This window comes from Kluyvera intermedia (assembly GCF_021440345.1).
In the GTDB taxonomy this organism is placed as follows: domain Bacteria; phylum Pseudomonadota; class Gammaproteobacteria; order Enterobacterales; family Enterobacteriaceae; genus Kluyvera; species Kluyvera intermedia_A.
Genome location: NZ_JAKCNS010000042.1, coordinates 57,672 through 114,189 on the forward strand (window position 1 = coordinate 57,672; position 56,518 = coordinate 114,189).

Genomic DNA, 56,518 nt, shown 5'->3' on the forward strand with positions numbered 1-56,518 from the left:
GCGCAGCTGACCTTGACGCAGTGCTTCGCGGGCAATGATATACATAATCTGATCGCCATCGACTTTGTTGCCTTCGTGGTCGACCATAATCACGCGGTCGCCGTCGCCGTCCAGCGCGATGCCCAGATCCGCTTTCTCAGCCAGCACGCGGGCCTGCAGCGCACGCACATCGGTCGCCCCGACTTCTTCGTTGATATTTACGCCATTCGGCTCGCAGCCAATGGCGATAACGTTAGCGCCCAGCTCACGCAGCACGTTCGGCGCGATGTGGTAGGTGGCACCGTTCGCACAGTCGACCACAATTTTCAGCTCGTTCAGGCTCAGTTCGTTCGGGAACGTGCCTTTGCAGAATTCGATATAGCGACCGGCGGCGTCAACGATGCGGCTGGCTTTCCCCAGCTCGGCGGAATCAACGCAGGTAATCTCTTTTTCCATCTCGGCTTCGATGGCTTCTTCCACTTCATCCGGCAGCTTGGTGCCGTCGATGGAGAAGAATTTAATACCGTTATCATAGAACGGGTTATGCGATGCGGAGATGACGATACCCGCTTCAGCACGGAAGGTACGCGTCAGGTAGGCCACTGCAGGCGTTGGCATCGGGCCGGTAAATGAAGCGGATAAACCCGCCGCCGCCAGACCGGCTTCCAGAGCAGATTCCAGCATATAACCAGAGATGCGGGTGTCCTTACCGATGATGATCTTACGTGAGCCGTGGCTCGCCAGTACTTTACCTGCCGCCCAGCCCAGCTTTAAGACGAAATCAGGGGTAATAGGTGCATCACCAACGCGACCACGGATCCCATCGGTACCAAAATATTTGCGATTACTCATAACGTTTATTTCCCTTCGCTGACAGGGTGGCCTCAACCACACGCATCGCTTCTACAGTTTCTTTTACATCGTGGACGCGAACAATATGCGCGCCCTGCATGGCTGCAATCACCGCACACGCCAGGCTGCCACTCAGGCGTTCCGACGGCCCCACGTTCAACAGTTGGCCAATCATCGACTTGCGTGACATACCGACAAACAGCGGTAGCCCAAAATGATGGAATTCTGATAGACGTGCCAGTAATGCATAGTTATGAGACAGATTTTTACCGAAACCGAACCCGGGGTCGAGCAACAATTTGTCTTTTGAGATTCCCGCCCGTTCGCAGCGGGCGATTTGGTCAACAAAATATTGGTTCACTTCGGCAAAGACATCCTGATATTTCGGAGCGTCCTGCATCGTTTTCGGGTCGCCTTGCATGTGCATCAAAGAGACCGGCAGGCCAGTTTCTGCAGCGGCTTCCAGCGCACCGGGTTCGCTCAGAGAACGGATGTCATTGATGATATGCGCCCCAACGCGCGCGGATTCGCGGATCACCTCAGGTTTTGAGGTATCAACAGAAATCCACACCTCAAAGCGCTGAGCAATCGCTTCAACCACCGGAATGACGCGTTCCAGCTCTTCGTCAACGCTCACATCCAGCGCACCAGGACGGGTGGACTCACCGCCGACATCAATGATTGTCGCTCCGGCATTAATCATCAGATTGGCATGCTTCACCGCCTCAACCAGCGTGTTATGCGTTCCGCCATCGGAGAAAGAGTCCGGCGTGACGTTGAGGATCCCCATAACGTGTGGATGGGAGAGATCCAGGATAGAGCCCTGGGCGGTGAGTTTCATAGCAAGTCCTTTGGGTTATTGATTTCAGGATAAATACGCGAAGTCATGTAAGTTGCAGTATGACGCGTATAAAAAACCCCGGGGCAAGCCCCAGGGTTTTAGGTTAAGCACAGTCATCCACGAAGGAAAACTTATTTGTCGCCCAGCTGTTCTGACATCGTGCCAGAGTCTGGCGCACGTGGTTCATCAACCGGACGTGGCGCACTCGGTGTACCGTTGCTGCCGGAATTGTTGGATGAAGAACCTTGTTCTTCCCAACCGGCTGGCGGACGCACATCGCGGCGAGCCATCAGATCATCAATCTGCGGCGCATCGATGGTCTCATATTTCATGAGCGCATCTTTCATCGAATGCAGGATGTCCATATTTTCGTTCAGAAGCTGACGCGCGCGATTGTAGTTACGTTCAACGAGCGATTTCACTTCCTGGTCGATAATACGTGCCGTTTCATCAGACATGTGTTTGGCTTTAGCAACAGAACGGCCCAGGAATACTTCGCCCTCTTCTTCCGCGTACAGCAGCGGACCGAGTTTGTCGGAGAAGCCCCATTGAGTCACCATGTTACGTGCCAGGTTAGTCGCGACTTTAATATCGTTCGACGCACCGGTAGACACATGTTCTACGCCGTAAATAATTTCTTCCGCCAGACGACCGCCGTACAGGGTAGAGATCTGGCTTTCCAGTTTCTGACGGCTGGCGCTGATCGCGTCGCCTTCAGGCAGGAAGAAGGTCACACCCAGCGCACGACCGCGCGGAATGATGGTCACTTTATGCACCGGATCGTGTTCCGGAACCAGGCGACCGATAATTGCGTGACCCGCTTCGTGGTAGGCGGTAGATTCTTTCTGCGCTTCCGTCATCACCATGGAGCGACGTTCCGCACCCATCATGATTTTGTCTTTCGCTTTCTCGAACTCAACCATCGATACCACGCGCTTGTTGCCACGTGCTGCAAACAGAGCCGCTTCGTTCACCAGGTTCGCGAGGTCTGCACCGGAGAAGCCTGGAGTACCGCGAGCAATAATTGCCGCATCAATGTCCGGAGACAGCGGTACGCGACGCATATGCACTTTCAGAATCTGTTCACGACCACGGACGTCTGGCAGACCGACCACAACCTGGCGGTCAAAACGGCCTGGACGCAGCAGCGCTGGGTCAAGTACGTCCGGACGGTTAGTTGCCGCGATAACGATGATACCTTCGTTACCTTCGAAGCCGTCCATCTCAACCAGCATCTGGTTCAGCGTCTGCTCACGTTCATCGTGACCGCCGCCCAGGCCCGCGCCACGTTGGCGGCCTACGGCGTCGATTTCATCGATGAAGATGATACACGGTGCCGCTTTCTTAGCTTGTTCGAACATGTCACGCACACGAGATGCACCGACACCGACGAACATTTCCACGAAATCAGAACCGGAAATGGTAAAGAACGGAACCTTCGCTTCACCCGCAATGGCTTTCGCCAGCAGGGTTTTACCGGTACCCGGAGGACCGACCATCAGGACGCCTTTCGGAATTTTACCGCCCAGCTTCTGGAAGCGGCTCGGTTCGCGCAGGTATTCAACCAGTTCAGCCACCTCTTCTTTCGCTTCGTCACAGCCCGCGACGTCGGCAAAGGTGGTTTTAATCTGGTCTTCCGTCAGCATGCGCGCCTTGCTTTTACCGAACGACATAGCACCTTTGCCACCGCCGCCCTGCATCTGACGCATGAAGAAGATCCAGACACCGATCAGCAGCAGCATTGGGAACCAGGAGATGAAGATAGAAGCCAGCAGGCTTGGCTCTTCAGGCGGTTCGCCAACCACTTTGACGTTTTTCGTCAGCAGGTTATCAAGCAGCTTAGGATCGTTAACCGGAATATAGGTCGTGTAACGGTTACTATCTTTCTTGGTAACGTTGATCTCACGTCCGTTGATACGCGCTTCGCGAACCTGGTCGTTATTGACCTCTTGCAGGAAGGTAGAATAATCCACCTTGTGGCTGTTCGATTCGCTGGGCCCAAAGCTCTGGAATACTGACATCAGCACAACGGCAATGACCAGCCAGAGTATTAGGTTTTTCGCCATGTCACTCAAGGGATTAACCTCTTATTACAACTGTGTTAAAAACAGCGTCAGGATACGCTATATCCGGTGTCTTTCAAACTTTCATCTGAAATTGCCGGTTATGGTTTTCGCCCGGTCGCTACAATGTACACTTCACGTGAACGTGCACGAGAAGAGTCCGGCTTACGAACTTTGACCTTCGTAAACAGGGAGCGAATTTCCCTTAGATACTCATCGAAACCTTCGCCCTGGAACACTTTCACTACAAAATTTCCGCCCGGCGCCAACACATCACGAGCCATTTCAAGCGCCAGTTCCACCAGATACATGGCCCGAGGGATGTCAACCGCCGGCGTTCCGCTCATGTTTGGTGCCATATCTGACATGACAACTTGTACTTTACTGTCACCGACACGTTCCAGTAATGCCTTCATCACGAGTTCATCACGAAAATCGCCCTGAAGGAAGTCCACACCAACGATTGGATCCATAGGTAAAAGATCGCAAGCAATGATGCGGCCTTTGCCACCAATCTGCGTGACCACATACTGTGACCAGCCTCCTGGGGCGGCACCGAGGTCGACTACCGTCATCCCCGGTTTAAAAAGTTTGTCACTTTGCTGTATTTCATCAAGTTTAAACCAGGCACGGGAACGTAACCCCTTTTTCTGTGCCTCTTGAACATATTTATCGCTAAAGTGTTCCTGTAGCCAGCGGCTTGAACTGGCAGAACGCTTTTTACCTGTCATTTAACATTCCCATCGGGGCAGTTCATCGTAGCCTATGGCGTAAATTTCTACGCATCATTTGGCGATATAAGGGAGATGGCGGTAGAATGACCCGTTTTCAATCCCAACCTAAGCAAAAATATACGATGAATCTGAGTACTAAACAAAAACAGCACCTGAAAGGTCTTGCACATCCGCTCAAGCCAGTAGTTATGCTTGGCAATAATGGTTTGACCGAAGGGGTACTGGCCGAGATTGAACAAGCGTTAGAGCACCATGAACTTATCAAGGTGAAAGTCGCCTCGGAAGATCGCGAAACCAAAACCTTGATCGTGGACGCTATCGTGCGCGAAACCGGCGCCTGTAACGTACAGGTCATCGGTAAAATGCTGGTGCTTTATCGCCCTGGTAAAGAACGCAAAATCTCGTTGCCACGTTAAGAATATCCTAATTTCTGACACAACATTGTGTTAAATGAGGGATTTTCTTCACGAGGGCTAGCAACATGCCACGCTCTCAAGCTTGATAAAAGGCCGCTATGCGGCCTTTTTCTTATCTTTACACTCAATCAACATTTTGAGTGTCGAACAAAACTTACAGATAATCCACTTTGATGATTTCAAACTCAACTTCACCACCCGGTGTGCGGATAACGACCACGTCATCCTGCTCTTTGCCGATAAGGCCACGAGCAATCGGTGAGTTCACAGAAATCAGGTTCTGTTTGAAGTCAGCTTCATCATCACCCACGATACGGTAGGTTTGTTCTTCATCGTTGTCCAGGTTCAACACCTTCACGGTAGCACCAAAGATCACGCGGCCATTGTTTGGTATCCGGGTGATATCGATAACCTGCGCATTAGACAGCTTCGCTTCGATATCCTTGATACGACCCTCGCAGAAGCCCTGCTGCTCACGCGCAGCATGGTACTCGGCGTTTTCTTTCAGGTCACCGTGCTCGCGCGCTTCAGCGATGGACGCGATGATTTCCGGGCGACGTACGGACTTGAGAAAATCCAGTTCTTCACGCAGTTTTTCTGCACCACGAAGGGTCATCGGAATAGCTTGCATCGTTATACCTCTTAAACATTCCTGTAGGGAGCGACTCACACCGCTCCGGCTGTTAAGCCCGCCTGTGTCGCTATCAACACCAGGCCAGAAGCAAAAGAAAACCGACCCGGGTACAAAGCCCCAGGTCAGCAGTAATTTTTAATTTGATACGTATTTTACCCTGAAGTTCACTACGGGTCATCGTTTACTTTACAGGGCTTTGCGCCGTAGTATGACGGCTTGTTTCCAGGTTGTTAGCGCGAGATTATGCGATTTTCCAGATTTATCATCGGATTGACTACCACTATAGCGTTTAGCGTTCAGGCCGCGAATGTTGATGAATACATCAATCAGCTTCCTGCCGGGGCCAACCTCGCGCTTTTGGTACAGAAAGTGGGCGCTCCCGCGCCGCTCATTGATTATCACGGGCAACAGATGGCACTGCCAGCCAGTACGCAGAAGGTACTGACCGCGCTGGCGGCGCTGTTACAGCTCGGCCCGGACTTCCGTTTTACCACCACGCTTGAGACCAAAGGCAGTGTTGATAACGGTACGCTGAAAGGTGACCTTATTGCACGATTTGGCGGCGATCCGACGCTAAAACGTCAGGATATTCGCAATATGGTGGCGACGCTAAAAAAATCTGGCGTGCAAAATATCGAGGGAAACATACTCATCGATACCTCCATTTTTGCCAGTCACGATAAAGCCCCAGGCTGGCCGTGGAACGATATGACGCAGTGTTTTAGCGCCCCTCCGGCGGCGGCAATTATTGACCGCAACTGCTTCTCGATTTCGTTATACAGCGCCCAAAAAGCCAATGATATGGCGTTTATTCGTATCGCTTCTTACTACCCAGTCACCATGTTTAGCCAGGTCCGCACGCTGGCAAAAGGTTCACCGGACGCGCAGTACTGTGAACTGGATGTCGTGCCAGGCGATCTGAATCGCTTTACCTTGACTGGCTGCCTGCCACAGCGTTCCGAGCCGCTGCCGCTGGCATTCGCGATTCAGGATGGCGCCAGCTACGCCGGGGCGATTATCAAAGACGAGCTGAAGCAGGCCGGGATCACCTATTCCGGCACCCTGCTACGCCAAACGCTGGTGAACGAACCGGGCACGGTGATTGCCAGCAAACAGTCGGCACAGCTTCACGATTTACTGAAGATCATGCTGAAAAAATCAGACAACATGATTGCCGATACCGTATTCCGCATGATTGGTCACGCGCGCTTCGGCGTACCGGGTACCTGGCGTGCGGGTTCTGATGCGGTCCGCCAGATCCTGCGTCAGCAAGCCGGTGTTGATTTAGGTAACACGATCATTGCCGATGGCTCAGGTCTGTCGCGACATAACCTGATTGCGCCGGCCACCATGATGCAGGCACTGCAATACATCGCTCAGCATGACAACGAACTGGATTTCATCTCGATGCTGCCGCTTGCCGGGCACGATGGTTCGCTCCAGTATCGCGCGGGTCTTCATCAGGCCGGTGTCGATGGCAAAGTGTCGGCAAAAACGGGATCCCTACAGGGCGTCTACAACCTCGCAGGCTTTATCACTACCGCCAGCGGACAAAAAATGGCGTTTGTACAGTATCTGTCGGGCTACGCGGTTTCGCCTGCCGATCAGCGCAACCGACGTATTCCGTTAGTCCGCTTTGAGAGCCGCTTGTATAAAGATATTTATCAGAACAACTGATCCCGTTCTTGCCGGATGGCAACGAACATAAAAAAAACGGGCCGCATTTGCGGCCCGTTGAATTTTGTAGGCCGGATTAGCGTAAGCACTCTCCGGCCACGAGATTAACGTTTGTAGATGAACTCAACGCCTTCTTCGTCGTCTTCGTCCCAATCGTCATCCCAATCTTCGTCGTCTTCTTCAGCTTCGGCTGCCACTTCGTCAAGCTGCTGACGGTGGTAGTCATCCCACATGAATTCAACTTTCTCTGGCTGTTTCGCATCTTCAGCCTGCACGATTGGGTTCTCAATGATGAAGTTCATCACGTCCCAGCACAGGTCTTTAACGCCAATCTGGCTCGCCGCAGAGATCAGGTAGTGCTTACCTTCCCAACCCATTGCGTCTGCAATCGCCTGTGCCTTAGCTTCCGCTTCAGCTTTATCCATCAGGTCGATTTTGTTGAACACCAGCCAACGTGGTTTACCGGCCAGCTTCTCGCTGTATTTCTCCAGCTCACCAACGATGATACGGGCATTTTCAGCCGGATCGGAACCGTCAATCGGCTCAATGTCGATGATGTGCAGCAGGACGCGACAGCGCTCAAGGTGCTTGAGGAAGCGAATACCAAGGCCCGCGCCTTCAGATGCGCCTTCAATCAGGCCAGGGATATCGGCAACCACGAAGCTCTTCTCGTTATCGACACGCACCACGCCAAGGCTTGGAACCAGCGTCGTAAACGGATAGTCCGCCACTTTCGGTTTCGCTGCAGAAACAGAACGGATGAAGGTGGATTTACCGGCATTCGGCATCCCCAGCATCCCAACGTCCGCCAGCAGCATCAGTTCGAGCTGCAGATCACGCTTATCGCCCGGCGTACCCATTGTCTTCTGACGCGGAGTACGGTTAACGGAAGATTTAAAACGGGTGTTACCCAGACCGTGCCAGCCGCCTTTCGCAACCATCAGGCGCTGACCATGTTTGGTCATATCACCCATCGTTTCGCCGGTGCCCTGGTCGATCACGCGCGTACCGACCGGCACCTTGATGGTGACGTCTTTACCACGTTTACCGGTACAGTCGCGGCTCGCACCGTTCTGACCACGCTCTGCGCGGAAAGATTTTTCGAAACGGTAGTCGATCAGCGTGTTCAGGTTTTCGTCGGCTTCCATCCATACGTCACCGCCATCACCACCATCGCCGCCGTCTGGGCCACCGCGTGGAATATATTTTTCACGGCGGAAGCTAACGCAACCATTACCGCCATCACCTGCTACGACCAGGATCGTTGCTTCATCAACAAACTTCATTTTACTCTCCGTAAATCATTCGCCTGCGCGGGGTAACGGAACAACCGCTTCACGCTTACGCCACCGCCCCCAAAGGCGATGACCAATGGCGGAATACATCGCGCCCGCAACCACGATAAACGCACCGAGGTAACCTAAAAGGTTCAACATCGGTCGGGCGAAGAAATCGGGCCAGGCCATTGATAAAAGATCTGAAAATAACAGTGTAAACAAGGGAGTAAGCGTCACTAATGCGCTTACCTGTGCCGCCTGCCAGCGTGCCATGGCTTCCGCCAACGCCCCGTAACCAACCAATGTGTTCAGACCACAAAAGATCAGGCAGGCTAGCTGCCAGTCGCTCAGTTGCCCGATAACCTCGGGCTTTGCTAACGGCAACAGTGCTATCGTACATAAAGTGTACAATAAAAAAAGAATCTGCTGTGAGGCCATCCGCCGCAATAACACCTTTTGCGCGACGCCGTAACTCACCCAGACCATCGCCGCCCCGACCCCGAAGATAACACCCCAGGTATAGTCAGTCAGACGAGTAAAAATTTCGACAAGGCTGGTGTTGAAAAACATCAGCAGGCCGCAGATCAGCATGATAGCGCCAATTATCTGCGTACCACGCATCTTCTCTTTGAGGATAAAGACGCTAGCAACCATCATGCCGACGGGTGAGAGCTGACCAATCACCTGTGACGCCGTTGGGCTGACATACTGTAGCGATGAGCTAAACAGGATGAAGTTACCGAACAGCCCCCCGGTGGCAATCAGCAACAACACCAGCCAGCGTGGATCGCGGAAAACCCGTAGGGGAGGAAGTCTGCGCTTCCAGAACAAGATGAGGCCCAGACCGCAGCTCGCCATCAAGAAGCGGTAGAACACAATGGTAGGCGGTTCCATCACTTCCAGAACCTGTTTCATGGCGATCGGTAAGGCTCCCCAACAGATTGCTGTCGTGAGCGCCAAAAGAATGCCAATACCCGCCTGTTGCTTCATACCGGATTCCCTGTCCCGAGTTTTCCTGGCGTCGAATGTAAAAAGCCCCGCAACACGTTGCGGGGCTTTCATCCGTTACCGGGACGCGAAAAACTTATTCAGCAACAATGCTGATAAAACGACGGTTTTTCGGGCCTTTCACTTCGAATTTCACTTTACCGTCTGCTTTAGCAAACAGAGTGTGGTCTTTGCCGCAGCCTACGTTAGAACCAGCGTGGAACTGAGTACCACGTTGACGAACGATGATGCTACCAGCCAGAACGGATTCGCCGCCGAAGCGTTTTACGCCCAGACGTTTAGCTTCTGAGTCGCGACCGTTACGAGTCGAGCCACCAGCCTTTTTATGTGCCATTTAATCTGCTCCCCTTAACTTAAGCGCTGATGCCAGTGATTTTCACATCAGTGAACCACTGACGATGGCCTTGCTGCTTACGATAGTGTTTACGACGACGAAACTTAACGATTTTAACTTTCTCGCCACGACCGTGAGCAACAACTTCAGCTTTGATTACGCCGCCATCAACGAAAGGAACGCCGATTTTGACTTCTTCACCGTTTGCGATCATCAGAACTTCAGCGAATTCAACAGATTCGCCAGTTGCGATGTCCAGCTTTTCCAGGCGAACGGTCTGACCTTCGCTAACTCGGTGTTGTTTACCACCACTTTGGAAAACCGCGTACATATAAACTCCGCTTCCGCGCACAACTTTTTGTGATTCAGAGTGCGCTATAAATATTCACAATAGGGCGCGAATATTACGCAAAACGTGAGGCTTTGACAAGTGCTAGCATCAATAGATGCAGAAAAAAAAGACAACAGGCACGACAACGTTTATCTGGGGCGTTTTTTCAGTACAATCGTAGGTACAACGCTAACGTAAAACCTTCGTTATCCCGTATGGATAAGTGGTAAACAGGACATTAAGCCCGGCTTTTGCGATGAATTTACAACAAATCAATGAGTTAACCGCGCAGGATATGGCGGGTGTTAATGCGACGATTCTTGAGCAGCTCAACTCGGACGTCCAGTTAATCAATCAGCTAGGTTATTATATCGTCAGCGGCGGCGGAAAACGAATTCGTCCGATGATTGCCGTACTGGCCGCTCGTGCCGTTGGCTATCAGGGAAATGCCCACGTCAATATCGCCGCGCTGATCGAATTTATTCACACGGCAACGCTGCTGCACGATGACGTCGTCGACGAGTCCGACATGCGTCGCGGCAAAGCAACGGCAAATGCGGCCTTTGGTAACGCAGCCAGCGTGCTGGTTGGCGACTTTATCTATACGCGTGCCTTCCAGATGATGACCAGCCTCGGCTCGCTGAAAGTGCTGGAAGTCATGTCTGAAGCGGTCAACGTGATTGCCGAAGGCGAAGTGCTGCAGTTGATGAACGTCAATGACCCGGACATCACCGAAGAAAACTACATGCGCGTGATTTACAGCAAAACCGCGCGCCTGTTTGAAGCGGCGGCCCAATGTTCAGGTTTGCTTGCCGACTGTACGCCAGAGCAGGAGAAAGGGTTGCAGGATTATGGCCGCTACCTGGGTACCGCTTTCCAGCTGATTGACGATTTGCTCGACTACAGCGCCGATGGTGAGACGCTGGGTAAAAATGTTGGCGACGATCTCAACGAAGGCAAACCAACGCTGCCACTGTTACACGCCATGCGTAACGGTACGCCTGAACAAACGCTGCTGATTCGTGGCGCAATTGAACAGGGCAATGGCCGGCATCTGCTTGAGCCTGTGCTTGAGGCGATGGCTGCCTGTGGCTCTTTGGAATGGACGCGCCAGCGTGCTGAAGAAGAAGCCGACAAAGCGATTGCCGCCCTGGCACCGCTGCCTGATACCCAATGGCGTGATGCGCTCATTGCACTTGCCCACATCGCCGTTCAGCGCGATCGTTAATCCTTTCCCGCGCCTTGCGCGGGAAAATTCCTAAAAAATCTCAAACATGCCTATGTTGCTGCAAAAAATTATCTTTTTCTGAATTTAATCACACTTACAAGAACTTTTTAGAATCCAATCGAAAAGCGCGATACAGTACAGACTTCACTCAATGTGGTGATTTAAACACCGCTCTCAAGGAGGAAGTATGGATACGTTTACCGACTGGCATCCGGCAGATATTATCGCGGGGTTACGCAAGAAAGGTACATCAATGGCCGCAGAATCGCGTAAGAACGGTCTCAGTTCTTCGACGTTAGCGAATGTGCTGTCACGTCCGTGGCCGAAAGGTGAAGTGATTATTGCGAAAGCGCTGGAGACCGATCCGTGGACGATCTGGCCATCGCGCTATCACGATCCCATCACTCACGAATTTATCGACAGAACGCAGATGATGCGCCAGCCTAAGAAGAGTAAATAACGCCCTCAAGACAAGCCTGAGGGCGTTTGTAAGCGGCAGCGATTACTCGCCTTTAATACGCTCGATATTCGCGCCTAATGCGCTCAGCTTGTCTTCAATACGCTCGTAGCCACGGTCGATATGGTAGATACGATCCACGATCGTGGTGCCCTGAGCAATACAGCCAGCCAGAACGAGACTTGCAGAAGCGCGCAGGTCAGTTGCCATCACCTGAGCCCCGGAGAGCTGCTCAACGCCGTGACAAATCGCGGTGTTGCTTTCGATTTCCGCGCGAGCACCCATACGAATGAGTTCAGGAATGTGCATGAAGCGGTTTTCGAATACCGTTTCGGTGATGACGCCAGTCCCTTCTGCCACCATATTCAGCAGAGTGAACTGTGCCTGCATATCCGTCGGGAACGCCGGGTGTGGCGCAGTACGCACGTTCACCGCTTTTGGACGTTTGCCGTGCATATCAAGGCTAATCCAGTCTTCGCCGACTTCAACGTCAGCGCCAGCTTCACGCAGCTTCGCCAGCACAGCGTCCAGCGTATCAGGCTTAGCGTTACGGCAGACAATTTTACCACCGGAAATCGCCGCTGCGACCAGGAAGGTGCCGGTTTCAATACGGTCTGGCAGAACGCGATACACGCCGCCGCCCAGGCGTTTGACGCCTTCAATGGTAATGCGATCGGTACCCTGCCCCGTCACTTTAGCGCCCATCGCGTTGAGGAAGTTCGCCGTATCGACGATTTCCGGCTCACGCGCGGCGTTTTCAATGATGGTAGTGCCTTCCGCAAGCGTTGCGGCAGTCATGATTGTGACGGTCGCGCCAACGCTGACCATGTCCATCACGATATGTGCACCTTTCAGGCGACCATTGACGGATGCTTTAACGTAGCCTTCTTCCAGCTTGATTTCTGCGCCTAACTGCTCAAGGCCAGAGATGTGCAGGTCAACCGGACGCGCACCGATGGTACAACCGCCAGGCAGAGAAACCTGACCCTGACCAAAACGCGCCACTAGCGGACCCAGCGCCCAGATAGAGGCACGCATGGTTTTCACCAGGTCGTATGGCGCACAGAATACATCTACCGGGCCTGCGTCGATCCATACCGAACCATTACGCTCTACCTTCGCACCCAGCTGAGTCAGCAGCTTCATGGAGGTATCGACGTCTTTCAGTTTTGGTACGTTCTGAATCTCAACCGGGTCTTCTGCCAGCAAAGCGGCAAAAAGAATCGGCAGGGCAGCATTTTTAGCACCGCTAATGGTGACCTCGCCCTGAAGGCGGGTCGGCCCCTGCACACGAAATTTATCCATCAAATCTAATCTCTGTTAAGTATTCACGTTCGCCACCGGAAAAGTGATGCCACTTTTCCCCTGGCTCAAAAACCGTTGAGTTTGCGATCGCGCGCCCACTCTTGCGGGGTATACGCTTTAATCGACAGGGCATGAATGCGGTTGTCCGCAATGTACTCCATCAGCGGGGCATAGACAGTTTGCTGTTTCTTAACCCGGCTCATGCCGTCAAACATCTCACCCACAACAATCACCTGGAAGTGACTGCCATCACCAGAAACGAGAACTTCCTGAAGGGAGAGTGCATTCATCAGCACGGTCTGAATTTCATTATTTTCCATAGGTTCGCATTTCATTTGAGAGTGAAAACAGCCCCACATCTTAGAGGAAAGTGGCGCAGTCTTAAACAAGCAAAAAGCCCCATCCTTGAGATTGATGGGGCTTTAAGAATATTGGAAGCAATAATGCACTGAAATTTTTAAGGGATCATATCTTCGGGCAAATTGTACAGCCCTTTCAGCGTAGCTACTTTTTCGCTCACGCCTTCCACACTTGCCGTACGGCCCTGAGCGCGTATCAGCTCAACCAGATGCACCAGCAGCGCCAGACCCGCCGTATCGACACGGCTTAGACCCTTGAGGTCAATCACCGACACGCCCTGCGTTGCGTCCATTCTGGCGTCCCACAGGGACACCAGAAAGTCCTGATCCAGTTCACCGTGCAGCGACAGGCGTTCGCCATCGCGCGTCCAGCTTAACTGTTCGGCCATTATTTTTTCTGTTCCAGGGTAATCGGCTGTGCAGAGATGGATTTCAGCTGTGCGGTCAGGCCATCAATACCTTTGGTACGCAGCAGATCGCTCCACTCGTTTTGCTTGGTGGTGATCATGCTCACACCTTCAGCAATCATATCGTAAGCCTGCCAGTTACCCGTCTGGGTATTTTTACGCCACTGGAAATCCAGGCGTACCGGCGGACGGCCGTTCGGATCGTTGATGGTGACGCGGATAGGAATGATAGTCGCATCGCCCAGCGCTTGTTCAGGGGCAACCTGATAAGTCTGACCGTGATACATCGCCAGCGCCTGACCGTAAGCCTGTTTCAGGTATTCACGGAACGCGGTGAAGTAGGCATCGCGCTGCGCCGGAGTCGCGTCTTTGTAGTAACGGCCCAGCACCAATGCACCCGCGTATTTCACCTGGACGTACGGCAGCAGTTCCTGATCCACGATATCACGCAGATAATTCGGGTTAGAACGAATCTTAGGTTGTTCAGCCTTCAGGCGATCGAACGTTTTCTGCGCCGCTTCGTTCATCAGTTTGTAAGGGTTAGTCTGGTCTGCCGCCGTGGCTGCCGTTAATGGGGCAATCACCAGCATGGCGACCATCAGTAAACGTTTAAACATGTCGAGTATCTCCTGAGATTAATTCGTCGAGCCAGTAGCAGGCGCCGCCGTATCAGTATGTCCATCGGTTGAATTCTTCGCATCGCCTGAATTCTGATTGTCGCTGCCTTTACTGTTGTAGAGGAACTGACCGATCAGATCTTCGAGCACCATCGCCGACTTGGTGTCCTGAATAGTGCTGCCATCTTTAAGGATAGACGTTCCCAGTTCCGGGTCTTCAAAGCCAACGTTCAGCGCCAGGTACTGCTCACCCAGTAAACCGGAAGTCCTGATGGCCAGCGAGCTGGTATCCGGAATATGGTTATAGGTGTCTTCAATATCGATAGCGATACGCGGTAGATACGTTTTCGGATCGAGGCTGATATCGGCAACTCGTCCAATCACCACGCCGCCAATACGCACCGGAGAACGGCTCTTCAGGCCGCCGATGTTATCGAAGGTGGCGTATACACGGTAGGTTGGCTCCGATTTTATCGACGACACATCTGCGGCCTTCAGGCACACAAACAGTGCCGCCAGCAGGGCAATCAACAAAAAAATACCGACCCAGATTTCACTCTTTTTCGTTTGCATTCACTCAATTCCCAAACATCAGTGCCGTCAGCACAAAGTCCAGCCCAAGAACCGCCAGCGACGCATGCACCACGGTACGGGTGGTCGCGCGGCTGATTCCGGCAGAAGTGGGGATCGCATCGTAACCGTTAAATAACGCAATCCATGTCACCGTAATGGCGAAAACAACGCTCTTAATCAGGCAGTTCACCAGATCAAGACGCCAGTCCACCGCATTTTGCATCGCCGACCAGAAGAACCCGGCGTCAATACCTTTCCAGCTCACGCCAACCAGCGAACCACCCCAGATGCCCACCGCGACGAAAATAATCGTCAGCAGCGGCAGGGAAATCACGCCAGCCCAGAAGCGAGGAGAGATCACACGACGCAGGGGATCCACCGCCATCATTTCCATACTGGAAAGCTGCTCGGTGGCGCGCATCAGACCGATTTCGGCGGTCAGCGCCGAACCGGCGCGCCCGGCGAACAGCAGTGCGGCAACAACCGGCCCTAGCTCACGTAGCAGCGATAGCGCCACCAGCATGCCGAGACTGGTCTCAGCGCTGTAGGTGGTCAGCACCAGATACCCTTGTAGCCCCAGCACCATGCCGATAAACACGCCCGACACGATGATGATGACCAACGAAAGTACGCCGACGTTGTACAGTTGGCGAACCAGCAGCGGCGCATGCTTGCGAAACTCCGGCTTGCCGACAACGGCATTGAATAACATTAACCCAGCTCGCCCAAACGTCGCGATGGTCTTAATTCCGCGATGTCCAAGCGCTGCCAGTGCATTTAACAGCATGAGTCGTTTAGCTCCCTGTGCCGATGAGGTCGCGGCGATAGTCGCCCGCAGGAAAACGGAATGGCACCGGACCATCGGCGATACCGTCGAGGAACTGACGCACTCGAGGATCGGCGTTTTCCTGCAACGAGGTGGCGCTACCGTGAGCGATGATTTTCTGGTCTGCCATGATGTAAGCGAAATCCGCAATACTCAGCACTTCCGGCACATCGTGAGAAACCACAATACAGGTGACACCCAGCGCGCTGTTGAGTTCGGAAATCAGCTTAACCAGTACGCCCATGGTAATGGGATCCTGACCAACAAACGGTTCATCAAACATGATGAGATCCGGCTCAAGCGCAATGGCTCTCGCCAGCGCAGCGCGTCGCGCCATGCCGCCGGACAGTTCAGATGGCATTAGCTTCGCCGCACCGCGCAGGCCGACGGCCTCCAGCTTCATCATCACCGTGCTTTTCAGCAACGGCGCGGGCAAATTGGTATGCTCACGAATCGGGTAGGCGACGTTATCAAACACGTTCAGGTCGGTGAACAATGCACCCGATTGAAACAGCATACTCATGCGCTTACGCACGGTATAAAGACGGGAGCGCGACATTTGCGGCACGTTCTCGCCGTCAAAGAGGATTTCTCCGCTATCCGGGGGGATCTGCCCACCAATAAGGCGCAGCAGCGTGGTCTTGCCAATCCCCGACGGCCCCATTATCGCGGTGATTTTGCCGCGTGGCACCGAAAGCGATATGTTGTCGAAAATGACGCGATTGCCACGGGAAAACGTGACGTCACGCATATCGACCAGATTCGCTAGATTTTGGCTCATAGGCTTACCTTTCCAGGTCCTTAACTAGGGCAAACTCCTGCTTGCCCCTGCATTCTTACAGAATCCTAACCGCTCTGGTTAACGAAATCTGGCATTTGTTTTACTTTTCCTGCGCATAAAGTCAAAATTAGGAATTCGTTACGCCCAGATGTGCGGGCCGACGATTATACCCGAATAAAGGATTTTAGATGCTCTTAGCTACGGCTCTGTTAATTATTGGTTTACTTCTGGTGGTATACAGCGCTGACCGCCTGGTGTATTCCGCGTCAATTCTTTGCCGTGCTTTAGGGATCCCGCCGCTGATTATTGGCATGACTATTGTCAGTATAGGCACATCGCTGCCGGAAATTATTGTTTCCGCAGCCGCCTCACTTCACGGGCAGGTCGATGTGGCCATCGGTACCGCAATCGGATCCAATATCGTCAATATCCTGCTGATCCTCGGGCTCACCGCACTGTTCCACCCGTTTACCGTGCATTCTGATATCCTGCGCCGCGAAATACCGCTAATGTTGGTAGTGAGCCTGCTGGCAGGATATGTGTTGTATGATGGCGAGCTGTCCCGCCTCGACGGCGTGTTTTTATTTATTCTCACCGTCCTGTGGCTGTTGTTTATCATTAAAATAGCCCGGCTGGCCGAACGTCAGGGCAATGACAAATTTACCCAGGAGCAGCTAGCCGAGCTGCCGCGCGACGGTTCGTTACCCGTCGCCTGCTTATGGCTTGGTGTCGCACTTATCATCATGCCAATGGCGACCCGCATGGTTATTGATAATGCCACAGTGATGGCGAACTATTTCGCCATGAGTGAACTGACCATTGGTCTGACTATTGTGGCGCTGGGCACCAGTCTGCCGGAACTGGCCACCGCAATTGCCGGGGTACGTAAAGGCGAGAATGATATCGCTGTCGGCAATATCATCGGCTCCAATTTCTTTAATATCGCTATCGTTTTGGGGATCCCTGCCCTTATCGCGCCAGGACAGTTTAACCCACTCGCGTTCAGTCGGGACTATGGCGTAATGGTATTGGTCAGCGTTGTTTTCGCCCTACTGTGCTGGCGCCGCCGCCAGATAGGCCGTGGCGCGGGCTTGCTGTTGATCGGCGGGTTTATGGTATGGCTGGCACTGCTCTGTTGGGGCACGCCGCTTTTCATCGAATGAATCGGGATAACACTATGTCGCAAATAGATTTGCAGCCAAATTTCGATTTCCTGCAGGCGGGAAAAGAAGTTCTGGAGATTGAACGGGAAGGGCTGGAACAGCTCGATCAATACATTAATCAGGATTTCAGCGACGCCTGCGAGAAGATTTTCTACTGCAGCGGCAAAGTCGTGGTGATGGGAATGGGCAAGTCCGGGCATATTGGCCGTAAGATGGCGGCCACCTTTGCCAGTACCGGCACCTCGTCGTTCTTCGTCCATCCCGGCGAAGCGGCTCACGGTGACTTAGGCATGGTCACGCCGCAGGACGTGGTTATCGCCCTGTCTAACTCCGGCGAGTCCAATGAGATTCTGGCGCTTATCCCGGTGCTGAAACGCCTGCACGTTCCGCTTATCTGCATCACCAGTCGTCCGGACAGCAGCATGGGGCGTGCCGCCGATATTCATTTGTGTGTGAAGGTCCCGCGCGAAGCCTGTCCGTTAGGACTGGCGCCGACTTCCAGCACGACTGCAGCTCTGGTGATGGGCGATGCCCTTGCCGTCGCGCTATTAAAGGCACGAGGCTTTACGGCTGAAGATTTTGCTCTGTCGCACCCCGGTGGCGCACTCGGCCGCAAGCTGCTGCTGCGGGTTAACGATATCATGCACACCGGTGATGAAATTCCGCACGTCAGCATCGATGCTTCGCTGCGCGATGCGCTGCTGGAGATTACCCGCAAGAACCTGGGAATGACCGCCATCTGCGATGACAACATGCAGATTAAGGGAATTTTCACCGATGGCGACCTGCGACGGATCTTCGATAATGGCGTTGACGTTCGCACCCTCGGTATTGCCGACGTCATGACGCCGGGCGGTATTCGTATTCGCCCAGGAATACTGGCGGTGGATGCCCTGAACCTGATGCAATCACGTCATATCACCTGCGTGCTGGTTGCCGATGGCGACCATCTGCTAGGTGTGATACATATGCACGACCTACTGCGCGCAGGCGTAGTGTAATCAAGGATATAAAGAATGAGTCATGCTGTTACCCCGGTAGCCACCTGTTATGGCCCGGTGAGCCCACAATTTATTGCGCAGGCGGAAAAAATTCGCCTGCTGATCCTCGATGTTGACGGGGTGCTCTCGGACGGCCTTATCTACATGGGTAACAACGGTGAAGAGCTAAAAGCCTTCAACGTGCGTGATGGCTACGGTATTCGCTGCGCCCTCACCTCAGGTATCGATGTGGCGATTATTACCGGGCGAAAAGCTAAACTGTTAGAAGACCGCTGCGCAACGCTTGGCATCACCCATCTCTATCAGGGGCAGTCAGATAAGCTCATCGCCTACTGCGAACTGCTGGCGAAGCTCGACGTGCAGCCGGATCAAGTTGCCTACGTTGGCGACGATTTGATCGACTGGCCGGTGATGGCAGAAATCGGCTTAAGCGTCGCCGTTGCCGATGCGCATCCGCTGCTGCTGCCACGCGCAGATTACGTCACCCGTATTGCGGGTGGCCGTGGCGCTGTCCGCGAAGTGTGCGACCTGTTGCTGCTGGCGCAAGGTAAGCTGGACGAAGCCAAAGGGCAATCGATATGAGTAAAACCAGACGTTGGGTTATTATTCTACTTGCGCTGGCAGCGCTGATTCTTATCGGTCTGAATCTGGCCGATAAGGACGACCCTAGCCAGTTAGTGGTGAATACCAATGATCCGACCTATCAAAGCGAACATACCGATACCGTGGTATACAGCCCAGAAGGTTCACTCAGCTACCGGTTAATCGCCGAGCATGTGGAGTATTTTTCCGATCAGGCGCTGTCGTGGTTTACCCGCCCGGTACTGACAACTTTTGATACTAATAAAGTACCAACCTGGTCGATTAAAGCAGATAAAGCCAAACTGACTAACGATCGCATGCTGTACCTCTACGGGCACGTTGAAATCAACGCGCTGACAGAAGATGCACAACTGCGTAAGATTACGACGGATAATGCCCAGGTGAACCTGATTACTCAGGACGTTGCCTCTGACGACCTCGTGACGTTATACGGAACATCATTTAATTCCAGCGGCCTGAAAATGCGCGGCAATTTACGCAGCAAAACCGCCGAGCTGATTGAAAAGGTTAGAACCTCTTATGAAATTCAGAACAAACAAACTCAGCCTTAAGCTGGCGCTCGCGGGTTCCTTGTTAGCGGCTAGCCTGCCGGCAATGGCGCTTACCGGAGATACCGATCAGCCGATTCATATCGAATCCGATCAACAGTCGCTGGATATGCAGGGCAACATTGTGACCTTCACCGGTAACGTCGTCGTAACGCAGGGCACGATCAAAATTAATGCCGACAAAGTCGTGGTGACTCGCCCGGCAGATCAAAAAGGCAAAGAGGTTATCGACGGCTACGGTAATCCGGCGACCTTCTACCAGATGCAGGACAACGGCAAACCGGTGAAAGGCCACGCGTCTAAAATGCACTATGAACTGCAGAACGATTTCGTGGTGCTGACCGGCAACGCTTATCTTGAGCAGCTTGATAGCAATATTAAAGGCGACAAGATTACCTACCTGGTGAAAGAGCAGAAAATGCAGGCGTTTAGCGACAAAGGCAAACGCGTCACCACCGTTCTGGTTCCGTCGCAGATTCAGGACAAATCCAAAGGCCAGGCCCCGGCCCAGAAAAAGAGTAACTAATTCGTTATGGCGACATTAACTGCAAAAAACCTGGCGAAAGCATACAAAGGCCGTCGCGTCGTGGAAGATGTCAGTCTGACCGTGAATTCCGGTGAGATTGTCGGTCTGCTCGGGCCGAACGGCGCGGGTAAAACTACCACCTTCTACATGGTGGTAGGGATTGTTCCGCGCGACGCCGGTAATATCATCATCGATGACGAAGACATCAGCTTGCTGCCGCTGCACGCCCGTGCCCGTCGCGGGATTGGCTATCTGCCGCAGGAAGCTTCTATTTTCCGTCGCCTGAGCGTCTATGACAACCTGATGGCGGTGCTACAGATCCGTGATGATCTGAGCGCCGAGCAGCGTGAAGACCGCGCCAAAGAGCTGATGGAAGAGTTCCACATTGAACACCTGCGTGACAACTTAGGTCAGGCACTTTCCGGTGGTGAGCGCCGCCGTGTAGAAATTGCCCGCGCGTTGGCGGCAAACCCTAAATTTATCCTGCTGGATGAACCGTTTGCCGGCGTTGACCCGATCTCCGTTATCGACATCAAACGTATTATCGAACATCTGCGCGACAGCGGCCTTGGCGTCCTTATCACCGACCATAATGTGCGCGAAACATTGGCGGTGTGTGAGCGCGCCTATATCGTCAGCCAGGGGCATTTGATTGCCCACGGAACACCTCAAGAGATCCTACAAGACGAACAAGTTAAACGCGTGTATCTTGGGGAAGACTTCAGACTCTGATAGGGTATGGTTAACGACGTTAGCGGGAGAGATTCGTTCTGAACATGAAGCAAGGTTTGCAATTAAGGCTCAGCCAACAGCTTGCCATGACGCCGCAGTTGCAACAGGCGATCCGTCTGTTGCAATTGTCAACGCTGGAACTTCAGCAAGAACTCCAGCAAGCACTGGAAAGCAATCCGCTGCTTGAGCAAACCGATCTTCACGAGGAAGTAGAAACCCAGGAAACCGTTGATACCGAAACGCTGGACAGCGTCGACGCGCTGGAAAAGGCGGAGATGCCTGAAGAGCTGCCGCTAGACGCTAGCTGGGATGAAATCTACACCGCCGGGACGCCGTCAGGCACCGGGGTTGATTATCAGGACGACGAGCTGCCGGTCTATCAGGGTGAAACCACCCAGTCCTTGCAGGACTATCTGATGTGGCAGGTTGAGCTGACGCCGTTTACCGACACTGACCGCGCCATTGCCACGTCGATTGTTGATGCCGTCGATGACACTGGCTATCTCACCGTCACGCTGGAAGATATTCGTGAGAGCATCGGCAATGACGAAATCGGCCTTGATGAAGTGGAAGCGGTACTTAAACGTATCCAGCGCTTCGATCCGGTCGGCGTAGCCGCTAAAGATCTGCGTGACTGCCTGTTGATCCAGCTTTCACAATTCAGCCCAGACACGCCGCGAATTACCGAAGCGCGGCTGATCATTGCCGAGCATCTCGATCTCCTCGCCAACCATGACTTCCGCTCGCTTATGCGCGTCACGCGTCTGAAAGAAGACGTGTTGAAGGAAGCCGTCGATCTGATCCAATCGTTAGATCCGCGCCCAGGCCAGTCGATCCAGACCGGCGAACCGGAGTACGTGATCCCTGATGTGCTGGTCCGCAAGGTAAACGGCCGCTGGATGGTGGAGCTTAACGCCGACAGCATTCCGCGTTTGCAGATAAACCAGCACTATGCTGGCATGTGCAATAACGCCCGTAACGACGCCGATAGCCAGTTTATCCGCAGCAACCTGCAGGATGCCAAATGGCTGATTAAGAGTCTTGAGAGCCGTAACGACACGCTACTGCGCGTCAGCCGCTGCATCGTTGAACAGCAGCAGGCCTTTTTCGATCTCGGCGAAGAACATATGAAACCGATGGTGCTGGCGGATATCGCCCAGACCGTCGAGATGCACGAGTCCACGATTTCGCGTGTCACCACGCAGAAGTATTTGCATAGCCCACGGGGCATTTTTGAGCTTAAGTATTTCTTCTCCAGTCACGTGAGTACCGAAGGCGGCGGCGAAGCCTCTTCCACGGCAATTCGCGCGTTGGTGAAGAAATTAATTGCCGCGGAAAATCCCGCGAAACCACTGAGCGACAGTAAACTGACCACCCTGCTCTCTGAACAGGGTATCATGGTGGCACGGCGTACCGTTGCAAAGTACCGAGAGTCTTTATCCATCCCGCCGTCTAACCAGCGTAAACAACTGGTCTGACTCTACTGATAAGGAAGACACTATGCAGCTCAACATCACTGGACACAACGTCGAAATTACCGAAGCGATGCGCGAATTCGTCAATGCGAAATTCGTTAAACTCGAACAGTATTTCGAGAGGATCAATCAGGTCTATATTGTGTTAAGAGTGGAAAAATTGACGCACATCTCGGATGCAACATTGCATGTTAACGGCGGCGAACTTCATGCCAGTGCGGAAGGGAAGGATATGTACGCCGCCATCGACGGCTTGATCGACAAACTGTCGAGACAGTTGAATAAACACAAAGATAAACTAAAACAACACTGATTGTCCGAGCGATCGCCCGATATGCCCCCGCATATCGGGCGGTGCTTAGGTGAAATTATGACAAATAATGATTCAGCTCTTCAACTGAGCAATGTCCTTAACCAGGAATGTACCCGCAGTGCCGTGCACTGTCAGAGTAAAAAACGTGCGCTGGAAATCATCAGCGAGCTGGCGGCTAAACAGCTTAGCCTGCCTCCGCAGGTGGTGTTCGAAGCCATTCTGACCCGTGAAAAGATGGGCAGTACCGGCATCGGCAACGGCATCGCTATTCCTCACGGTAAACTGGAAGAGGATACGCTGCGCGCGGTAGGTGTCTTTGTGCAACTGGAAACACCGATTGCCTTCGATGCCATCGACAATCAGCCTGTTGATTTGTTGTTTGCGCTACTGGTGCCGGCCGACCAGACCAAAACCCACCTGCATACGCTCTCTTTGGTGGCGAAACGTCTGGCGGATAAAACCATTTGTCGCCGTCTGCGCTCGGCGCAGAGCGACGAAGAGCTCTATCAAATCATCACCGATACGGAAACCCACGATGATGAATAATGGACATCACATCGTACTGAGGAGAAACGGTACATGGTACTGATGATCGTCAGCGGCCGCTCTGGCTCGGGAAAGTCTGTTGCCCTGCGCGCGCTGGAAGATATGGGGTTTTACTGCGTCGACAACCTCCCGGTTGTGCTGCTGCCTGAGCTGGCAAAAACCCTGGCCGACCGTGAAATATCGGCGGCCGTCAGCATCGACGTGCGTAACATGCCGGAATCACCGGAAATCTTCGAACGGGCGATGGAAAGTCTGCCGGAGAACTTCTCGCCTCAGCTGCTGTTCCTTGATGCCGACCGCAACACGCTGATTCGTCGCTACAGCGACACTCGCCGTTTGCATCCGCTGTCGAGTAAAAATTTGTCGCTGGAAAGCGCCATCGATGAAGAGAGCAATCTGCTGGAACCGCTGCGCTCGCGCGCCGATCTCATCGTCGATACGTCTGAAATGTCCGTCCACGAGCTGGCTGAAATGCTGCGTACCCGCCTGCTGGGTAAACGTGAACGCGAGTTGACGATGGTGTTCGAATCTTTCGGCTTCAAGCACGGTATTCCAATTGACGCTGATTACGTCTTTGACGTGCGCTTCCTGCCAAACCCGCATTGGGATCCGAAGCTGCGCCCAATGACCGGGCTCGACAAGCCGGTAGCCGCCTTCCTCGATCGCCATACGGAAGTACACAACTTTATTTACCAGACGCGTAGCTATCTTGAGCTATGGTTACCTATGCTGGAAACCAACAACCGCAGCTATTTAACGGTAGCCATTGGTTGTACTGGTGGTAAGCACCGTTCGGTCTATGTTGCCGAACAGCTGGCTGACTACTTCCGTTCACGCGGTAAGAACGTGCAGTCTCGTCATCGGACGCTGGAAAAACGTAAATCATGACCGTAAAGCAGACCGTTGAAATCACCAATAAGCTGGGCATGCATGCACGCCCAGCCATGAAACTGTTTGAACTGATGCAGGATTTCGACGCAGAAGTGCTGCTGCGTAATGATGAAGGCACCGAAGCGGAAGCCAACAGCGTGATTGCGCTGTTGATGCTGGACTCTGCCAAGGGTCGACAGATAGAAATCGAAGCCACCGGGCCGCAGGAAGTAGAAGCGCTGACGGCAGTGATTGCACTGTTTAACGCCGGGTTCGACGAAGACTAGTCTGGATGAGGCGCTCGCGCCGCCATTCGGCACCGAGCCTGATGACGTTTCGCATATCAGGCTAACTTAGACTAATAAAGCTTATTCTCCCGCATAAATCCCTCGCCCCCCAGCTGTCTCATCTGACGTAAAATCCACGCCTGGCGACTGCGCACATAGCCTGACGGCGCATTAGCCTTAAAGCGAATCGGGTTTGGTAGCACGGCAGCAAGCAGCGCCGCTTCTGCCATCGTCATTTTGCTAGCCGGTTTATGGAAGTAACGCTGGGATGCCGCCTCCACGCCAAACACGCCATCACCAAACTCGGCGATATTCAGATAGACGGTCAGAATGCGCTTCTTGCTCCACACGGTCTCGATACCGAGCGTCAGACCGGCCTCTAAACCTTTACGCACCCAGCTGCGGCCATCCCACAGAAATAGATTTTTCGCCGTCTGCTGCGACAGCGTAGAAGCCCCGCGAATACGGTTTTCGTTGCGCTCATTGTGGGCCAGCGCTTTTTCAATTGCCGATACATCAAACCCCCAGTGATCCGGGAATTTCTGATCTTCTGCGGCAATCACCGCCAGCCCCATCCACGGCGACATCTCATCCATGCTGACCCAATCCGAATGAGCAACGTAGCTAAAGTTTCCCGTTATCCACGCCCCAACCTGACGTTCAATCATCACTGCGGAAAATGGAACCGGTAAAATACTGAATAGCGCAATGCCGCCGCCCCAGAAAAGTGCCAATAGCAACAACAGACGCCCTAACAGACGTTTAAGCCCCGCTACTCTTCTAAAAGCCATCTTCCTCACGCTAACCCTCTGACACTGATTAATATTTCTGATTAAGACGCTATGGTTCACACATTTTACTGATTCACGTAACAATCATTATAAGATTTGCTATCTTATTGAACGTGCAATCGTAATTCAGGTTGTGTCAAAAAAATCAAAATCATGTCAAGTATCTGACGCAACCACCAGTTCCCTGGTGTTGGCGCAGTATTCGCGCACCCCGGCTTGACCGGGGTCATTTTTTTCCAGCCGCCGCTACCCAGGCTTTCAATACCGCCACATCGTGTTGCCACTCAGACTTCATCTCTTCAACCCATTCACCGACGTTATCTGACCACGCAGGTAAATCGGGCGACTGGATCTGCTGTCCAAGCTGCTGCAAATGGCGTAAGCCAATAGAGCCCGCTGCGCCTTTGATTTTATGGCCTTCCTCAACGATGCCTTTCTTATCGCGGGCAGTGAGGTTAGATTCCAGCACCGACAGGTAGCCCGGCATCATCTTCTCAAACACGGTTAAACCGTCGGTAATCAGCTTCGGCCCAACCAGTTCGATGTACTGTTCCAGCATCGGAATATCCAGCAGCTGCTGCGATTTACCACTCTCAACAGGGGTCACGGCACTCTCCTCTTCGTCTTCAACGGTATCCCAGAATTTCTTGATCATCGCCGTCAGGGCCGGTACCGAGAGCGGTTTACTCAGCACGTCGTCCATGCCTGCGTCCATATACTCTTTTTTGTCTTTCAGTACGTTAGCCGTCAGAGCCACCAGTGGCGGCAGATCGTCGGCGTGGTATTTACACGTCAACTCGCGGGAGATATCCAGCCCGGTCATGTCCGGCAACTGAATGTCCAGCAGCACCAGGTCATATTCACCCGGAGTGAACATCTCCAGCGCGGCTTTACCGGTCATGGCGACATCAACGCTATTACCCAGCTTCTCGAGCACCGAGCGGGCAACAATCACGTTCAGTTCGATGTCTTCCACCAACAGTACGTGCAGCGCTGGCAGCGGCATATCGTCTTCTTCAAAAGCATCTTCCACTTCTTCAGCCACCGCCGGCGCATGCACCGTCAGGGTAAAGACCGAGCCGTGTCCCGGCTGGCTGGAAACTTCTATATCACCACCCATACTTTTCGCCAGGCGGCGTGAGACAGCAAGGCCAATCCCGGTGCCGGTAGCCGGTTTGCCACCCTGACTGTCTTTCACCTGATAATACATGGCGAAGATTTTATCCTGCTCTTCCTGCGGAATACCGATGCCGGAATCTTCGACCTCAAAGTGCAGCATATCGCCCACGTCGTAACGCACGCGCACCACCACATTGCCCTGCTGAGTAAATTTCACGGCGTTGCTAATCAGATTCCACAGGATCTGGCGCAGACGGGTACCGTCGGTAATCACTTTATGCGGTAGCGGCAGCGTCGGCTCCATCACGAAGCGTAGCCCTTTCTGCTGCGCCTGCAGACCGGAGAGGTTTTCCAGATCGGCCAGAAAACCGGTGAAGTCGACAGGCTGGTTATCCAACTGGACTTTCCGCCGTTCCATTTTGTCCATATCGATAATATCGTTAAAGATATTACCCAGCGTCACCGCCGATACGTGGATGGTTTTCAGGTATTTCTCCTGCTCGGCGGTCAAATGGGTGTCGAGCAGAATACGGCTCAGCCCGACGATACCGTTTAGCGGCGTACGCAGTTCATGGCTGATGGTAGAGATAAAGGTGGTTTTATCGCGGCTGGCGCGCTCAAGCGCATCCTGATAGCGCTTACGTTCGGTAATATCACGGCCAAAGCCCATCAGACCGTGGCGTTTACCCACACGATCGTAGTACGGCACTTTGCGGATCTCAAAGCAGGCTTTACGCCCGTCCGGATAATCAAGCCACTGTTCATAGGTCAGCGAAACATTATGACGGAAAACTTTCTCATCGGTTTCAATGACTTTAGCCGCTGCTTCTGGAGTGTAAACCTCTTCAGGGTGCAGGTGAATCAGCTGCTTCTCGCTTTTGCCGGTCAGCAGCTCCATGGCGCGGTTACAGCCAGAAAACTCTTTATCTTCATTGCGATAGAAAACCAAATCCGGCGAAGCATCAAGGAAAGAGCGCAAGAAGGAGGATTGTTGTTCGAGGCGGATCTGCGTCTCTTCACGCTCCTGCATCTCGATTTTCAGCTGCTCCAGCGTCACCTGGCGTTCGGCCTCGGCTTTTTCACGGTCGCTAATCTCCTGATTAAGCTGCGAGATGTTGTCCTTTAGCTGCACGTTCAGCTTCAGATCGCGCTCGCGCATCTCTTCGAGTTTCTCCACCAGACGAGACAGTCGTTGCCGCGACTCCTCAAGCTGTTCGACGACTACCGACAGGAAATAGACCGCCCACGGGGTGATCAGCAGGCCAAAGAAGATGGAGCGGATAACATCAATGCTTTCCACCTGGCCATGCAGCACCATGGTCACCGCCATTTGTACGACGATGGCCAACACCACCAGCGCCAGCGCCAGCAGCAAAGAGAAACGTACCAGACCCAACTTCATCATCAGGTCGACGTAATACTGCGCCAGCATACGGATTTGCTTCATGAGGAGTTCCTTAACAACGACATCGCTCAATAATACTCAATTCTGGGCGCGGCGCGGTAGGTTGTACGAAAAATGCGAGGATTATCTGTGAAATGGGCGACATGCAGGGAATGAGGGCGACAGTCTGGTGCCGGCCTACCGCACCGGGAAATCCCGGTGCTAATGATGGGGCTGCGTCAATGCGCGATAGGCATCAAGCGGGCTGCACCCACGGCGTACCCAGTGCCGATCCCTGCACGCCGTGCTCATTGAGGTACTTATCCAGCTCGACCATCCCGGTCCAGCGGTTTTCACACCACAGCGGCGCCAGCAGCGTTGGGCGGCGAGCGCTGGCGGAGATGCGGTGATAAATCACCTCCGGCGGCGTATGGCGGATCATCTCACCGGCGGTGATCGTATAATCGTCCAGTTCGATTCCATTCAAACGCCCGGCTTGCCAGGCCTTCGCCATAATGCTGCCGGTCACGATATGCAGCGGGTGCAGTTTAATACCGTCGACGCCTGTCTCAACCACCTGTTTAAGCGTCTCCAGACACTCGCCCTGCCCTTCCCCCGGCAGGCCAACGATAAGGTGGCTGCACACCTTCAGGCCGCGCTCACGCGCCAGACGCGTCGTTTGCTGATAGCAGGCGAAATCATGGCCACGGTTGATACGATGCAACGTTTTGTCGTGTGCGGTTTGCAGACCCAGCTCCAGCCATACCTCATAGCCCTGCTCATGATATTCGCTCAGTAGGTCAAGCACGGCCTCTGGCACGCAGTCCGGCCTCGTCCCTACGCACAACCCAACGATATTGGCCTGGCTTACCGCCTGCTGGTACATCGAGCGCAGCACCTGCACTTCGGCAAAGGTACTGGTATAGGCCTGAAAATAGGCCAGATAGCGTTTGGCGCGGTTCACCAGCTGCGCCTGATGCGCCAGTTGGTCGGCAATCGACTTGTGCTGCTGCGCTTCATCGGCAAATGAGGCTACATTGCAAAACGTGCAGCCCCCACGCCCGATGGTGCCATCGCGGTTTGGACAGCTAAATCCACCATGCAGCGTCAGTTTATGGACCTTTTCGCCATATCGACGCGTAAGATCGCCACCAAACATATTGACTAATTTTTGTAACTGCATAATCTGATAGACCGGCCTGAAGAAAGGGGCCAAGCCTGCCATTTTTAGTCTCGATCGGCGATGACCTGGATCAATCGCCATGAAGACCGCTTACCTCATTGCATAACAACTCAAAATAACTGCAATTTCATTCACAAGTAATGCGATTATTTTTGCTTATATCTGCCGACAAATTTGCAATAATCCACCCGTTGTTGAAAAACAGAGTGATCCTATATCCCCACACTCAATGCCAGCATTAAATTCTGCTTATCAACAAAAAAACAGCGTATGACGATTATCTCAGCGCTTTCATATAGTGAGACAGATCACACTCGCTGTGCCCCTTCATTCCGCCAGACGCGAGAAAAAATAGCCACATTCTCTTTTTTAATCATTAAGTTAACTAACTCATAGCACATTTTTGTATAAATAAGATTGCCATTTGACCTATGTATCGATTCCCGATAACTTGGAAATCCGCTGGAAGCTTTCTGGATGAGCAGCCTGCTCATCATATTTATGCAGTAATTGAGATTCCCTCTTAAGCAAGTCCTCAAACTTGTGTGACCTACGCGAAAAGGATAAAAGAGGGCGAATGCGAGGTAGGCAAAGAATGCCTTACCCCGTCGCCATGCTCTTGCTGTGCCTTGCGCGCAATCGATTAAGAGGGTCTCCCGTAGAGCCTGGGGAGGTTCACTGATATGTTGTACGATAAATCCCTTGAGAGGGATAACTGTGGTTTCGGCCTGATCGCCCACATAGAAGGCGAACCTAGCCACAAGGTAGTGCGTACCGCTATACACGCACTGGCCCGCATGCAGCACCGTGGTGCAATCCTCGCCGATGGTAAAACTGGCGATGGTTGTGGTCTGCTGCTGCAAAAACCTGACCGTTTCTTTCGCATCGTCGCTGAAGAGCGCGGCTGGCGCTTAGCGAAAAACTATGCCGTCGGGATGCTGTTCCTTAATAAGGATCCTGAACTCGCCGCTGCGGCCCGCCATATTGTAGAAGAAGAACTGCAGCGCGAAACCCTGTCTATCGTCGGCTGGCGCGATGTGCCAACCAATGAAGGCGTGTTGGGTGAAATTGCCCTCTCCTCTCTGCCGCGTATTGAGCAGATTTTCGTGAACGCCCCTGCGGGCTGGCGTCCACGTGATATGGAACGTCGCCTGTTCATTGCGCGCCGCCGTATCGAAAAACGTCTCCAGGAAGATAAAGACTTCTACGTTTGTAGCCTGTCGAACCTGGTCAACATCTATAAAGGTCTGTGTATGCCGGCGGATTTGCCGCGCTTCTACCTGGATCTTGCGGACCTGCGCCTGGAATCAGCTATCTGCCTGTTCCACCAGCGCTTCTCCACCAACACCGTGCCGCGCTGGCCGCTGGCGCAGCCGTTCCGCTACCTGGCGCACAACGGCGAAATCAACACCATAACCGGTAACCGTCAGTGGGCGCGCGCCCGTACCTATAAATTCCAGACCCCGCTGATCCCGGATCTGCATGACGCCGCGCCGTTCGTTAATGAAACCGGCTCCGACTCCAGCTCGATGGATAACATGCTGGAGCTGCTGCTGGCTGGCGGGATGGACATCATTCGCGCCATGCGTTTACTGGTTCCACCGGCCTGGCAGAACAACCCGGATATGGATCCGGATCTGCGTTCATTCTTCGACTTTAACTCCATGCACATGGAGCCGTGGGATGGTCCGGCGGGTATCGTTATGTCTGACGGTCGCTACGCTGCCTGTAACCTTGACCGTAACGGTCTGCGTCCTGCGCGCTACGTTATCACCAAAGATAAGCTCATCACCTGCGCCTCTGAAGTCGGTATCTGGGACTACCAGCCTGACGAAGTGGTGGAAAAAGGCCGCGTAGGCCCGGGCGAGCTGATGGTTATCGACACCCGTTCTGGCCGTATTCTGCACTCGGCAGAAACCGATGACGATCTGAAAAGCCGCCACCCGTATAAAGAGTGGATGGAGAAAAACGTCCGCCGCCTGGTGCCGTTTGAAGATCTGCCAAACGAAGAAGTCGGCAGCCGCGAGCTGGACGACGATACCCTCGCCAGCTACCAGAAACAGTTTAACTACAGCGCCGAAGAGCTGGACTCCGTTCTGCGCGTACTCGGCGAAAACGGCCAGGAAGCGGTCGGTTCAATGGGTGATGATACCCCGTTTGCCGTACTCTCCAGCCAGCCGCGCATTATTTATGACTACTTCCGTCAGCAGTTTGCGCAGGTGACCAACCCGCCAATCGATCCGCTGCGTGAAGCGCACGTGATGTCGCTGGCCACCAGCATCGGCCGTGAGATGAATGTCTTCTGCGAAGCGGAAGGCCAGGCGCACCGTCTGAGCTTCAAATCGCCGATTCTGCTGTACTCCGATTTCAATCAGCTCACCACGATGAAAGAGGAACATTACCGTGCTGACACGCTGGATATCACCTTCGATGTGACCGAAACCAGCCTGGAAGAGACGGTAAAAGCGCTGTGCGATAAAGCCGAACAGATGGTTCGCGATGGCACCGTGCTGCTGGTGCTCTCCGACCGTAACATCGCGAAAAATCGTCTGCCGGTACCGGCACCGATGGCGGTGGGTGCAGTTCAGGCGCGTCTGGTGGATAAGAGCCTGCGCTGCGACGCCAACATCATCGTGGAAACCGCAAGCGCCCGTGACCCGCACCACTTTGCGGTACTACTGGGCTTTGGCGCCACGGCAATTTATCCATACCTGGCCTACGAAACCCTGGGGCGTCTGATTGACACCCACGCTATCGAAAAAGATTACCGCACGGTGATGCTGAACTACCGTAACGGCATCAACAAAGGCCTGTACAAGATCATGTCCAAAATGGGCATCTCGACTATCGCCTCCTACCGCTGCTCCAAACTGTTTGAAGCGGTTGGTTTGCATGACGACGTGGTCAGCCACTGCTTCCAGGGCGTGGTTAGCCGTATCGGTGGCGCATCGTTCGACGACTTCCAGCAGGATCTGCTGAACCTGTCGAAACGTGCATGGCTGGCGCGTAAACCACTGGATCAGGGCGGCCTGCTGAAGTACGTCCACGGTGGCGAATATCACGCTTACAACCCGGACGTGGTGCGCACCCTGCAACAGGCGGTACAGAGCGGCGAATACAGCGATTATCAAGAATACGCGAAGTTGGTGAACGAACGCCCAGCAGCAACGCTGCGTGATTTGCTGGCGATTGCCCCGAACGGCGATACCGTTGATCTGGCTGACGTTGAGCCGGCCAGCTCGCTGTTCAAGCGTTTCGATACGGCAGCGATGTCTATCGGTGCACTGAGCCCGGAAGCGCATGAAGCGCTGGCGGAAGCGATGAACAGCATCGGCGGCAACTCTAACTCCGGCGAAGGCGGCGAAGACCCGGCGCGCTACGGCACCAACAAAGTGTCGCGCATCAAGCAGGTGGCTTCCGGCCGTTTCGGCGTGACGCCAGCGTATCTGGTCAATGCCGACGTCATTCAGATTAAAGTCGCTCAGGGTGCAAAACCGGGCGAAGGCGGTCAGTTACCGGGTGATAAAGTCACTCCGTATATCGCCAAACTGCGTTATTCGGTACCGGGCGTGACGCTTATCTCCCCGCCGCCGCACCACGATATTTACTCTATCGAGGACTTAGCGCAGCTGATTTTCGACTTAAAACAGGTTAACCCGAAAGCGATGATCTCCGTGAAGCTGGTTTCCGAACCGGGCGTCGGCACCATCGCCACCGGTGTGGCCAAAGCCTACGCGGATCTGATAACCATCGCCGGTTACGACGGTGGCACCGGGGCGAGCCCGCTTTCTTCAGTGAAATATGCCGGCTGTCCGTGGGAGCTGGGCCTCGTAGAAACCCAGCAGGCGCTGGTCGCGAACGGCCTGCGTCACAAGATTCGTCTGCAGGTTGATGGCGGTCTGAAAACCGGCGTGGATATCATCAAAGCGGCAATTCTGGGCGCAGAAAGCTTCGGCTTCGGTACCGGCCCGATGGTCGCGTTGGGCTGTAAATACCTGCGTATTTGTCACCTCAACAACTGCGCAACGGGTGTAGCAACCCAGGACGAAAAACTGCGTAAGAACCACTATCACGGTCTGCCGTTCAAAGTGACCAACTACTTTGAATTTATCGCCCGCGAAGTTCGCGAGCTGATGGCAAGCCTGGGCGTAACCCGCCTGGTGGATCTGATTGGCCGTACCGACCTGCTCAAAGAGCTGGAAGGCTTCACCGCCAAGCAGCAGAAACTGGAGCTGTCTCGTCTGCTGGAAACCGCTGAGCCGCATCCGGGTAAAGCGCTGTTCTGCACCGAGAACAACCCGCCGTTCGATAACGGCGTGCTGAACGCCCAGCTGTTGCAGCAGGCGAAACCATTTGTCGATGAGCGCCAGAGCAAAACCTTCTGGTTCGATATTCGCAACACCGACCGTTCCGTTGGCGCATCGCTGTCTGGCTATATCGCGCAGACGCACGGCGACCAGGGGCTGGCATCAGACCCTATTAAAGCGCACTTCAGCGGTACCGCAGGCCAGAGCTTCGGCGTGTGGAACGCCGGCGGCGTTGAGCTGTACCTGACCGGCGATGCCAACGACTATGTCGGTAAAGGCATGGCGGGCGGCCTGTTGGCCATTCGTCCTCCGGTGGGTTCCGCCTTCCGCAGCCACGAAGCGAGCATTATCGGTAACACCTGTCTGTACGGCGCGACCGGTGGTCGTCTGTACGCCGCGGGCCGTGCGGGCGAACGTTTCGGCGTGCGTAACTCCGGCGCGATTACCGTTGTCGAAGGTATCGGCGATAACGGTTGTGAATACATGACCGGTGGCATCGTCTGTATCCTCGGTAAAACGGGCGTTAACTTCGGCGCGGGTATGACGGGCGGCTTCGCCTACGTACTGGACGAAGACGGTGATTTCCGCAAACGCGTGAACCCGGAACTGGTGGAAGTGCTGGGCGTCGAAACCCTGGCGATTCACGAAGAGCACCTGCGCGGTCTGATTACCGAGCACGTGCAGTTGACCGGTTCATCACGTGGTGAAGAGATCCTGGCGAACTGGCCGGCGTTCTCCGCGAAATTCGCGCTGGTTAAACCGAAATCCAGTGATGTGAAAGCACTGTTGGGTCATCGTAGTCGTAGCGCAGCAGAGCTGCGTGTGCAGGCGCAGTAAGGGGTCATCATGAGTCAGAACGTTTATCAATTTATCGACCTGCAGCGCGTTGATCCGCCGAAGAAGCCGCTGAAGATCCGCAAGATCGAATTTATCGAGATTTACGAGCCGTTTTCCGAAGGCCAGGCCAAAGCACAGGCCGATCGCTGCCTGTCTTGCGGCAATCCGTACTGCGAGTGGAAATGTCCGGTGCATAACTACATACCAAACTGGCTGAAGCTGGCCAACGAGGGGCGTATTTTTGAGGCAGCCGAGCTGTCGCACCAGACCAACACCCTGCCAGAAGTCTGCGGTCGCGTTTGCCCGCAGGATCGTCTGTGCGAAGGTTCCTGTACCCTGAACGATGAGTTCGGAGCGGTGACCATCGGCAACATCGAGCGCTATATCAACGATAAAGCGTTCGAAATGGGCTGGCGTCCGGACCTGACCGGCGTGAAGCAAACCGGCAAAAAAGTCGCCATCATCGGTGCTGGCCCGGCAGGCCTGGCCTGTGCCGATGTGCTGACCCGTAACGGCGTGAAGGCGGTGGTCTTTGACCGCCACCCGGAAATCGGCGGTCTGCTGACCTTCGGTATTCCGGCCTTCAAGCTGGAGAAAGAGGTCATGACCCGTCGCCGTGAAATCTTCACCGGCATGGGCATTGAGTTCAAACTCAACGTCGAAGTGGGCCGTGATATTCAGGTGGATGACCTGCTGAAGGATTACGATGCCGTATTCCTCGGCGTCGGTACCTATCAGTCCATGCGCGGTGGTCTGGAAAATGAAGATGCCTCTGGCGTATTCGATGCTCTGCCGTTCCTGATTGCCAACACCAAGCAAATCATGGGCTTCGGTGAAACTACCGACGAACCATACGTCAGCATGGAAGGTAAACGCGTTGTAGTACTGGGCGGCGGTGATACGGCGATGGACTGCGTGCGTACTTCTATTCGTCAGAATGCGGCCCATGTTATCTGCGCCTATCGTCGCGACGAAGAGAACATGCCGGGTTCCAAACGCGAAGTGAAAAACGCGCGTGAAGAAGGCGTCGAGTTCCAGTTCAACGTCCAGCCGCTGGGCGTGGAAGTGAACGCTAACGGCAAAGTGTGCGGCGTGAAAATGGCGCGCACTGAGATGGGTCAACCGGATGCGAAAGGCCGCCGTCGTGCAGAAATCGTCGCCGGTTCTGAACATATCGTTCCGGCAGATGCGGTGGTGATGGCGTTTGGTTTCCGTCCGCACAGCATGGAGTGGCTGGCGAAGCACAGCGTGGAGCTGGATTCTCAGGGTCGTATTGTCGCGCCGGAAGGTAACGAGAATGCGTTCCAGACCAGCAACCCGAAAATCTTTGCCGGTGGCGACATCGTGCGTGGTTCGGATCTGGTGGTGACGGCTATTGCTGAAGGCCGTAAAGCCGCTGATGGGATCATGAACTGGCTGGAAGTGTAACGAGCGTTCCCCCTCACCCTAACCCTCTCCCTCAAGGGAGAGGGGATCGATAGAGCCAATACTCAAGCTTATGGTTTCTCTCCCTTCTGTGGGAGAGCTGGCCGATAGCGCCAATTCTCAAGCTTACGGTTTCTCTCCCTTCACTGAGAGAGAAACCTTTTTGCCCATCGTTACACCTGCGCGGTTTTCTCCCTCTCCCCGTGGGAGAGGGGCGGGGTGAGGGCTTCAGCGCGCACCTTGACCACGACCTTTTTAATTTCCACAACCTCATCCACCACACATCCCGGCTTATGCGGCTCCCCTGGCATAAACACCGCAAACATCCCCGGTCGTAGCGTCACGCTCTGCTGATTTTCCATTGCCGAACAAAGCTGATAATCCTCTTCCACATGCCACGCTTCGCACTGTCTTGCGGCTCCCGCGACGCCAAACAGAATCCGCTCCTCGCCGCTCAGCAACAGCTGGATATCAACGTATTGCGCATGCAGCTCCGCCTTTTTGCTTTCCGCTGGCTGCGTGGCAAACGCCATGACGTTCATAAAAATATCATCCCCACGCAGCTCATAACGCCCAGGCACCTGTTCCTGCGGGCGAGCGATTAACGCTAGCGTAAGCGCTTCGACCAATACGGGATGTAGTCCCGCAGAGCCCAGAGCCTGAATGTCCCCTGTTACCATTATTTGTCTCCCTGAGCCAACAGCGCGGCCCCCAGTAATCCGGCGTCGTGCCGGTAATATGCGGGTTGTAACCGAACCTGATAGGCCAGCGGTTCCTGCGCCAGATAAGCGTCAACCTGCGTTAGATAACCTTCCGCTAACCCAACGCTGCCGCCAATCACCACGCACTGACAGTCGGTGGTCGCCTTCACATCGGCGATGAGTCTCGCCAGCGTCTGCGCCGAACGGTGAATCAGCTGTGCCGCCTGTTCATTACCTTCTCCTGCGCGGAGAAAGATGGCTTTAGCATCACATCCCGCCAGTTCACCCTGCGCGGCAGCGGCAATCCCGCGCCCGGAAGCAATTGCCTCCACGCAGCCGCGACGGCCGCAGCCACACATCGGCCCGTCAGGCTCGGCTAGCGTATGACCCAGATGCCCTGCCAGCCCACCTGAACCGCAAACCAATTTACCGTCGAGCACCACGCCGCCGCCGACACCGGTCGAGACGGTCAGAAACACCATATCGCGATAATCACCGCCCAACGCCCGGTATTCCGCCCATGCCGCAGCCTGGGCATCATTCACCGCCAGCGTGGGCAGACCCGTTATCGCAGCCAGCGTTTCCGTCAGCGGGAAATTAAGTAATCCACCCAGATTTTGCGGATTGATAGCCAGCAGCATGCCGTCACGAATCATCCCGGTCGATGCGATTGCCACGCGGTCCGCTCGTGGGAAGAGCGGCGAAACCAGCGTCCGTAACGCCGCGTGAAGCGCATCAGGAGTTTGGCTGGCGGGCGTAGGTAATTCGCGGCGTTCAAGAAGATTCAACGCATCATCCACCAGCGCGGCGGCCAGTTTGGTCCCACCGATATCAATCGCCAGCGTCGTCATAGCACCGCCTGTTTTAACGCCGTGTTGTACCACTGGCAGATGTGCTCCAGACGGGTAATTGCCGAGCCCACCGTCACCGCCCACGCGCCGCATCGCATTGCCTCTGCCGCCTGTGCTGGCGTGTTGTAACGCCCTTCGGCAATGACCCGGCAGCCGGCATCACTTAATGTTTTCACCAGCGCAAAATCGGGTTCATCAGGGACTGATGGGGTGGTGTAGCCGGAGAGCGTGGTACCGATAATGTCAGCCCCCAGCCGCTGGCACGCCATGCCATCTTCAAAGCTTGAACAATCGGTCATTGCCAGTAAACCGTGCTGGTGAACGATCGCCAGCAGCGAGGCTACGGTGGCCGGGCGCACACGGTCGGTACCGTCGATAGCGATAATATCGGCACCGGCCTGCACCAGCGCGCTCACATCATCAGGGAAAGGGGTAATACGCACCGGCGAATCGTCGAGATCGCGCTTGAGGATGCCGATTATCGGGATGGAAACCATCGCACGCGTAGCGCGTAAATTGGCGATACCTTCGATACGCACGGCAACGGCGCCCGCCTGCTCCGCCGCCAGCGCCATCGCGGCCACAATGTCAGGTTTATCAAGCGGGCTGTTGGGAACCGGCTGGCAGGAGACAATCAGGCCACCAGATTGCGCAATTTGTTGATTAAGCTGTTCAAGTAAAGACATCATCACTTCCTCATGGAATTGCCCGACAGACGTCGGGCTCCCTGGTTAACTTTTACTTTTCACTAAACCACTTTTGCTACTGCCGAGCGGCACTGCACCGCTAAACGGCCTGCCGTCGATGGCATCGTGGGTGCGCAATGCTTCCGGACGGATCCACCGCTGAACGCGCGTCGGCATATCGAGGCCAATCAGTAGGATCACCACAAAGGTCAGGCTGAAGGAGAGCGAACCCAGTGCGGTTCCCAGATCCAACCGTTGCGCGATCAACGCGCCGAGGATCGGCGCCAGCGCACCGCCAAGCGCACCGACGTTGTAGGTAAAGCCCAGCCCCGCCGCACGCTGGTCGGTATCGAAATAGCCGCCGATGAGTTTCGGTAAGATCCCCGAGATCCCCTGCCCCAGCATCTGCTGGAAGAAGAGTAAGAAGCCCAGCACCCAAACGTTGGTGCCGCCAATCGCAAACACCGGGATGATCAGCAGCTGCGAAGCCAGCAGGCTGCAAACGTAGGCTTTACGGGTGCCCAGCCAGTCGCCGAGGAAACCACCGACGCAGCAGCCTACCGCGGCGCCGAAGCCGCTAAAGAACAGCACGTTGGCAACGGTGTGTGGGTCATAGGCCAGTTCGGTTTTCAGGTACGTCGGCAGTAAGGCCTGAATCGGCCATGAGTAGAGGAAGGCGAACAGCACCACCACCATCAACATCACCCCGGTCGGCCAGCGTTTCCCGCTGCTTTGCACCATAAAGCTGATGAAGATAATGGCGCAGACCAGGCCTAGCAGCGCCACCAGCCCGGCAATGCGCGCTTCACCGGCAAAGCAGTACCACAACGACGCCCCCGCCACACAGGTCATGATAATGTTCATCACCCGATACTGGCCGCGGTAGAGAATATCGACCATGGTGCGCACCGGCGCTTTGCCTTCGTGCTTCTGCTTCCAGTCTTCCGCTTCCGGGATGTTTTTACGCAGCCAGAGGGCGAATACGATCGGTACAATGCCGATGAAGAAGAGCGCTCGCCAGCCCCAAACGGGAACTACCAGGCTATAAACCTGTGCCGCGATAACTGCGCCAACGGAGAAACCGGAAATCAGGAAACCACTGGCCTTATTACGCAGCTGCTTCGGCCAGCTTTCGATGACGTAGGTGGCGCTGGAGCCGTATTCCCCCGCCATCCCCATACCGATAACCAGACGGGCAATGAACAACGAGGTGTAGCCAGGCGCGAAACCGCAGGCGAGCGTGCCCGCAGAGAAAAGGATAATGCTGGTCACCATCGCCAGACGACGGCCGTAGCGATCGCCCATGGCGCCAAGCATCAGGCCGCCAAACCAGCGGGAGATAAAGGCGGCGGAAATCAGGCTTGCCGCCTGGATCGTCGTTAAACCAAACTCGCCCTGGACTTCGGTCAGCACCAGCGCGATTAAGACAAAATCAAAACCATCAAGCAAATACCCCAACCAGGCGGCGGAAAATGCCCGCCACTGTGCCCGGTTGAGATGGCGATACCACGGGATGTTCTGGGTTGTTGTACTCATGGTGAGTCTCCCGCGGTGGGCGATGCCCACGCGCTTTGGTATGAATGAGAGCGGGATTTCCCCTTACCCTCTCCCCTTCAGGGAGAGGAGGCCGTCGAGTGCGGTATTAGCCACGCTCCTGCATCAACTGCTGCGCCAACGCTTTCAGTTCCGGCAGGAATTGTTCATCCACCGGCGCAAACGGCTTGCGGCACAGCGGTACGGAAACCACATCCATGTAGTGCAGCACGGTTTTCAACCCACGGAATACGCCGACTTTGATAAGCAGATCGATAACCTTGTTACACTCACGCTGAAGCTCCTGAGCCTTGCCGATATCCCCTTCTTTCAGCGCTTGTACAATCGCCATGTAGCGCCAACCCATAATGTTATAGGTGCTGCCAATACCGCCGTCGGCACCCGCTAGCAGGCCAGAGGCGAAGATTTCATCGTAGCCGTTATAGAGCACCAGATCCGGATGGGCGCGGCGGATCTGATCCATTTGATAAAGATCGCCAGAGGTTTGCTTCAGGGCGCCGACGCCCGGTAGCGTCACCAGCGTGCTAATCTGATCCAGCGTCAGTTTTACCCCGCTCAGCGCCGGAATGTTGTAGACCACCATCGGTAATCCATCAGCTGAATCAATAATGGCGCGGTAATGATCGCAGTGTTCTTCAAAGCTGAACGGGTAGTAGAACGGGGTAACCGCTGAGACAGCATCGAAGCCGTAGCGTTTTGCCGAAGCCGCTAACTGCTGGCTTTCCGCCGTACTCACGCAGCCAACATGCGCGATTAACGTAATCTTTCCTTTGGCTTCTTCCGCCACAATTTCAAGAACTTCTTCACGCTCCACCAGGCTCTGGATAAAAGCCTCACCGGTTGAACCGCCGACATAGACCCCATCAACACCTTGCTCAATGTTAAAGCGCACCAGGCGGCGCAGACTGGCCTGGTCGATTTTCTGCTGGGCATCGAAAGGAGTCAGAAGTGCGGGCATCACGCCACGTAAATTGTTAGCCATACATACCTCGTAGTGATATTTAACTGAATTAACTGTGTACCTTTATACCTGTTATACCAGATAGTTTTTGCAGCAGCGTAATACAGAAAGCTTATTGTGCGATCGACTTCACTAAACCGATCGCAACACGAGGATCATTTACGGGATTTTTTAGCTTTGCCGAAGGCGTGCCAGGTGGCAGAAACGCTATTGAGGTGGGCCTGCAGAGCGCGATCGGCTTCTTCCGGATCGTGGGCACGAATAGCCTCTACGATCGCAATATGCTGTTGATAGCTGACGCTATTATGTTCGTGCAGCTCCTGATCCGCCACTTTAGGGCGTGCCGCAATCAGCCAGTCCAGCAGCGCCACGTGGATCGCCATAAAGATAGGATTGCCTGGGATCTCCGCCAGCACGCGGTGGAAGTCGACGTCGGAACGAATAAACAGCGCATTGTCATCCAGCGACTGGCTGTTAATTTCCAGCGCTTTACTCAGCAGGGCAATTTGTTCATCCGTAGCATGCTCAGCGGCGTAGCGTACCAGGCTTGATTCGAAGAACAGACGCAGCTGTTCGAAATGGGCAATGCCGCCGGGATGCGAGAGAAAATCTTTCGCCATACCGGAGAGTTCACCGATGATGGTGTCCGCCGATGGCCGCGAGACGCGCGCGCGTTCACCGTTGTTGATCTGCACCAATCCTTTGCGCTTGAGCGCAGCCAGCGCTTCACGCACCGAGGGGCGACCAACGTTAAAGAAGGCCATCAGCTCCCGTTCGGACGGCAGCTGCCCTTCTTCACCAAACTCCCGGCGGCGGATCATCTGTTCCAGCTCTTCTTCCACCATTTCAGACAGCTTTTTGCGTGCCAAAGGGCGGCGGCGCAGGCTGTTGCCGATTGTGTCTTCTGAGTTGGAGTCAAATGCGCTCATAGGTACCGTTTAACCTGGGTAGATGGGGAAAATGTACAACGTTTTCATCATATCACAAAAAGTGTAGGGGAAATGAGTGCGGGGATCTGGACGTAGGGCTGAAAAAAAACAGACCCGTTGGGTCTGTTCTTATTACGTTACTTCACGACACGGAGCGCCGGACGGCCACCGCGCGGTGGCGGCGTGTCATCCGGAGAATGGTCATCGTCACTATCAGGCTTATCGCCATCGATGATCGACATCACCGTTTCGCTTCCAGCGTTTTCCACGTTATCGTCGTTGAAACCTTCAGCGTCTTCATCATAAGCCGCTTCAGCTTCAAACATGGTTCCAGCACCGTTCTCGCGCGCATAGATAGCCAACACGGCAGCCAGCGGGACGGAAACCTGACGCGGTACGCCGCCGAAGCGCGCATTAAAGCGCACTTCATCGTTGGACAGCTCAAGGTTGCCCACCGCACGTGGCGCGATGTTCAACACAATCTGACCATCCCGCGCATACTCCATCGGTACGTTTATTCCCGGCTGCATAACATCAACCACCAGGTGTGGCGTCAGCTGGTTGTCCAGCAGCCACTCATAAAACGCGCGAAGCAGATACGGGCGACGCGGAGAAAGCTGTGAAACGTCCATTCAATTAACCCCGGCCAATGCGCATTTCGCGCTCGGCTTCCGTTAAGGACGCAAGGAATGAGTCACGTTCAAAGACGCGCGTCATGTAGCCTTTCAGCTCTTTCGCACCAGCGCCAACCAGCTCAATACCCATAACCGGCAGACGCCACAGCAGCGGAGCCAGGTAGCAATCTACGATGCTGAACTCATCGCTTAAGAAGAACGGCTTCTGAGTGAAGACCGGCGCAATGGCCAGCAGCTCTTCACGCAGCTGTTTACGCGCAGCATCAGCCTGAGAGGCAGAACCGTTCATCACGGTATGCATCAGCGAATACCAGTCTTTCTCGATACGGTGCATGTACAGGCGGCTTTCACCACGCGCAACCGGATAAACCGGCATCAGCGGTGGATGAGGGAAACGCTCATCGAGATATTCCATAATGATGCGAGATTCCCAAAGGGTCAGCTCGCGATCTACCAGTGTCGGAACGCTTTGATTCGGGTTGAGGTCAATCAGATCCTGTGGTGGATTGTCCTTTTCCACGTGCTCTATCTCAAAACTCACACCTTTCTCAGCCAGCACGATGCGGACCTGATGGCTATAGATGTCAGTAGGACCAGAAAACAGCGTCATTACCGAACGTTTGTTGGCAGCGACAGCCATGAAAACCTCCAGGTATAATCAGAATTTGTACTGCTACCAGCCACAACGGCGGCTAGCCAGACGGTAAGCCTCATCTGCACGTTAGACAACATTCTCGTTCACAAACCAAACAAAAAATGAACAATCGCGCGCATTTGGGCAGAAAATTGGATGATAGTCTACCAGATTTTGAACGACTTGTGGTGAGGGGATTCTGGAAAAGCGGAAAAAGAGCCTGTTCACGCCATTTACGGACATAAAAAAACCCGCCGAGGCGGGTTTTTTCGCAAATTGCCCTCTGCCGAAGCAGAAACCAATTAACGTTTGGAGAACTGAGGACGACGACGTGCTTTACGCAGGCCGACTTTCTTACGTTCAACCTGACGAGCATCACGAGTAACGAAGCCAGCTTTACGCAGTTCGCCACGCAGGGATTCGTCGTACTCCATCAGAGCGCGGGTGATACCGTGACGGATCGCACCAGCCTGACCAGAGATACCACCACCTTTAACAGTGATGTACAGATCCAGTTTCTCAACCATGTCGACCAGTTCCAGCGGCTGACGAACTACCATGCGGGCAGTTTCACGACCGAAGTACTGTTCCAGAGAACGTTGGTTGATAACGATTTTGCCGTTGCCCGGTTTGATGAAAACGCGAGCTGCGGAACTTTTGCGGCGACCAGTGCCGTAGTATTGATTTTCAGCCATTGCCTATAATCCCGATTAGATGTCAAGAACTTGCGGTTGCTGTGCCGCGTGGTTGTGCTCGTTACCTGCGTAAACTTTCAGTTTACGGTACATTGCACGACCCAGCGGGCCTTTTGGCAGCATGCCTTTAACCGCGATTTCAATCACACGCTCAGGATGGCGAGCAATCATCTCTTCAAAGGTCGCTTCTTTAAGACCACCGACGTAGCCAGTGTGACGATAGTACACTTTGTCAGTACGCTTGTTGCCGGTTACAGCAACTTTATCAGCGTTCAGAACGATGATGTAATCACCGGTATCTACGTGCGGAGTGTATTCCGCTTTATGCTTACCGCGCAGGCGCAGAGCCAGTTCGGAAGCCAGACGGCCCAGAGTTTTACCGGTCGCGTCAACAACATACCAGTCGCGTTTTACGGTTTCTGGTTTAGCTGTAAAAGTTTTCATTAAAAGCTTACCCAAATAAATTAGTTACACGTTGGTGAACACCCAAACGTTTAGTCAGATGAGGTTCACACGACATTGTCCAGCAAACCTACCCCTTCGAATAGCCTATGCCGGCACATAGAAAGTTTTGGGAAAAAAACTCTCTCGTAACGTGGGGTCGCAAGAGTATAGAGAAGTCGGGGTCAAAGATCGACCCCTTTATGTGATTTGCGCAGGGTTTTATGCCGGGTCTAGCCTCACGGCATATGCGGGCGCTTCAAATACTCCTCGCTCTGCATCTCCTGCAGGCGCGAAAGGCAGCGCTGGAACTCAAACTTCAGCCGTTCACCTTGATAAATGTTGTATAGCTCGACTTCAGCGCTCACCACCAGTTTCACGTGGCGTTCGTAAAATTCGTCCACCAACGCAATAAAACGCCGCGCTTCGCTTTCCAGCATCGGCGTCATCACCGGCACATCAAACAACATCACCGTATGGAACAGGCGCGAGAGCGCAATATAGTCGTGCTGGCTACGCGCATCAACGCACAGGGTCGTAAACGAGACGGCCAGCGTTTGATTCTCTACGCCCAGCGTAGGTAGTTGACGATGATTAATCTCCAGCGTGGTCTGATTCTGCTGCGAGGTACCCGCCAACGCCAGCCACAGTTTATCCATCTGCTGGCGCGTGTCGTTATTGAGCGGCGACAGCCACAGATGCGCCTGGGTGAGCGTGCGCAGACGGTAATCGATACCGGCATCGACGTTCATGATATCGCAATGCGCTTTAATCGCCTCAATCGCCGGCACAAAGCGCGCCCGCTGCAGGCCGTTACGGTAGAGCTCATCCGGCGGAATGTTTGACGTCGCCACCAGCGTAATCCCGCGGGCAAAAAGCGCTTTCATCAAACCACCCAGCAACATGGCGTCGGTAATATCAGAGACAAAAAACTCATCGAAACAGAGCACGTCGGTTTCGGCTTTAAAGCGTTCCGCCACAATCTCCAGCGGGTCACTGTGCCCCTGCAGTGCCGCCAGCTCTTCGTGCACGCGCAGCATAAAACGGTGGAAGTGCAGCCGCTGTTTACGCGTGCCCGGCAGGCTTTGGTAGAACATATCCATCAGCCAGGTTTTGCCTCGCCCCACGCCGCCCCACATATAAAGGCCGCGAACTGCAGCCGGGCTGTCGTTCTCTTTCTTACCCAGCAGCTTACCAAAGCGCGCCTTCAGTCCACCGCCGGAGGCGGGAGCCACTGTTTTGCTTTGAAGTTCCTGGTAAATGACATCAAGGCGGTTTACCGCCTCACGCTGGACATCATCGGGTTGGTGACTGCCCTGCTCGAGGGCCTGAAGATAGCGCGATGTGGGGGACAGGCTTTGCATGATCTAATTGTTATTCCTTTGAAAACCGGTATGTCTTACTTCACGATTGACCAAAAAAAGTCCGTTCTACACTACGCGATGATGCGTCAGGATTCCACTTCTACGGGATTAGCGGTTATAGTGGCACTATCGGGCGTAGGCATGGAGTTGCCGAAGCCGCCAAGACCCTACGGAACAACAAAACAACGGGAGATGTTCATGACCTGGGAATACGCGCTAATTGGGTTAGTCGTCGGTATCATTATCGGTGCCGTGGCCATGCGTTTTGGTAATAGTAAGCTACGCCAGCAACAAGCGTTGCAGTACGAACTGGAGAAAAATAAAGCCGAACTGGAAGAGTACCGCGAAGAGCTGGTCAGCCATTTCGCCCGCAGCGCAGAGCTGCTTGATAACATGGCGGACGATTATCGCCAGATCTACCAGCACATGGCGAAAAGCTCCAGCAACCTGTTGCCGGGCATGTCGCCAGAAGCCAACCCGTTCCGCAACCGTCTGGCGGAATCCGAAGCGGGTAACGATCAGGCTCCGGTTCAGATGCCGCGCGATTATTCTGACGGTGCTTCAGGCCTGCTGCGTAGCGGCGCTAAACGCGATTAATCTGCATTTCAGTTATTTTTTACGGGCGCATGACATGCGCCCGTCCTCTTCTGCGCACGCCGACTATATTTACTTCAATAACATCAGTCTTTTCGGGAAGCATTGTCCTTATATCCAGGGTCATGAGGGCCAGCATCAATGAGCAAATCGACTTTACTGTTAAGTGCGTTAGCGTTAAGCATCGGATTATCTCTTGCCGTACCGGCACCGGTGCTGGCATCGCTACCTACGCAGGTTCCCGGCCAGGGCGCTGTACCAAGCCTGGCGCCAATGCTGGAGAAAGTTCTGCCGGCGGTGGTAAGCGTGCAGGTTGAAGGTACCGCGCCGGTTAATCAGCAGGTGCCTGACGAATTAAAGAAATATTTTGGTGACGATGGCGGCAATGCGGCCAATGAACCTACACAGCAGTTTGAAGGCCTGGGTTCTGGCGTCATCATCGACGCCATTAAAGGCTACGTGCTGACCAACAACCATGTGATTAGCGATGCGCAGAAGATCAGCGTGCAACTTAACGATGGTCGGGAGTTCGACGCCAAGCTTATCGGCAGCGATGACCAAAGCGATATCGCCCTGCTGCAAATCCAGAAAGCCAGCCACCTGACGCAAATCGCTATCGCCGACTCCGACAAACTGCGCGTCGGCGACTTCGCCGTGGCCGTCGGTAATCCGTTTGGCCTGGGGCAGACAGTGACCTCCGGGATAGTCTCGGCACTGGGTCGCAGCGGCCTGAATCTTGAAGGGCTGGAGAACTTTATTCAGACCGATGCAGCCATTAACCGCGGCAACTCCGGCGGTGCGCTGCTTAACCTCAACGGCGAGCTGATTGGCATCAACACCGCCATTCTGGCCCCCGGCGGCGGCAGCGTTGGGATAGGCTTCGCCATCCCGAGCAATATGGCGCAGACCCTGGCTCAACAGCTGATTCAATTCGGTGAAATAAAGCGCGGCCTGCTCGGCATCCGCGGGATGGAAATGACCGCCGATATCGCTAAAGCCTTTAACCTCAATGTCCAGCGTGGCGCCTTCGTCAGCGAAGTTCTGCCGGGTTCAGGCTCAGCAAAAGCAGGGATCAAATCAGGTGATGTCATTACCAGCCTGAACGGTAAACCGCTCAACAGCTTTGCTGAACTGCGCTCGCGCATTGCCACCACCGAACCGGGATCCAAGGTCAAACTGGGTCTGCTGCGCGACGGCAAACCGATGGATGTGGAAGTCACGTTAGATAAGAGCACTTCATCGACTGCCAGCGCTCAGCTTATTATCCCCGCGCTGGAAGGCGCATCGCTGAGCGACGGCCAGGCGAAAAATGGGACGAAAGGCGTTGTCATCTCAAGCGTGGAAAAAGGCAGCCCGGCCGCTCAAGTGGGCCTGCATAAAGATGACGTCATCATTGGCGTGAACCGCCAGCCAACTCAGTCGATAGCTGAGCTGCGCAAGGTTCTGGAAGCCAAACCGGCGGTGATGGCGGTTAACGTACTGCGCGGCGAGGAAAGTATCTACCTGCTGCTGCGTTAATCCTCGGGAAACCGGACATAGCATGGAATGTATGTCCGGTTAAGTCGTGGTATGCTTCGTCCAGTTTCCTTATCAACGATACCGTTATCATGCTTGTAAAGCTCTTACGTTCGGTCGCACTCGGTTTATTGGTCGGTGGCATACTGATTGCCACCGTCCCTTCTTTACGCCAGTGGAATCCATTATCTTCCCAGCGCTTTAGCGGCATGGATGAAGCTCCGGCGAGCTACAACTCGGCGGTGCGTCGTGCAGCGCCTGCGGTAGTCAACGTTTATAATCGCAGTTTGAACAGCAGCACCCATAGCCAGCTTGAGATTAAAACGCTCGGCTCCGGGGTGATTATGGACGAGCGCGGCTACATCATTACCAACAAGCATGTCATCAACGACGCCGACCAAATTATCGTTGCCCTACAGGATGGCCGCGTGTTTGAAGCGCTGTTGGTGGGATCCGATAGTCTGACCGACCTGGCGGTGCTCAAAATTAACGCCACCGGCGGCCTGCCCGTCATCCCAATAAACCCTGGCCGTGTACCGCACATTGGCGATGTGGTTTTGGCGATTGGCAACCCTTACAACCTCGGACAGACCATCACTCAGGGGATCATCAGCGCCACCGGTCGTATCGGCCTGAACCCAAGCGGTCGGCAGAATTTCCTGCAAACCGACGCCTCTATCAACCACGGGAACTCCGGCGGCGCGCTGGTGAACTCGCTGGGTGAACTGATGGGCATCAACACCCTCTCCTTTGATAAGAGCAACGACGGTGAAACTCCGGAAGGGCTGAGCTTTGCTATCCCATTCCAGCTGGCGACCAAGATTATGGATAAGCTGATTCGCGATGGCCGGGTGATCCGTGGCTTTATCGGCATCAGTGGGCGCGAAATTGCCCCAGTCCACGCGCAGGGTGGCATCGATCCTATTCAAGGTATTGTAGTTAACGATATATCGCCAGATGGCCCAGCCGCACAGGCAGGGATCCAGAATAACGACGTGATTGTCTCTGTGAATGGCAAGCAGGCCGTGTCCGCACTGGAGACCATGGACCAGGTGGCGGAGATCCGCCCTGGGTCAGTGATCCCAGTGGTGGTGATGCGTGATGATAAGAAAATAACGCTGCAGGTGACGATTCAGGAATATCCGGCGTCAAACTAAGCGGTTAAACAACAAAAGCAAAGGGGCCAATCGGCCCCTTTGTTATACGCTAAGACCTGAGGTCTTATTTATTGATAAACTCTTCACCCAGCTGAATATCTTTTCTCAGCGTCTCCAGCATACCGTTCAGCGCCTGCTGTTCGTAGGCACTCAGTTTGCCAATAGACTGACGCTCTTCAATGCCATTTTTCCCCAGCAGCAGCGGCTGCGAGAAGAAGCGCGCATATTCGCCGTCACCTTCTACATACGCACATTCCACAACCCCCTTTTCGCCCTGTAATGCGCGGACTAAAGAGAGGCCGAAACGTGCCGCTGCTTGCCCCATTGACAGGGTTGCTGACCCACCACCGGCCTTCGCTTCCACCACTTCGGTGCCTGCGTTCTGGATGCGTTTGGTTAAGTCATTCACTTCTTGTTCGGAGAAGCTAACACCAGGGATTTGCGACAATAAAGGCAGAATGGTCACACCGGAGTGGCCGCCAATCACTGGGACCTCAACATCACCGCAGTTTTTACTTTTCAGCTCCGCCACAAAGGTATTGGAGCGGATGATATCCAGCGTGGTTACGCCAAACAGTTTGTTTTTATCGTACACCCCCGCCTTTTTCAGCACTTCAGCGGCGATAGCCACCGTGGTGTTGACCGGGTTGGTAATGATACCAATGCAGGCTTTTGGCGCGGTTTTAGCAATTTGTTGTACCAGGTTTTTTACAATCCCGGCGTTAACGTTAAACAGATCGGAGCGATCCATGCCGGGTTTACGTGCAACACCCGCTGAAATCAGGACAACATCAGCCCCTACCAGCGCAGGCGTCGCGTCTTCACCTGAAAACCCTTTGATTTTGACATCAGTAGGAATATGGCTGAGATCGACTGCCACGCCAGGCGTGACGGGGGCAATATCATACAGAGAGAGTTCTGAACCTGAAGGAAGTTGGGTCTTTAGTAGTAGGGCAAGCGCCTGGCCAATACCGCCGGCGGCACCAAGGACTGCGACTTTCATCCTAAACTCCTTATTATGGTTAATGACATTCAGGTAGCAACCTGTCGTGGACCGCATAACCAACGCAGGAGAGACCTATTGTTACTCCGTTGCGGCGACCTTAATTCACAAGGTAAATAATTACAATCTAATTGCTTACAGAATGCAGCGTCTCCAGCAGCATTGTTGGGACTACTGCACCACTCCCAGAAAAAGGCCTATCTACGAAACCAAATTTTCATCAACTATCGATTACAATATACGCAGCATGTTGCGTAAAACAACAGCAATTTAATAACAATTCATTTACTTTTAACTTATTTAGATCCCGTGATATAGGCATGTTTCTTAGGTCTAATTTTTGCTAAAATTCCGCCTTTCTCTATTCGAATTAGCCTCTTTAGGCAAATTGTTTGCATAAAAATTCACCTATATGCATAATAATGTTAATTTCACCACCATCCTCGGGTGACTTATGCGAAGTTCAACCAAACAAGAAGAATTAGTTAAAGCCTTTAAAGCCTTACTGAAGGAAGAAAAATTTAGCTCACAGGGCGAAATTGTTCAGGCCTTGCAGGAAGAAGGCTTCGATAATATCAACCAATCCAAAGTCTCTCGTATGCTGACGAAGTTTGGTGCCGTGCGTACGCGCAACGCCAAAATGGAGATGGTTTACTGTCTGCCAGCCGAACTGGGCGTACCGACCACCACCAGCCCGCTTAAAAATCTGGTGCTGGATATCGATTACAACGATTCCGTGGTCGTCATCCACACCAGCCCTGGAGCAGCACAGCTTATCGCACGCCTGTTGGATTCTCTGGGTAAAGCAGAAGGCATCCTCGGCAGCATCGCCGGTGATGACACCATCTTCACCACCCCGGCAAGGGGGTTTAGCGTGAAGGATCTGTTCGAAGCGATTCAGGTTCTGTTCGAACAGGAACTGTAATCCCTCCCCCTCTCTCCTCTGGTGCTTCCAGAGGAGCTGCCTTTCCTTTCTATCCCCATATCTTCAACTACCGTTTCGTTAGCATTTAGTGCGATTCCGCGGCCTAACGCATAGATACAGTGAATATATCCTGACTTAATCGCACAAAATATCAAATTCTTCTATCTTTTTGATTTTACGCATCATTACAGATTCCCTTTGCCAAAATATGCGTTTTTTTATACGTAAATGTTCTAAAAATGACGTTTATTGACATGTAATTACACGCGAAACCATTAGGGGGGTATTAATATTTTGTGTGATTAGTGTATACTTAATTTCGTGATGAGGGTCACAAAACAAAGACCTTCCAAAAAAATTCGACGAGGTGAGTATCATGAAAATCAAAACTACCGTTGCTGCTCTGAGCATCCTTTCTGCTATCTCGTTTGGCGCTTTCGCCGCTGATTCTATCAACAGCGATCAGGCCCAGACCCGTCAGTCAATCGGCACCGTATCCATCGGTTCCGTCGGTTCATCTCCGATGGACATGCATGAAATGCTGAACAAAAAAGCAGAAGAACAAGGTGCTTCGTCATATCGCGTTATCGAAGCGCGTACCGGCGACCATTGGCACGCTACGGCTGAACTGTACAAATAAGTCAGTGTGAAGCAGTACGTCGGCAGTCAATAAATTAAATTACCCACAGCGGTCCAGGAATCAAAAAGATTATCCTCTCACCGCTGAAGAATAAGGTGAGGAGTAAACACTATGAAAAGCGCAATGATTATCGCATCCCTTGGTCTGGCATCCGTTCTGTCTTTCGGCGCAAGCGCCGCAGTACAACAGGTGAACGCAGAGCAGGCTCAGAGCCTTCAACCAATGGGCACCATCTCTGTATCACAGGTTGGTAGCGCCCCGATGGATATGCGTAGTGAGTTAGCCGCAAAAGCTGAAAAAGAAGGCGCTAGCAGCTACCGCGTAATTGAAGCCCGTACCGGCGACCATTGGCACGCTACGGCTGAGCTGTACAAATAAACCCTCGTCGTCTTGTCCGACGACTTGCCCTCGCCCTTATGCGAGGGCTTTTTTTATCCACGCTGAACGTTAAAACGCAGCATTCCTTCCAGTTCTTCTTCCGCCTCATCAAACAGCAGAATCAGCGCACCGTAGCGCCGACGCTGTTTATCATCCAGGTGGATGAATTCAATCTCCAGTGGCGTCGGCATTTGCGGGCTAATGACCGCATCCCATAACGCATCAAGATTGCGAATCTGTTCGCTGTCGAGGGCAAAGAGTCGAGCGAATTCCCGATAAAAATCGCCCTGGTTTTCTATTTCATCAAAATCAAAAGTATAGATTTCCATCTTACGCCCTCTCCCCATCCACCAGGACTAGAGTCCCCCGATGTGTAACGTTTTTACCTCAAGGTACTCTTCCAGCCCCAACACCGAACCTTCACGCCCCAGCCCAGACTCTTTCACGCCGCCAAAAGGCCCAAGCTCAGTCGACACCGCACATTCGTTAATGCCGATCATGCCGCTTTCCAGCGCCTGCGAGACACGGAACACGCGAGAGAGATTCTGAGTATAGAAATACGCCGCCAGGCCGTAGGGGGTATTATTCGCGCGATGAATGACATCGTCTTCATCGCTAAAGCGGAAGCAGGCCGCCAGCGGGCCAAACGTCTCTTCCTGCGCCAACAGCATCTGCTCATGACACTCTCCCAGCACCGTCGGCTGCCAGAAGTTGCCACCAAGCTCATGAGCCTCACCGCCGGCGAGCACTTCAGCACCTTTCGCGACCGCGTCTTCGACATGCTCACGTACTTTTTTGACCGCCGAATCTTCAATCAGCGGCCCAACGACCACCCCATCTTCCAGCCCATTGCCCACTTTTAGCGCCTTAACCGCCGTTGCCAGCTGGCTGACAAAACGCTCGTAGACGCTGTCATGAATATAAAAACGGTTCACGCTGACGCACACCTGGCCAGCATTGCGGAATTTGTTGGCAATCGCGCCCTGCACGGCAGCATCAATATCGGCATCCTCAAACACGATATAAGGCGCATTCCCGCCGAGCTCCATGGAGACTTTCTTCATAGTTTCAGCCGCATTGCGGACCAGCGTTTTCCCGACCGACGTCGAGCCGGTAAAGGAGATTTTACGCACCTCGTGGCTGGCCATAATCGCGTCGCTGATCTCCTGAGTGTTGCCCGCCACCGCATTCAGTACGCCGTCCGGGATCCCTGCTTTCTTCGCCAGCGCCAGCAGAGCAAAGGCGCAAAGCGGCGTGTTGTTGGCGGGTTTTATCACACCAGTGCAGCCTGCGGCCAGCGCCGGACCTAGCTTGCGGGTCAGCATCGCCATGGGGAAGTTCCACGGTGTAATCGCAGCGACCACGCCTATCGGTTCACGCGTCGCGAGAATGCGCGAGCCAGGCTTTGCCGGTGGAATGATTTCACCGTTCGCGCGTTTGCCTTGCTCGGCAAACCATTGGATAAAGCTCGCCGCGTAATCGACTTCGCCTTCGGCTTCTTTCAGCGGCTTACCCTGCTCAATGGTCATCAGCCGCGCCAGCCAACTTTTGTTTTCAATCATCAGCTGATACCAGCGATAAAGCAGCTCTGAACGCGCTTTCGCCGTTTTCGCGCGCCATAGCGGGAATGCCTTAGCGGCAGCGGCTATCGCCTGTTCGGTCTCTTTTTTACCGGCTTTTGCTACTTTCGCCACGACTTCACCTGTTGCCGGGTTGAGTACGTCAAAAGTGGAATTGAGTTGCTGCCATTCACCGTTGACCAGATATCCGGTCTGGAAAAGGTCATTATCCTGCAGTGCTTGCGTGGTCATTACACCCTCCTGAGAAATGGTTCTCTCTAAGTATAGGGTGGGATAGGGAATGTGGGGTTTGCGAAAGGGACCTGGCGTGGTGACACACGCCAGGGAAAAGCGGTTTAACTGCTGGTCAGCGCGCCCTGGTATTTATGCAGCATGACTACCAGACGCTCAACCGGCTCGGTGACCTGCGCCGGGGCTTCCCAGGTGCGCAGCTTCTGCTGATACACCTCAAGCTCGCCCAGCAATCGCGTAAAGTAGTAGCGACGTTTATCATCGTTGCTAGCGGAAATCACCCGGTCAGCGGTACGACGCAGCTGGCGGTGAAATTCAGACAGATCGTCATTCACCGGGATCGGTGCATCGCGCAGGCGCTGGTGCGCAATAATCAGCGTCAGCGCCAGACGGAACTTGGCAATATCACCGGGAAATTTGTTAAGCAGTAAAAAGAGCTGCTGATAAAGTCCCGGCAGATGATTCTCTTTGCGTCGCGCCATGTTAGTGGTCATTGCCGACACGGCGGCAAATACAAACTGGTTTAACAGCACACGCCCCGTACGCAGACGGGAGTTGTCGCGGATCAGCAGAATAACGATGAATGCCATAAAGCAGCCGACGATTTGCCCTAACGCACTGTCGAGGAACTGGCTGAAGTGGAAAGTCATCGGGTTATCCAGCACCAGAATGTTGATGGTACTGGCCAACGCACCGAGCGAACCCAGACGCCTTTTCTGTACTTCAATCCCGATAAAGAAGCACATCACCGCCAGGCTCAGACACAGCAGCAGCATACTTTGCTGAGTGGCAGGGATGACAATCAGGAAGTAGAACGCCCCGATGGGGAGAGCCGCAATAGTACCGTAGAGAAAATCGATCGCCACCATACGCGGGTTCGGCAAACGCATCGCCAGCGAGGTCACCACGGCGATCATCACCATCGCGCCGCTGCCGGAGGTCCAGCCGGTCCACAGCCAGAATAAAATGCCCAACGCACAGGAGACAGTAGTACGCCAGAAGTTGATCATCGCATGATGCCGCTCGGCGGAGTCCGGACGCACCACCACTTCACTTTGCAGGATCTCTTCTTCGCGGGCGCTGATTTTAGCGTTGCCAATCACCCCGCGTTTGAGCAGCAGATAGCGCGTCGCCGCGCCGACCCAGCTGTAAATGGTGACCGGCGTGTCGTGTTCACCTGTCCACGCCAGCACACGACGCATACGTTTGAGCTGGCGATGCACATCCTGCACTGTCTCTACCGGTTCTTCAAACAGCTCACGATAGGCGTCGGTGACAATCTCCGGACGCGAGTTTTGCATGATAAAGGTTTCGCAGGCCTGGGTAATCATGGTCAGCGAAACGGTATTCAACGCTTTCAAACGGCGGTTGGCCCGCGCCCAGCGTGAAGACTCCATATTCAGGTTGCTGCGCATCCCTTCCAGCGCGGCGGTACGGCGACCCAGCGCCAGCCAGGCGCGGTCCATCTCATCACTATCGCCGTGCTTGATGCACAGTTGCATCAGGCGGTATTGATCGATAAGCATGGCGTCGAGTTCATTATCGATCTCTTTTTTGATCGAGCGCGGGGAGAACAGCAGGTCGGCAACGATCGCGCAAATGATCCCGAGCACAATCTCGCTGCAGCGCTCGACGGCAAACTGTGGCGTCAGCAGCGGTTCCGCCTGAATGGTGACGACAATAATTAGCGCCGTATAGCCAGATAACCCCCAGGCGTAGGAGTTCTCGACCCGCACCAGCGACGATACCCAGGTACAAAAACCGGCCCAGATACTGCACACCAGCAGCATTAATAGCGGAGCGCGGATCATGGTGATGATAATGACCAGCGCCGCGATACAGCCGATAAAGGTGCCAACAATACGCAGCATCCCACGATAGCGAATCGCCCCAGCATAGGGTTCACCGCCCGCGGCAAACGCCGGACCGGCCGCAACAATCGCGGCGGTCAGCACGGCCCAGCGCGGTGTTTCAAGCTGGAAGTGAAAGCCAACAAACAGCGCCAGCACCACCGCACAGGCCAGTTTGATGGCAAAGCGAATGTGCTGGTTGGCAATACTGAAAATGCCCATGACGATTAACCGAACTCACGCAGGCGCAGCGCCAGTTTCTGGAAGAAAGTCATCTGGCTGGCATCACGATCTTTTTTTCCGGTAATCACCACCGTCGCGGTAGTGCCCGCCGGCCAGAGGTTGCCCGGCTCTTTATCCAGGCGAATACGCACCGGCACGCGCTGGGCCAGGCGCACCCATTCAAGGTTAGAATCGACGGTTGCCATGCCTTTGCTGTCCACGCTACTGCTGGCATTCGTCACACCGGCGGCGACGCTATCGACGGTGCCTTTCAGCACATGGTTGCTGCCCAGCGGCGTCACTTCAGCGCGGTAGCCTGGGCGTACGCCCTCAAGCTTGGTCTCTTCAAGGTAGGCCATGACGTAGAAAGAGTGCTGTTTAACCAGCGCCACTGCCGTTGATCCACGGGTAATAAATTCCCCCGCGTAGACGTTGAGGTTGGTGACCCAGCCGTCTGCCGGGGCGCGAATAACGGTACGATCGAGGTCAAGACGCGCCAGATCGCGCGTCGCCTGTGCTTTTGCCATCTGATGCAGCACGGTTTGCAGTACGTTGTTCGATTGATCGATTTCTTCACGCGACATGGCGCTCACGCCAAGTTTGTTACGACGCCCGGCTTCGCGACTTTTTTCTTCTGACAGCGCTTTGTAGTAGGAAACATCCGCCTCGGCTTCGGCAAGCGCTTTCTGATAACGCGGCTGGTCGATAACAAACAGAACCTGATTTTTAGTAACCAGTTGGTTATCCTTAACCGCAACCTGAGTAATCAGGCCTGAAACATCCGGGGCGATCGCCACCACATCCGCGCTAAAGCGGGCATCGCGCGTCCACGGCGATTCGGTGTAATAGACCCAGGCGCGGAAAATCGCGATGAACGCCAGGATAACCAGTATCACCGTAATGGCGGTACGAGAGATTTTTCTTGTTAGTGTTTTCACTTCCACCTCAAACGAACAAACGTGATATCAAATAAAACAGACAGCAGTACAGCGCGGTATTGAACAACGCGGGATGCCAGACGAAATCGTAGATCCCGGTTGGCGTCAGTAGCCGACGCACCAACCAAAAAATGGCGAGCGATAACAGCAGCTCAAAGAAGATCGGTGGAAAAGAGAGACCGAAAATCACGATGACAGGGAACAGGCTCATGTTGACCTTAATAG

General features: G+C 54.0%; 59 protein-coding genes (1 of these 59 running past the window's edge). 23 read left to right on the plus strand and 36 right to left on the minus strand.

The features are described from left to right. The 4 genes from glmM to rlmE form a co-directional block, all read right to left on the minus strand. A protein-coding gene (glmM, locus tag LZ634_RS13050; RefSeq protein ID WP_234505734.1) for a phosphoglucosamine mutase crosses the window boundary here: on the minus strand, nt 1-831 show its 5' portion. 507 nt of this gene lie to the left of the window's left edge; 831 of the gene's 1,338 nt are visible here — the first part of the coding sequence; its start codon is at nt 829-831; the stop codon falls past the left edge of the window. Continuing rightward, entirely contained in the window at nt 824-1,672 is an 849-nt protein-coding gene (gene folP, locus LZ634_RS13055; RefSeq protein ID WP_234505737.1) for a dihydropteroate synthase, read from the minus strand. Before folP ends, glmM begins: the two co-directional genes overlap by 8 nt. Nucleotides 1,673-1,803: 131 nt before the next feature. Further along, on the minus strand, nt 1,804-3,738 hold the full coding sequence (ftsH, locus tag LZ634_RS13060) for an ATP-dependent zinc metalloprotease FtsH (protein WP_234505740.1): 1,935 nt from the start codon (nt 3,736-3,738) through the stop codon (nt 1,804-1,806). 98 nt (nt 3,739-3,836) lie between these two features. After that, nucleotides 3,837-4,466 (minus strand): 23S rRNA (uridine(2552)-2'-O)-methyltransferase RlmE, encoded by a 630-nt coding sequence (gene rlmE / locus LZ634_RS13065; protein ID WP_061281660.1) that lies wholly within the window; start codon nt 4,464-4,466, stop codon nt 3,837-3,839. 125 nt (nt 4,467-4,591) lie between these two features. Between rlmE and yhbY the strand changes: the two genes are divergently transcribed. After that, nucleotides 4,592-4,885, plus strand: coding sequence for a ribosome assembly RNA-binding protein YhbY (yhbY, locus tag LZ634_RS13070; protein ID WP_035891263.1), 294 nt, complete (start codon nt 4,592-4,594; stop codon nt 4,883-4,885). 154 nt (nt 4,886-5,039) lie between these two features. Here yhbY and greA read toward each other — a convergent pair whose 3' ends face one another. After that, nucleotides 5,040-5,516: a transcription elongation factor GreA gene (greA, locus tag LZ634_RS13075; protein WP_234505742.1), complete on the minus strand. Its 477-nt coding sequence runs from the start codon at nt 5,514-5,516 to the stop codon at nt 5,040-5,042. A 246-nt stretch (nt 5,517-5,762) separates the two neighbouring features. Between greA and dacB the strand changes: the two genes are divergently transcribed. Then, nucleotides 5,763-7,196 (plus strand): serine-type D-Ala-D-Ala carboxypeptidase, encoded by a 1,434-nt coding sequence (dacB, locus tag LZ634_RS13080; protein WP_234505744.1) that lies wholly within the window; start codon nt 5,763-5,765, stop codon nt 7,194-7,196. A gap of 104 nt (nt 7,197-7,300) precedes the next feature. Here dacB and cgtA read toward each other — a convergent pair whose 3' ends face one another. The 4 genes from cgtA to rplU form a co-directional block, all read right to left on the minus strand. Then, complete coding sequence (gene cgtA / locus LZ634_RS13085; RefSeq protein ID WP_234505747.1) at nt 7,301-8,482, minus strand: Obg family GTPase CgtA; 1,182 nt, start codon at nt 8,480-8,482, stop codon at nt 7,301-7,303. Between the two features lie 15 nt (nt 8,483-8,497). Beyond that, complete coding sequence (locus tag LZ634_RS13090; RefSeq protein ID WP_234505751.1) at nt 8,498-9,463, minus strand: DMT family transporter; 966 nt, start codon at nt 9,461-9,463, stop codon at nt 8,498-8,500. Nucleotides 9,464-9,557: 94 nt separating this feature from the next. Continuing rightward, nucleotides 9,558-9,815, minus strand: coding sequence for a 50S ribosomal protein L27 (rpmA, locus tag LZ634_RS13095; RefSeq protein ID WP_052283637.1), 258 nt, complete (start codon nt 9,813-9,815; stop codon nt 9,558-9,560). Nucleotides 9,816-9,834: 19 nt separating this feature from the next. Then, a complete protein-coding gene (rplU, locus tag LZ634_RS13100) occupies nt 9,835-10,146 on the minus strand; it encodes a 50S ribosomal protein L21 (protein WP_003025032.1) in 312 nt (103 codons plus the stop codon). A 256-nt stretch (nt 10,147-10,402) separates the two neighbouring features. On the opposite strand from rplU, the gene ispB reads away from it, so the two are divergent. Further along, complete coding sequence (gene ispB / locus LZ634_RS13105; RefSeq protein ID WP_234505754.1) at nt 10,403-11,374, plus strand: octaprenyl diphosphate synthase; 972 nt, start codon at nt 10,403-10,405, stop codon at nt 11,372-11,374. Nucleotides 11,375-11,561: 187 nt separating this feature from the next. Then, nucleotides 11,562-11,834 (plus strand): DNA-binding transcriptional regulator SfsB, encoded by a 273-nt coding sequence (gene sfsB / locus LZ634_RS13110; RefSeq protein WP_234505756.1) that lies wholly within the window; start codon nt 11,562-11,564, stop codon nt 11,832-11,834. 42 nt (nt 11,835-11,876) lie between these two features. Here the strand turns inward: sfsB and murA are convergent, their stop codons facing one another. The 7 genes from murA to mlaF all read right to left on the minus strand — a co-directional run bounded on the left by murA (nt 11,877) and on the right by mlaF (nt 16,699). After that, nucleotides 11,877-13,136 carry a UDP-N-acetylglucosamine 1-carboxyvinyltransferase gene (murA, locus tag LZ634_RS13115; protein WP_234505760.1) on the minus strand — a complete coding sequence of 420 codons (1,260 nt, stop codon included), beginning with the start codon at nt 13,134-13,136 and terminating at the stop codon, nt 11,877-11,879. Between the two features lie 65 nt (nt 13,137-13,201). Beyond that, a complete protein-coding gene (gene ibaG, locus LZ634_RS13120) occupies nt 13,202-13,456 on the minus strand; it encodes a BolA family iron metabolism protein IbaG (RefSeq protein ID WP_052283633.1) in 255 nt (84 codons plus the stop codon). 137 nt (nt 13,457-13,593) lie between these two features. Continuing rightward, nucleotides 13,594-13,884, minus strand: coding sequence for a lipid asymmetry maintenance protein MlaB (mlaB, locus tag LZ634_RS13125; protein WP_234505763.1), 291 nt, complete (start codon nt 13,882-13,884; stop codon nt 13,594-13,596). Further along, nucleotides 13,884-14,519 carry a phospholipid-binding protein MlaC gene (mlaC, locus tag LZ634_RS13130; RefSeq protein WP_234505766.1) on the minus strand — a complete coding sequence of 212 codons (636 nt, stop codon included), beginning with the start codon at nt 14,517-14,519 and terminating at the stop codon, nt 13,884-13,886. Before mlaC ends, mlaB begins: the two co-directional genes overlap by 1 nt. 18 nt (nt 14,520-14,537) lie before the next feature. Then, nucleotides 14,538-15,092, minus strand: coding sequence for an outer membrane lipid asymmetry maintenance protein MlaD (mlaD, locus tag LZ634_RS13135; RefSeq protein WP_234505768.1), 555 nt, complete (start codon nt 15,090-15,092; stop codon nt 14,538-14,540). Between the two features lie 4 nt (nt 15,093-15,096). Continuing rightward, nucleotides 15,097-15,879 carry a lipid asymmetry maintenance ABC transporter permease subunit MlaE gene (gene mlaE / locus LZ634_RS13140; RefSeq protein WP_052283629.1) on the minus strand — a complete coding sequence of 261 codons (783 nt, stop codon included), beginning with the start codon at nt 15,877-15,879 and terminating at the stop codon, nt 15,097-15,099. Nucleotides 15,880-15,886: 7 nt separating this feature from the next. Further along, nucleotides 15,887-16,699, minus strand: a complete 813-nt coding sequence (gene mlaF / locus LZ634_RS13145) for a phospholipid ABC transporter ATP-binding protein MlaF (RefSeq protein ID WP_234505771.1) — start codon at nt 16,697-16,699, stop codon at nt 15,887-15,889. A 188-nt stretch (nt 16,700-16,887) separates the two neighbouring features. Here mlaF and LZ634_RS13150 point away from each other — a divergent pair, with 188 nt between their 5' ends. Genes LZ634_RS13150 through npr form a run of 11 tightly spaced genes read left to right on the plus strand, consistent with a single transcriptional unit; the run spans nt 16,888 to nt 24,763 of the window. Then, complete coding sequence (locus tag LZ634_RS13150; RefSeq protein WP_234505772.1) at nt 16,888-17,862, plus strand: calcium/sodium antiporter; 975 nt, start codon at nt 16,888-16,890, stop codon at nt 17,860-17,862. A gap of 14 nt (nt 17,863-17,876) precedes the next feature. Continuing rightward, a complete protein-coding gene (gene kdsD, locus LZ634_RS13155; protein ID WP_234505775.1) occupies nt 17,877-18,863 on the plus strand; it encodes an arabinose-5-phosphate isomerase KdsD in 987 nt (328 codons plus the stop codon). Between the two features lie 15 nt (nt 18,864-18,878). Then, complete coding sequence (gene kdsC, locus LZ634_RS13160) at nt 18,879-19,445, plus strand: 3-deoxy-manno-octulosonate-8-phosphatase KdsC (protein WP_234505779.1); 567 nt, start codon at nt 18,879-18,881, stop codon at nt 19,443-19,445. Further along, entirely contained in the window at nt 19,442-20,017 is a 576-nt protein-coding gene (gene lptC, locus LZ634_RS13165) for an LPS export ABC transporter periplasmic protein LptC (protein ID WP_234505782.1), read from the plus strand. Before kdsC ends, lptC begins: the two co-directional genes overlap by 4 nt. Next, the gene (lptA, locus tag LZ634_RS13170) at nt 19,986-20,540 is read left to right on the plus strand and encodes a lipopolysaccharide ABC transporter substrate-binding protein LptA (RefSeq protein ID WP_234505785.1); all 555 of its coding nucleotides are present in this window, start codon (nt 19,986-19,988) and stop codon (nt 20,538-20,540) included. Before lptC ends, lptA begins: the two co-directional genes overlap by 32 nt. Before the next feature lie 6 nt (nt 20,541-20,546). Continuing rightward, a complete protein-coding gene (gene lptB / locus LZ634_RS13175; RefSeq protein ID WP_234505788.1) occupies nt 20,547-21,272 on the plus strand; it encodes an LPS export ABC transporter ATP-binding protein in 726 nt (241 codons plus the stop codon). Nucleotides 21,273-21,316: 44 nt separating this feature from the next. Beyond that, nucleotides 21,317-22,750: an RNA polymerase factor sigma-54 gene (gene rpoN / locus LZ634_RS13180; RefSeq protein ID WP_234505792.1), complete on the plus strand. Its 1,434-nt coding sequence runs from the start codon at nt 21,317-21,319 to the stop codon at nt 22,748-22,750. 22 nt (nt 22,751-22,772) lie between these two features. Next, entirely contained in the window at nt 22,773-23,060 is a 288-nt protein-coding gene (gene hpf, locus LZ634_RS13185) for a ribosome hibernation promoting factor (protein ID WP_234505795.1), read from the plus strand. A 57-nt stretch (nt 23,061-23,117) separates the two neighbouring features. Then, a complete protein-coding gene (gene ptsN / locus LZ634_RS13190) occupies nt 23,118-23,606 on the plus strand; it encodes a PTS IIA-like nitrogen regulatory protein PtsN (RefSeq protein ID WP_061281622.1) in 489 nt (162 codons plus the stop codon). Between the two features lie 33 nt (nt 23,607-23,639). Next, nucleotides 23,640-24,494 carry an RNase adapter RapZ gene (gene rapZ / locus LZ634_RS13195; protein WP_234505798.1) on the plus strand — a complete coding sequence of 285 codons (855 nt, stop codon included), beginning with the start codon at nt 23,640-23,642 and terminating at the stop codon, nt 24,492-24,494. Next, nucleotides 24,491-24,763, plus strand: a complete 273-nt coding sequence (gene npr, locus LZ634_RS13200; RefSeq protein ID WP_234505800.1) for a PTS phosphocarrier protein NPr — start codon at nt 24,491-24,493, stop codon at nt 24,761-24,763. The genes rapZ and npr overlap by 4 nt, the downstream gene beginning before the upstream one ends. A gap of 71 nt (nt 24,764-24,834) precedes the next feature. Here the strand turns inward: npr and mtgA are convergent, their stop codons facing one another. From mtgA to LZ634_RS13215, 3 genes are all read right to left on the minus strand, one after another. Beyond that, a complete protein-coding gene (gene mtgA, locus LZ634_RS13205) occupies nt 24,835-25,554 on the minus strand; it encodes a monofunctional biosynthetic peptidoglycan transglycosylase (protein WP_234505803.1) in 720 nt (239 codons plus the stop codon). Between the two features lie 226 nt (nt 25,555-25,780). Beyond that, entirely contained in the window at nt 25,781-28,120 is a 2,340-nt protein-coding gene (gene arcB, locus LZ634_RS13210) for an aerobic respiration two-component sensor histidine kinase ArcB (protein ID WP_234505808.1), read from the minus strand. A 193-nt stretch (nt 28,121-28,313) separates the two neighbouring features. Next, entirely contained in the window at nt 28,314-29,240 is a 927-nt protein-coding gene (locus LZ634_RS13215; protein ID WP_234505811.1) for a TIGR01212 family radical SAM protein, read from the minus strand. 683 nt (nt 29,241-29,923) lie between these two features. On the opposite strand from LZ634_RS13215, the gene gltB reads away from it, so the two are divergent. Beyond that, nucleotides 29,924-34,384 (plus strand): glutamate synthase large subunit, encoded by a 4,461-nt coding sequence (gltB, locus tag LZ634_RS13220; protein WP_234505814.1) that lies wholly within the window; start codon nt 29,924-29,926, stop codon nt 34,382-34,384. A 9-nt stretch (nt 34,385-34,393) separates the two neighbouring features. Continuing rightward, nucleotides 34,394-35,812, plus strand: coding sequence for a glutamate synthase small subunit (locus tag LZ634_RS13225; RefSeq protein WP_234505816.1), 1,419 nt, complete (start codon nt 34,394-34,396; stop codon nt 35,810-35,812). A 170-nt stretch (nt 35,813-35,982) separates the two neighbouring features. Here LZ634_RS13225 and nanQ read toward each other — a convergent pair whose 3' ends face one another. The 11 genes from nanQ to zapE form a co-directional block, all read right to left on the minus strand. Continuing rightward, on the minus strand, nt 35,983-36,489 hold the full coding sequence (gene nanQ, locus LZ634_RS13230) for an N-acetylneuraminate anomerase (protein ID WP_234505819.1): 507 nt from the start codon (nt 36,487-36,489) through the stop codon (nt 35,983-35,985). Then, nucleotides 36,489-37,361 carry an N-acetylmannosamine kinase gene (nanK, locus tag LZ634_RS13235; protein ID WP_234505822.1) on the minus strand — a complete coding sequence of 291 codons (873 nt, stop codon included), beginning with the start codon at nt 37,359-37,361 and terminating at the stop codon, nt 36,489-36,491. Before nanK ends, nanQ begins: the two co-directional genes overlap by 1 nt. Continuing rightward, nucleotides 37,358-38,047 carry an N-acetylmannosamine-6-phosphate 2-epimerase gene (locus tag LZ634_RS13240; RefSeq protein ID WP_234505906.1) on the minus strand — a complete coding sequence of 230 codons (690 nt, stop codon included), beginning with the start codon at nt 38,045-38,047 and terminating at the stop codon, nt 37,358-37,360. Before LZ634_RS13240 ends, nanK begins: the two co-directional genes overlap by 4 nt. A 45-nt stretch (nt 38,048-38,092) precedes the next feature. After that, nucleotides 38,093-39,583 (minus strand): MFS transporter, encoded by a 1,491-nt coding sequence (locus LZ634_RS13245; RefSeq protein ID WP_234505825.1) that lies wholly within the window; start codon nt 39,581-39,583, stop codon nt 38,093-38,095. A 106-nt stretch (nt 39,584-39,689) separates the two neighbouring features. Further along, nucleotides 39,690-40,583, minus strand: coding sequence for an N-acetylneuraminate lyase (gene nanA / locus LZ634_RS13250; protein ID WP_234505827.1), 894 nt, complete (start codon nt 40,581-40,583; stop codon nt 39,690-39,692). Nucleotides 40,584-40,717: 134 nt separating this feature from the next. Then, nucleotides 40,718-41,491, minus strand: coding sequence for a transcriptional regulator NanR (gene nanR, locus LZ634_RS13255; protein ID WP_234505830.1), 774 nt, complete (start codon nt 41,489-41,491; stop codon nt 40,718-40,720). 137 nt (nt 41,492-41,628) lie between these two features. Next, nucleotides 41,629-42,123, minus strand: a complete 495-nt coding sequence (sspB, locus tag LZ634_RS13260; protein WP_234505832.1) for a ClpXP protease specificity-enhancing factor — start codon at nt 42,121-42,123, stop codon at nt 41,629-41,631. 4 nt (nt 42,124-42,127) lie between these two features. Then, nucleotides 42,128-42,766 carry a stringent starvation protein SspA gene (sspA, locus tag LZ634_RS13265; protein WP_234505836.1) on the minus strand — a complete coding sequence of 213 codons (639 nt, stop codon included), beginning with the start codon at nt 42,764-42,766 and terminating at the stop codon, nt 42,128-42,130. 296 nt (nt 42,767-43,062) lie between these two features. Beyond that, nucleotides 43,063-43,455, minus strand: a complete 393-nt coding sequence (gene rpsI / locus LZ634_RS13270) for a 30S ribosomal protein S9 (protein WP_000829815.1) — start codon at nt 43,453-43,455, stop codon at nt 43,063-43,065. Between the two features lie 15 nt (nt 43,456-43,470). Then, nucleotides 43,471-43,899 (minus strand): 50S ribosomal protein L13, encoded by a 429-nt coding sequence (rplM, locus tag LZ634_RS13275; protein ID WP_052284015.1) that lies wholly within the window; start codon nt 43,897-43,899, stop codon nt 43,471-43,473. 236 nt (nt 43,900-44,135) lie between these two features. Next, nucleotides 44,136-45,260 carry a cell division protein ZapE gene (gene zapE / locus LZ634_RS13280; protein ID WP_234505838.1) on the minus strand — a complete coding sequence of 375 codons (1,125 nt, stop codon included), beginning with the start codon at nt 45,258-45,260 and terminating at the stop codon, nt 44,136-44,138. Nucleotides 45,261-45,458: 198 nt separating this feature from the next. On the opposite strand from zapE, the gene zapG reads away from it, so the two are divergent. The 3 genes from zapG to degS all read left to right on the plus strand — a co-directional run bounded on the left by zapG (nt 45,459) and on the right by degS (nt 48,526). After that, entirely contained in the window at nt 45,459-45,857 is a 399-nt protein-coding gene (gene zapG / locus LZ634_RS13285) for a Z-ring associated protein ZapG (RefSeq protein WP_052284013.1), read from the plus strand. Nucleotides 45,858-45,995: 138 nt separating this feature from the next. After that, a complete protein-coding gene (degQ, locus tag LZ634_RS13290) occupies nt 45,996-47,372 on the plus strand; it encodes a serine endoprotease DegQ (protein WP_234505841.1) in 1,377 nt (458 codons plus the stop codon). Nucleotides 47,373-47,461: 89 nt separating this feature from the next. Beyond that, on the plus strand, nt 47,462-48,526 hold the full coding sequence (gene degS / locus LZ634_RS13295) for an outer membrane-stress sensor serine endopeptidase DegS (protein ID WP_234505847.1): 1,065 nt from the start codon (nt 47,462-47,464) through the stop codon (nt 48,524-48,526). Nucleotides 48,527-48,590: 64 nt separating this feature from the next. Here degS and mdh read toward each other — a convergent pair whose 3' ends face one another. Further along, complete coding sequence (mdh, locus tag LZ634_RS13300) at nt 48,591-49,529, minus strand: malate dehydrogenase (protein WP_234505850.1); 939 nt, start codon at nt 49,527-49,529, stop codon at nt 48,591-48,593. 454 nt (nt 49,530-49,983) lie between these two features. Here mdh and argR point away from each other — a divergent pair, with 454 nt between their 5' ends. From argR to yhcN-B, 3 genes are all read left to right on the plus strand, one after another. Beyond that, a complete protein-coding gene (argR, locus tag LZ634_RS13305) occupies nt 49,984-50,454 on the plus strand; it encodes a transcriptional regulator ArgR (RefSeq protein ID WP_234505853.1) in 471 nt (156 codons plus the stop codon). A 376-nt stretch (nt 50,455-50,830) separates the two neighbouring features. Further along, nucleotides 50,831-51,094, plus strand: coding sequence for a peroxide/acid stress response protein YhcN (gene yhcN / locus LZ634_RS13310; protein ID WP_234505856.1), 264 nt, complete (start codon nt 50,831-50,833; stop codon nt 51,092-51,094). A gap of 111 nt (nt 51,095-51,205) precedes the next feature. Next, the gene (gene yhcN-B / locus LZ634_RS13315) at nt 51,206-51,472 is read left to right on the plus strand and encodes a DUF1471 family stress response protein YhcN-B (RefSeq protein WP_234505858.1); all 267 of its coding nucleotides are present in this window, start codon (nt 51,206-51,208) and stop codon (nt 51,470-51,472) included. Between the two features lie 53 nt (nt 51,473-51,525). On the opposite strand, the gene LZ634_RS13320 is transcribed toward yhcN-B, so the two are convergent. The 5 genes from LZ634_RS13320 to aaeX all read right to left on the minus strand — a co-directional run bounded on the left by LZ634_RS13320 (nt 51,526) and on the right by aaeX (nt 56,504). Beyond that, nucleotides 51,526-51,801: a barstar family protein gene (locus tag LZ634_RS13320; RefSeq protein ID WP_061281586.1), complete on the minus strand. Its 276-nt coding sequence runs from the start codon at nt 51,799-51,801 to the stop codon at nt 51,526-51,528. Between the two features lie 27 nt (nt 51,802-51,828). Continuing rightward, complete coding sequence (locus LZ634_RS13325; protein ID WP_234505863.1) at nt 51,829-53,283, minus strand: NAD-dependent succinate-semialdehyde dehydrogenase; 1,455 nt, start codon at nt 53,281-53,283, stop codon at nt 51,829-51,831. A gap of 104 nt (nt 53,284-53,387) precedes the next feature. Then, on the minus strand, nt 53,388-55,355 hold the full coding sequence (gene aaeB / locus LZ634_RS13330; RefSeq protein WP_234505866.1) for a p-hydroxybenzoic acid efflux pump subunit AaeB: 1,968 nt from the start codon (nt 55,353-55,355) through the stop codon (nt 53,388-53,390). A 5-nt stretch (nt 55,356-55,360) separates the two neighbouring features. Further along, a complete protein-coding gene (aaeA, locus tag LZ634_RS13335) occupies nt 55,361-56,293 on the minus strand; it encodes a p-hydroxybenzoic acid efflux pump subunit AaeA (RefSeq protein ID WP_234505869.1) in 933 nt (310 codons plus the stop codon). 7 nt (nt 56,294-56,300) lie between these two features. After that, a complete protein-coding gene (gene aaeX, locus LZ634_RS13340) occupies nt 56,301-56,504 on the minus strand; it encodes a p-hydroxybenzoic acid efflux pump operon protein AaeX (protein ID WP_234505872.1) in 204 nt (67 codons plus the stop codon). Nucleotides 56,505-56,518: the final 14 nt, after the last annotated feature.

Bases quoted from the DNA above. Each gene is read 5' to 3' on its own strand.
- folP (WP_234505737.1), bottom strand. From the start codon at position 1,672: ATGAAACTCACCGCCCAGGGCTCTATCCTGGATCTCTCCCATCCACAC.
- ftsH (WP_234505740.1), bottom strand. From the start codon at position 3,738: ATGGCGAAAAACCTAATACTCTGGCTGGTCATTGCCGTTGTGCTGATG.
- rlmE (WP_061281660.1), bottom strand. From the start codon at position 4,466: ATGACAGGTAAAAAGCGTTCTGCCAGTTCAAGCCGCTGGCTACAGGAA.
- yhbY (WP_035891263.1), top strand. From the start codon at position 4,592: ATGAATCTGAGTACTAAACAAAAACAGCACCTGAAAGGTCTTGCACAT.
- greA (WP_234505742.1), bottom strand. From the start codon at position 5,516: ATGCAAGCTATTCCGATGACCCTTCGTGGTGCAGAAAAACTGCGTGAA.
- dacB (WP_234505744.1), top strand. From the start codon at position 5,763: ATGCGATTTTCCAGATTTATCATCGGATTGACTACCACTATAGCGTTT.
- cgtA (WP_234505747.1), bottom strand. From the start codon at position 8,482: ATGAAGTTTGTTGATGAAGCAACGATCCTGGTCGTAGCAGGTGATGGC.
- LZ634_RS13090 (WP_234505751.1), bottom strand. From the start codon at position 9,463: ATGAAGCAACAGGCGGGTATTGGCATTCTTTTGGCGCTCACGACAGCA.
- rpmA (WP_052283637.1), bottom strand. From the start codon at position 9,815: ATGGCACATAAAAAGGCTGGTGGCTCGACTCGTAACGGTCGCGACTCA.
- rplU (WP_003025032.1), bottom strand. From the start codon at position 10,146: ATGTACGCGGTTTTCCAAAGTGGTGGTAAACAACACCGAGTTAGCGAA.
- ispB (WP_234505754.1), top strand. From the start codon at position 10,403: ATGAATTTACAACAAATCAATGAGTTAACCGCGCAGGATATGGCGGGT.
- sfsB (WP_234505756.1), top strand. From the start codon at position 11,562: ATGGATACGTTTACCGACTGGCATCCGGCAGATATTATCGCGGGGTTA.
- murA (WP_234505760.1), bottom strand. From the start codon at position 13,136: ATGGATAAATTTCGTGTGCAGGGGCCGACCCGCCTTCAGGGCGAGGTC.
- ibaG (WP_052283633.1), bottom strand. From the start codon at position 13,456: ATGGAAAATAATGAAATTCAGACCGTGCTGATGAATGCACTCTCCCTT.
- mlaB (WP_234505763.1), bottom strand. From the start codon at position 13,884: ATGGCCGAACAGTTAAGCTGGACGCGCGATGGCGAACGCCTGTCGCTG.
- mlaC (WP_234505766.1), bottom strand. From the start codon at position 14,519: ATGTTTAAACGTTTACTGATGGTCGCCATGCTGGTGATTGCCCCATTA.
- mlaD (WP_234505768.1), bottom strand. From the start codon at position 15,092: ATGCAAACGAAAAAGAGTGAAATCTGGGTCGGTATTTTTTTGTTGATT.
- mlaE (WP_052283629.1), bottom strand. From the start codon at position 15,879: ATGCTGTTAAATGCACTGGCAGCGCTTGGACATCGCGGAATTAAGACC.
- mlaF (WP_234505771.1), bottom strand. From the start codon at position 16,699: ATGAGCCAAAATCTAGCGAATCTGGTCGATATGCGTGACGTCACGTTT.
- LZ634_RS13150 (WP_234505772.1), top strand. From the start codon at position 16,888: ATGCTCTTAGCTACGGCTCTGTTAATTATTGGTTTACTTCTGGTGGTA.
- kdsD (WP_234505775.1), top strand. From the start codon at position 17,877: ATGTCGCAAATAGATTTGCAGCCAAATTTCGATTTCCTGCAGGCGGGA.
- kdsC (WP_234505779.1), top strand. From the start codon at position 18,879: ATGAGTCATGCTGTTACCCCGGTAGCCACCTGTTATGGCCCGGTGAGC.
- lptC (WP_234505782.1), top strand. From the start codon at position 19,442: ATGAGTAAAACCAGACGTTGGGTTATTATTCTACTTGCGCTGGCAGCG.
- lptA (WP_234505785.1), top strand. From the start codon at position 19,986: ATGAAATTCAGAACAAACAAACTCAGCCTTAAGCTGGCGCTCGCGGGT.
- lptB (WP_234505788.1), top strand. From the start codon at position 20,547: ATGGCGACATTAACTGCAAAAAACCTGGCGAAAGCATACAAAGGCCGT.
- rpoN (WP_234505792.1), top strand. From the start codon at position 21,317: ATGAAGCAAGGTTTGCAATTAAGGCTCAGCCAACAGCTTGCCATGACG.
- hpf (WP_234505795.1), top strand. From the start codon at position 22,773: ATGCAGCTCAACATCACTGGACACAACGTCGAAATTACCGAAGCGATG.
- ptsN (WP_061281622.1), top strand. From the start codon at position 23,118: ATGACAAATAATGATTCAGCTCTTCAACTGAGCAATGTCCTTAACCAG.
- rapZ (WP_234505798.1), top strand. From the start codon at position 23,640: ATGGTACTGATGATCGTCAGCGGCCGCTCTGGCTCGGGAAAGTCTGTT.
- npr (WP_234505800.1), top strand. From the start codon at position 24,491: ATGACCGTAAAGCAGACCGTTGAAATCACCAATAAGCTGGGCATGCAT.
- mtgA (WP_234505803.1), bottom strand. From the start codon at position 25,554: ATGGCTTTTAGAAGAGTAGCGGGGCTTAAACGTCTGTTAGGGCGTCTG.
- arcB (WP_234505808.1), bottom strand. From the start codon at position 28,120: ATGAAGCAAATCCGTATGCTGGCGCAGTATTACGTCGACCTGATGATG.
- LZ634_RS13215 (WP_234505811.1), bottom strand. From the start codon at position 29,240: ATGCAGTTACAAAAATTAGTCAATATGTTTGGTGGCGATCTTACGCGT.
- gltB (WP_234505814.1), top strand. From the start codon at position 29,924: ATGTTGTACGATAAATCCCTTGAGAGGGATAACTGTGGTTTCGGCCTG.
- LZ634_RS13225 (WP_234505816.1), top strand. From the start codon at position 34,394: ATGAGTCAGAACGTTTATCAATTTATCGACCTGCAGCGCGTTGATCCG.
- nanQ (WP_234505819.1), bottom strand. From the start codon at position 36,489: ATGGTAACAGGGGACATTCAGGCTCTGGGCTCTGCGGGACTACATCCC.
- nanK (WP_234505822.1), bottom strand. From the start codon at position 37,361: ATGACGACGCTGGCGATTGATATCGGTGGGACCAAACTGGCCGCCGCG.
- LZ634_RS13240 (WP_234505906.1), bottom strand. From the start codon at position 38,047: ATGTCTTTACTTGAACAGCTTAATCAACAAATTGCGCAATCTGGTGGC.
- LZ634_RS13245 (WP_234505825.1), bottom strand. From the start codon at position 39,583: ATGAGTACAACAACCCAGAACATCCCGTGGTATCGCCATCTCAACCGG.
- nanA (WP_234505827.1), bottom strand. From the start codon at position 40,583: ATGGCTAACAATTTACGTGGCGTGATGCCCGCACTTCTGACTCCTTTC.
- nanR (WP_234505830.1), bottom strand. From the start codon at position 41,491: ATGAGCGCATTTGACTCCAACTCAGAAGACACAATCGGCAACAGCCTG.
- sspB (WP_234505832.1), bottom strand. From the start codon at position 42,123: ATGGACGTTTCACAGCTTTCTCCGCGTCGCCCGTATCTGCTTCGCGCG.
- sspA (WP_234505836.1), bottom strand. From the start codon at position 42,766: ATGGCTGTCGCTGCCAACAAACGTTCGGTAATGACGCTGTTTTCTGGT.
- rpsI (WP_000829815.1), bottom strand. From the start codon at position 43,455: ATGGCTGAAAATCAATACTACGGCACTGGTCGCCGCAAAAGTTCCGCA.
- rplM (WP_052284015.1), bottom strand. From the start codon at position 43,899: ATGAAAACTTTTACAGCTAAACCAGAAACCGTAAAACGCGACTGGTAT.
- zapE (WP_234505838.1), bottom strand. From the start codon at position 45,260: ATGCAAAGCCTGTCCCCCACATCGCGCTATCTTCAGGCCCTCGAGCAG.
- zapG (WP_052284013.1), top strand. From the start codon at position 45,459: ATGACCTGGGAATACGCGCTAATTGGGTTAGTCGTCGGTATCATTATC.
- degQ (WP_234505841.1), top strand. From the start codon at position 45,996: ATGAGCAAATCGACTTTACTGTTAAGTGCGTTAGCGTTAAGCATCGGA.
- degS (WP_234505847.1), top strand. From the start codon at position 47,462: ATGCTTGTAAAGCTCTTACGTTCGGTCGCACTCGGTTTATTGGTCGGT.
- mdh (WP_234505850.1), bottom strand. From the start codon at position 49,529: ATGAAAGTCGCAGTCCTTGGTGCCGCCGGCGGTATTGGCCAGGCGCTT.
- argR (WP_234505853.1), top strand. From the start codon at position 49,984: ATGCGAAGTTCAACCAAACAAGAAGAATTAGTTAAAGCCTTTAAAGCC.
- yhcN (WP_234505856.1), top strand. From the start codon at position 50,831: ATGAAAATCAAAACTACCGTTGCTGCTCTGAGCATCCTTTCTGCTATC.
- yhcN-B (WP_234505858.1), top strand. From the start codon at position 51,206: ATGAAAAGCGCAATGATTATCGCATCCCTTGGTCTGGCATCCGTTCTG.
- LZ634_RS13320 (WP_061281586.1), bottom strand. From the start codon at position 51,801: ATGGAAATCTATACTTTTGATTTTGATGAAATAGAAAACCAGGGCGAT.
- LZ634_RS13325 (WP_234505863.1), bottom strand. From the start codon at position 53,283: ATGACCACGCAAGCACTGCAGGATAATGACCTTTTCCAGACCGGATAT.
- aaeB (WP_234505866.1), bottom strand. From the start codon at position 55,355: ATGGGCATTTTCAGTATTGCCAACCAGCACATTCGCTTTGCCATCAAA.
- aaeX (WP_234505872.1), bottom strand. From the start codon at position 56,504: ATGAGCCTGTTCCCTGTCATCGTGATTTTCGGTCTCTCTTTTCCACCG.